This is a genomic window from Variovorax sp. RO1 (assembly GCF_002849325.1).
In the GTDB taxonomy this organism is placed as follows: domain Bacteria; phylum Pseudomonadota; class Gammaproteobacteria; order Burkholderiales; family Burkholderiaceae_C; genus Variovorax.
In genome coordinates this window covers 2,130,570-2,186,794 of the sequence record NZ_PKMT01000001.1, presented here as the reverse complement: position 1 = coordinate 2,186,794, position 56,225 = coordinate 2,130,570, and the positions used below count along the sequence as shown (strand labels likewise).

Here is a 56,225-nt window from a genome sequence, read left to right as displayed (position 1 = left end):
TTCCACGCTGCCCAAGCTCGTGGTGCTGATGTGCTTCGTGGCGCTCGCGATCCACGCCCTGCGCCAGCGCACGCTGTGGGCCTGGTGCTCCGCGGGCCTCGCCTTCGCGCTGGCCGCCTTCGCCGCGAACCCGGTCAACACGGCGCGCCAGGTGATCCTGATCGGGCTGCTGCCGCTGCTCATTCATGCCCTGGGGCGCCGCCACCGGTGGACGCTCGCTGCAGTGATCTTCGGCGCCATCGCGGGCCTGGGCCCGGTGCTGAACCTGATCTCGCGGGACGCCATGTGGGGCGCGCAGCTGGCGTCGTACCCCTTCAGCCAGGACTTCGACGCGATGTTCGTCGTCGCGGGCATCCTGGAGCGTGCGCCCTCTCCCGATCTCGGCTACGGGCGCTACCTGCTCTCGGCCTTCTCCTTCGTCCTGCCGCGCGAGCTGAAGATGTTCCCGGAGTTCGACCCGCTCGGCTGGCCGGCCGTGCTGGGCAACTTCTCGCAGCGCAACCTGTCGCTGCCGCCCTTCACCACTGCGTACTTCGACTTCGGGCTGGCGGGCCCGGCCCTGCTGGGCTTTGCGGTCTCGGCGGGCTTTCGCGTCGTCGACAAGGCCGTCGACCCGCAGCGCACGCTGACGGCCGGCTACCTCTGCGCGCTGGTGCTGCTGGCGGCCTACGTGCCGTTCCTGCGCGGGCCGATCCTGGGCTGGGGACCGTTCGCGGTCTCGGGGCTGATCGCGGCCTTCGTCGCCGGCAGCCTCGCGTCGTGGTTCCGCAGGCCGGCAGCCCGCCCCACACGCCCCACACCACCGACACGCTCGGCACGCGCCGGCCTGCCGACGGCATGAGAACGCACACGCACGGGAGCGACCATGGCCACCTACCTCTTCTACGACACCATCCGGCTCAACGCGTCGGCGGGCGGGGTGCTGAACGTGTCCGAGGTGCTGCTGCAGAGCATGCGCGGCTCGCCGGACCACCACGTGCAGCCGATCAGCGAACGTCATCCGCGCCTCTACGCGGTCGCGCGGCGGCTGAAGATCAGCCGCTTCATCCTCGACACGCTGCTCTACAACTTCCATCTGGCGCGCGGGTGGCTGCGCGGGGAGCGGGTGTTCTCGCTGTTCCCGAACTACTTCCTGCCTTTCTCGCTGCTGGCGCCCTTCGGCCGCCATCGGGATTCGATCGTGGTCGTGCACGACGTGCAGTACAAGTCGTACCCGCAGTACTTCTCGCCGCAAAAGCGCCTGTGGCTCGACTGGAACCTGCACCGCGTCGCACGCAGCGAGGCCGACGTGGTCTTCATCAGCCGCAGCAGCCAGCAAGATTTCGAGCGGCACTTCACGCGCTGCGCGCACCCGGCGGTGATCTTCAATCCGGTGGATGCGGGCGCCAGCGCGTACAGCGCCGGAAGCATGATCGCGCCCGGCGGGCGCTACCTGATCGCGGCGTACCACTACTACCCGCACAAGAACTTCGAGGGCATCCTGAAGCTCTTCGTGCGCATGAAGCGCCAGGGCCTGGTCGACTACCTCGACATCACGGGCAACGGCGCGCGCGATGTCGAACGCATGGTCTCGGCCATGGCGCCCGCGTTCCGCGCCTGCGTGCGGCACCGGGGGCTGGTGTCGCGGGAAGAACTCCTGCGGCTGTACCAGGGGGCGACGGCGTTCATCTCGCTGTCCACCTTCGAGGGCTTCAACCTGTCGGCCGCCGAGGCGGCCACGCTGGGCGTGCCGCTGCTGCTCTCGGACCTGCCGGTGCATCGGGAGCTCTTCGCGGGCTACGCGTTCTTCATCGGCAACGAATTCGGCGGCCTCGGCGGCATCGAGCGCTACCTGGCCAACCACGAGCGCGCACGCCCCGCGTGGTCGCTCTCGCGGGCCTGCACGCCGGGCGCGGTGGCCGCGAGCTACTTCACGTTGAAGCGCAACGCCGCTTCGCTGGCGCAGGCCACGCCATGACGAACCGCGCCCTGCCCCTTCTTCGCGCGCTCGCGGTGCTGGCGCTCGGGCTGGTCGCGTGGGCGGGGCTGGCCATCGCGACGCGGCCCACCCCGCCGGATGGGCAGGGCGTGCAAGGCGTGCAGGGCTTTGGCGTGATGGTGCATTACCTGCCCGACAAGCAGTCCATCGCCGGCATCAGGCGCTTCGACGTCGAGGCCTTCGCCGACGCGCTCGCCGAGATGCGCGCCAACCATCTCATCCTCACGCTCGGCCAGAACAACGGCCAGTTCATTGCGCCGAATGCCGCGCTCGAAGCGCTGTGTCCGCGCAGCGCCGCGCACCGTTCGCCGCGCGACCTGCCGCTGGAGATCGGCCGCGCACTGCGGCGCCACGGCATCGCGCTGATCCTCTACCTGCCGTTCCGCGCGCCGCAAGGCGACCCCTATCTGATGGACTGCCTGGGCGACGTCTCCGAGCAGCTGCCGCCGCCGCCGCGCTTCATCACCGCCTGGTCGGCCGTGATCGAGAGCTGGTCGCAGCACTACGGCGCGCTCGCCACGGGCTGGTGGTTCGACGGTGTCTACAACACGACGGGCATGGCGCCGCTCGGCTGGAGCACGCTCTGCGCGGCCGCGCGCAGCGGCGCCCCCAACCGGTGGCTGGCCTTCAATGCCGGCGAAGGTGCGGCGCGCTTCACCCTCAAGAGCGCGCCGTGCCAGAACCTCATGGCGGGCGAGTACCTGCAGCCCACCGCACGCCTGGTTTCACCGCCCTCCGAACTCCGGCTGCATGTGCTGACGCCGCTGGGCGCTTCGTGGGCCCAGCCGAGCGCGCCGCGTTTCTCGGCGGTGCAGCTGCGCAACTGGATCGGCGATGTGAACGCCAAGGGCGGAATGCTCACGCTCGACATGCCGCTGGACGCCGACTTCCACTTTCTTCCCGCACACGTCGCGCTGGTACGCAGCGCCACCGCGCCGCGGCCCTGACCCGTTTCACCCACTGCCCTTGCCCAATCATGAACCCCGCCCTCCCCTTCATTGTTGTGGAAGACCGCCAGAACAAGGCACTGCGCCTGTGCTGCGAATCCGCGGCCATGGCGGCGGAGCCCCTGGTCGTGCTGTCGGACACCGACGCCGGGCCGGCGTACGAACGCTTCTGCCAGGCCTACATGCACCTGTCGAGCAACACGCCGGCGTTCGAGAAGATCTGCTTCCGGCGCTACTTTCTGCTGGCGAACTACCTGGCGGCGCACCCAGACTGCCGCGCCTTCGTGCTGATCGACAGCGACGTGCTGCTGTTCCGCGGCGTCGGCGCACACATTGCGCGGCTGGTGGGCAACGCCGACTTCTCGGGCTCCAGCATCGTGCCCACGGACGGCTGGAACCCCTGCCAGATCTCGCCGCACGTGAGCTACTGGACAGCAGCCGGCCTGCGGGACTTCGTCGCCTGCCTCGTGCGGATCTACCGCACGCCCGCGGGCCTGCACCAGCTGCGCGACATTGCCGAGCGCTTCGCGGCCCGCAGCGTGCGCGGCGGGGTGTCCGACATGACGCTGCTGTACCTGTGGGCGCAGGCCACGGGCAACACCGTGCCGATCAACCGCGTGCTCGACGGCCAGGTGATCGATCACAATGTCAACGGCGGCACCAACCACTTCACGCGCGAGTTCCGCGTGCGCGGCGGCGCCAAGCGCCTGGCCTTCGTCGACGGCCAGCCCTGCCTGCAGACGCCGGCGGGCCAAACAGTGCGCGTGCTCGCGCTGCACTTCCAGGGCGCCGCCAAGCTCGCGATGCAGCCCGCACTGCAACGCAGGGTGTACACGGTCGCGGTGCTGACCTGGGCGCTGCAGATGGCGCGCAGGGCGAAGAACCGCGCGCACCGCGTCGCCTCGCGCGCGCGCCGCATGGCCGACAGCCTGGGCTTCGCGGCGGCGCCAGCGACGAAGCACCCCGCGGACGGGAGCACGTCATGAAGCCGGCGGCAGGCACATCGTTCGCCCTGCCTGGCGTGCGCCTTGCACAGCGCCTGGGTCTGGGAGCGCTCGCGTCGCGGCTCTATGTGTACCTGTCGGGGTTCCTGGCGATCTTCCTCATCGCGGCGCAGGTGGCACCCGCGCGCTTCGGCGAGTACTCCATCTACCAGTCGGTGCTGGAAGTGGCGCTGGTCGTGGGCATGCTGGGGAGTTCGCTGCTGTTCTCGCGCAATGCCGCGAGCGTGCCGCCGCGGGTGACGCGCGGCGACCTGGTGCGCACGCTGGCGATCGGGCTGCCGCTCGCCGCGCTGCTCGCAGCCGGCGTCGTGGGTGCGCAGCGCCTGCCGGTGGCCGGCATGCCTTTCATGCTGATCGTGGGGTCGCTCGCGGTCTTCGCCTTCAACAGCTTGCGCCTGTCGTACAGCCGGGGCCTGGGCCATGCGGGCCTGCTCAACCTGGAGTCGGGCGTGCGCGCGACCGTTCTGGTGCTGGGCGTGGCGGCGCTCGCTGCGCTCGGCCTGGAGATCGGCGTGGCGCACCTGCTCGCCATCAACCTGCTGGCCTTGCTGCTCGTGGGCGCAGCCATCGTCCTGCCGGCGAACGGCGCAGCACCGCCGGCCGGGCCGCCCGCACTGGCGCTCGCGTCGCAGGCCAGCGCCACGGTGTATGCGCTGCTGACCTTCCTGCTGCGCAAGTCGGACCTGCTGCTCGTGGCGCTCTTCATGCCGCTGAGCTACGTGGGCGCGTTCAAGCTGGCCTTTCTTCTTGCGGAGGCGCCCTCGCAGTTCGTGCAGGCCTTTCTTTTCACGAAGACGCCGGCAATGCTGGATGCCAACGCAGCCAACCTGACGCGCGAGAAGCTCCGGCTGGCGCGGCATTCGTTCCTGCTCGGCTGCGTGCTCTTCGTGGGGCTGGCGGGGCTGCTGGCGGTGGCTGCGCCGCTGCTGAAGCTCGGCCCCGAGGCGCGCGACATCTTCGTGTGCATCGCGCCGTACTTCCTGCTGAGAACCTACACGCTCCATCACGAAATGATGCTCTCGCTCAACGCCACGATGGGCTCGCTCGGGTGGTGGACGCTGCTGGAGTTCGCGCTGCGCATGGCCTCGTACGGCGTCGTGATCTCGCTCTTTCCGGACAAGCCGCACTACGTCTTCTTCATCGCCTTCGTCTCCGACTTCCTGCTGTACGAGCTGCGCATGCGCGCGCTGTTCGGCTTCTTTCCGATCGTGCGCCTGCTGCGCCCGGCCACTGAGAGCTCGCTGTGAAAATCCTGCTGTACTCGATGAACTTCGCGCCCGAGCTGGCCGGCATCGGCAAGTACTCCGGCGAGATGGCCGACTGGCTCCATGCCAGGGGCCACGACGTGCGCGTGATCGCGGCGCCGCCCTTCTTTCCGCACTGGGCGGTGTTCGAGGGCCATTCGGCCTGGGCCTATCGCAAGAGTGAACACAACGGCTTCACGGTCTGGCGCGCGCCCACCTGGGTGCCCGCGCAGCCGCGTGCGCTGGCGCGCGTGGCGCACCTGGTCTCGTTCATGTTGTCGAGCCTGCCACTGCTGCTGGCGCAGGCGCGCTGGAAGCCCGACCTCGTGTTCGTCGTGGAGCCGCCGCTCTTCTGCGCGCCTGCGGCGTTGTTGTTCGCGAAGGTGCTCGGCATCAGGTCGTGGCTGCACATCCAGGACTACGAAGTCGATGCGGCGTTCAGCCTGGGCCACTTGCGCGGCGCGGGTGTGCGGCGCGTCGCACTGTCGCTCGAGCGATGGCTGCTGTCGCGGTTCGACCGCGTGTCGACCATCTCCGCGGCCATGATGGACAAGGCCAGGAGCAAGGGCATCGGCGAAGGCCGGCTGGTGCTCTTTCCGAACTGGGTGGACGTCTCGGCGATCGACCCTGCCTCCGCGCATGTTGCGGCCGGCGGCTACCGCGCCGAGCTGGGCATTGCCTCCGACGCCGTGGTCGTTCTCTATGCGGGCAGCCTGGGCACCAAGCAGGGCATCGAGCTGCTGGCCGAGGCGGCGGGCCTGCTCGCCGACCGGCCGAACATCCACTTCGTCATCTGCGGCAACGGCCCGAGCCGCGGCCCGCTGATGTCAGCCTGCGCCGGCCTGGACCGCGTGCACTTTCTCGACCTGCAGCCCGCCGAGCGACTCAACGAATTGCTGGGCATGGCCGACATCCACGTGCTGCCGCAGCGTGCCGACGCCGCGGACCTCGTGATGCCCTCGAAGCTGGCCGGCATGCTCGCCAGCGGAAAGGCCGTGATCGCCACGGCGCACCCCGGCACCGAACTCGGCAACGTGGTCGCGGGCCGCGGCCTCGTGGTGCCGCCGGGCGATGCGGCCGTGCTGGCCGACGCGATCGCGCAGCTCGCGTGCTCGCCCGCCCTGCGCGAAACGCTCGGTGCGGCGGGCCGTGCGTTCGCGCAGGCGGAACTCGATCAGAACGCCATCCTGTCGCGCTTCGAACAAGAACTGGTTCGCTGCGTGGCGGACCGAGGCACCACCACGCCGTCCCCCCTTCCCGAGTCCCAACCATGACCCCTTCAAAGATTCTGGTGACGGGTGGCGCGGGCTTCGTCGGAAGCCACGCCTGCGTGGCGTTGATCTCGGCCGGCTTCCTGCCGGTGGTGCTGGACACGCTGGTCAACAGCGACCCGCGTTCGCTGGAGCGCGTGGGACGCATCTGCGGCGTGCAGCCGCAGCTCGTGCGCGGCGACGTGCGCGACGCGGCGGTGCTCGACCGCGTGTTCGCCGAGCACGGGGTCGACGCGGTGCTGCATCTCGCGGGGCTGAAGGCGGTCAGCCGCTCGGTGAGCGACCCGCTCGGCTACTACGACGTCAACGTGGCGGGGAGCCTGGCGCTGGCGCGTGCCATGGAGCGCGCCGGCGTGCGCACGCTGATCTTCTCGTCCTCGGCCACGGTCTACGGCGACATCGCGCGCTCGCCGATCCGGGAGAGCGCGTCGTACGCGGCCGTCAACCCCTATGGGCGTTCCAAGGTGATGGTGGAGCGCATGCTCGCGGACCTGTCACGCTCCGATCCGCGCTGGGGCATCGCGTGCCTGCGCTTCTTCAACCCCATCGGCGCGCACGAGAGCGGCCTGCTGGGCGAACACCCCCAGGGGCCGCCCGACAACCTGGTGCCGTACGTTTCGCAGGTCGCGGTGGGCGAACGCGGGCACGTCGTCGTGCACGGCAACGACTACGAGACGCACGACGGCACGGGCGTGCGCGACTACGTGCACGTGATGGATGTGGCCGAAGGCCATGTGGCGGCCCTGCGGTACGCGAACATCCATCGGGGCCTGCTCACGGTGAACCTGGGCACAGGGCGCGGCGCGTCGGTGTTCGACGTGATTGCGGCGTTCGAGCGCGCCTGCGGGCACCGCATCGCGGTGCACATCGGGCCGCGTCGTCCCGGCGACGCCCCGGCCTACTGGGCGGATGTGCAGCACGCCCACGACCGGCTCGGCTGGCGCGCGCAGCGAAGCCTGGACCAGATGTGCGCCGACAGCTGGCGGTGGCAGCTCGCGAACCCGCGCGGCTTCGACGGGCCGGTGCCGGACTTCCCGATCCGCATCGCCGATGGCACCGCATCGACCGCCCTCCCTCACTCACACCAACCGGGGCAAGACCATGGCTGATCACACGCTCATTTTTCCTGGCGACCCAGCCGCCGCCGTGACGGCGCCGCGCCGCCAGGGCACCGCCACCCCGGTGTGCGCGCCCGCCGCGAGGCTGTGGCCGGACTTCCTGACGGGCCAGGAAAAATCGCCGGTGCGCGTGCTGCTCATCGACGACGACGAGTACATGCGCCGCGTGATCGCGCAGGAGCTGCTGTCGGACCTGCGCATCCAGCTCGAAGGCCAGGCCGACAGCATCCGCGAAGGACGCAAGCTGCTGGCCACGCACGCGTTCGACGTGCTGATGGTCGACCTGCGCCTGAGCGACGGCATGGGCTTCGAGCTGATCGCCGAGGCGCGCCGCTGCCACGGCAACGCCGAGATCATCGTGATCTCCGCGCTCGAGGACGATGCCCACGTGCTGCGTGCCTTCGAGCTGGGCGCCACGGGCTATCTGCTGAAGAACGCCTGGCTGCAGAGCTTCGCCGATGCGGTGCTGCACGTGGTGAACGGCGGGGCCGTCATCACGCCGCGACTCGCGCGGCGCCTGCTGCACCGCCTGAACCACCAGCCCCGCGAGCAGCAACAGCCCGACGGCGCATCACCGCCGCGCGACACGACGCTGACGCCGCGCGAGAGCCAGGTCCTGCGCCATGTGGCGTCGGGCTGCGTCTCGGCGGAGATCGGCGCCAAGCTCGGCATCACCGGCCAGACGGTCAACGTGCACATCAAGAGCATCTACAAGAAGCTGCAGGTGCATTCGCGTGCCCAGGCGGTGAACCTCGCCGTTCACACGGGCCTGATCTGAGCGGCACGCCTTCGAAGCGATCCGATTCATCACCCACTGCACAAAGGCTGATCGCCATGAACACTCCCACCATCCATCCCGTGGTCCTGTGCGGCGGCAACGGCACGCGGCTGTGGCCGCTGTCGCGCAAGGCGTTTCCCAAGCAGTTCGCACCGCTGGTCGGCAACAAGAGCCTGCTGCAGCTCACGCTCGAACGGCTCGCGAACCTGAACCGGACGATCACCTGTGTCGCATCGGAAGACCACCGCTTCCTGGTGCGCGAAGCCATCGAGAACGCGCACGCGCAGGGCCGCCAGATTCTTGAGCCCGTGCCCCGCAACACGGCCGCCGCCATGGCCGCGGCGGCCCTCTTGGCCGACCCCGACGACCTGCTGCTCTTTGCGCCCGCCGACCACCACATTCCCGACGTGGCGCTGTTCGAGGCCACGATGCGCAGCGGCGTGGAAGCGGCCCTGGCAGGCCATATCGTCACCTTCGGCGTGGCGCCCAGTTTTCCGAGCACGGCCTACGGGTACATCGAGGCGGCCGGGGCCACGGGCCACGGCGCCAGCCACGCCGTGGCGCGCTTCGTCGAGAAGCCGACGGCGGCGGTGGCGCAAACGCTGATCCTGCAGGGCAACTACTGCTGGAACGCGGGCATCTTCCTGGTCCAGGCCCGCACGCTGATCGCGGCCCTGCGCACGCATGCGCCCGACATCCTCGCCACCTGCGAACGCGCGACCGCCGCGGTGTCGATCGACGGCAGCTTCGTGCGCCTGGAGCGCGAGGCCTTCGAAGGCTGCCGCAGCGAGAGCATCGACTACGCCGTGCTCGAAAAGCACGCCGACGTCGCGGTGGTGCGCTTCGAGGGCGCCTGGAGCGACGTGGGCAGCTGGAACGCGGTGGCCCAGCTGCACCCCGCCGACGAGGCGGGCAACCGCGTGAGCGGCATGGGCAGCGTGCTGAACTCGCGCAACACCTTTGTCCACGCGCCGCACCGGCCGGTGGTGGCGCTCGGCACCGAAGACCTGATCATCGTGGACACGCCGGACGCGGTGCTGGTCGCGGGTGCGGACTGCGCCGAACAGGTGGCCGAGGTGGTGCGCATGCTGGCGCGCGAAGGCACGGTCGAAGCCACCGAGCATCGCCGCGTGGTGCGGCCCTGGGGTGCGTACGACAGCATCGACACGGGCGAGCGCTTTCAGGTGAAGCACCTGACCGTCAAGCCCGGCGGCAAGCTGTCGCTGCAGATGCACCACCACCGCGCCGAGCACTGGATCGTCGTCAAGGGCACGGCCAAGGCCACGCGCGGCGGCGAGGTGCTGCTGGTGCGGGAGAACGAGTCGATCTACCTGCCCTCGGGCACGATCCACCGGCTCGAAAACCCCGGCAAGACCATGCTGGAGGTGATCGAGGTGCAGACCGGCAGCTACCTCGGCGAAGACGACATCGTGCGCTTCGACGACACCTATGGCCGCTGCCCCGCGGCCGAGAAGCGCGAGGCGCTCGCGATGTCATCGGCGGTACCGCCCGCGGTCGAACGCGGCATCGATGCGCCGGCCTGACCCGTCCCTTCATTTCATCTGATTGAAGTCATGAAAAAACGTGCTGTCGTCACTGGCATAACCGGACAAGACGGGGCGTACCTGGCCGAGCTGCTGCTGGGCAAGGGCTACACCGTCTACGGGACCTTCCGCCGAACCAGTTCGGTGAACTTCTGGCGCATCGAGTCGCTCGGCATCCAGGACCATCCGGAGCTTCATCTCGTGGAGTACGACCTGACCGACCTGGGCAGCTCGATCACGTTGCTCAGGGATGCGGAGCCCGACGAGGTCTACAACCTGGCAGCGCAGAGCTTCGTGGGCGCCAGCTTCAACCAGCCCGAAGCCACCACGCACATCAACGGCCTGGGCACCCTTCACCTGCTCGAAGCGATTCGCCTGACGAACCGCCAGATCAAGTACTACCAGGCCTCGACGTCGGAGATGTTCGGCAAGGTCCAGGCCGTTCCGCAGAAGGAAGACACGCCCTTCTACCCCCGCAGCCCGTACGGCGTCTCCAAGCTCTTCGCCCACTGGATGACGATGAACTACCGGGAGAGCTACGGGATCTTCGGTTGCTGCGGCATCCTCTTCAATCACGAGAGCCCGTTGCGCGGCCGCGAGTTCGTGACGCGCAAGATCACCGACGCGGCGGCGAAGATCAAGCTCGGCACGCTCGATGTGCTCACGCTGGGCAACCTGGACGCCAAGCGCGACTGGGGCTATGCAAAGGAATACGTCGAGGGCATGTGGCGCATGCTGCAGGCCGACAAACCAGACAACTACGTGCTGGCCACCCAGCGCGCGGAAACCGTGCGGGAGTTCGTCGACATGGCGTTCAGGGCCGCGGACTGCGAGTTGCAGTTCGAAGGGATGGGACAGGAAGAAGTTGCCATCGACCGAAAGACCGGCAAGGTCCTCGTGAAGATCGACCCGAAGTTCTATCGGCCCGCCGAAGTGGAACTGCTCATCGGCGACGCGTCGCATGCCAGGAAGACGCTGGGCTGGGAGCCCCGGACGACGCTGGAGGAGCTGTGCACGATGATGGTGGAGGCCGACCTGCGGCGCAACCGCGAAGGCCGTTCCTTCTGAGCGCACCGGGGTGACTGGCGCGCGGCAGGCCCGTTCTGAATCGCATCGGGATTTGCGCAGGACAAACGAAAACGGCACCCGAAGGTGCCGTATGTCGTGGGTCTAATTGGTGGGCGGTGGAGGTTTCGAACCTCCGACCCCAGCAGTGTGAATGCTGTGCTCTACCCCTGAGCTAACCGCCCTGAGACACTGCTTTTGAGTTCAGTGTCTTGAACACGTATCGCGCTGTGCGAAGCCTCAGATTATGCCACAGCTTTTCAAGCGTTTTGGCGGAACACCGTTTTTCCACCGCTGGATTTGTCGAGTTGCGACAACACCGCTTCGTGCGCGGCGAGCTCATGCTCGGCCGCTGCGATCACCGGCAGTTCGAACTGGCTCAGGTCGATGGCCACGATCGTCGTGCCCTGCGCAGGCTCATTCGAGGCCACGTCGATCAGCAGCGCGTCTTGTCCGCGCGTGAGGTTGATATAGACGTCGGCAAGCAGCTGCGCGTCGAGCTTGGCGCCGTGGAAGGTGCGGTTCGAACGGTCGACGCCGAAGCGGTCGCACAGGGCGTCGAGCGAGTTGCGCTTGCCCGGGTAGACCAGCTTGGCCATGGCCAGCGTGTCGGTCACTTCGCTCACGAAGGTCTTGAGCGGCGGCAGGCCGGCGCGCTCGAATTCCTTGTTGAGAAAGCCGACGTCGAAGGCTGCGTTGTGAATGATCAGCTCGGCGTCGCGCAGGTACTCGATGATGTCCTTGCCCAGCGTTGCGAACTTCGGCTTGTCGCGCAGGAAGTCGGTGGTCAGGCCGTGGACCTTGAGCGCGTCTTCGTGGCTCTCGCGCTCCGGGTTGAAGTAGATGTGCAGGTCGTTGCCGGTGAGCTTGCGCGCGAGCAGCTCCACGCAACCCAACTCGATGACGCGGTCGCCGTTCTCAGCAGACAGGCCGGTAGTTTCGGTATCGAGAACGATCTGACGTGACATCAGTGGTTTTCCTTGGCGTGGTTGATCGTGTACTTGGGAATCTCGATCGTCACATTGTCCTGCGCCAGGATGGTCTGGCAGCTCAGGCGCGACTGCGGCTCGAGGCCCCAGGCACGGTCGAGCAGGTCTTCTTCGCCTTCCTCGGCTTCGTTCAACGAATCGAGGCCCGCGCGCACGATCACGTGGCAGGTGGTGCAGGCGCAGCTCATCTCGCAGGCGTGCTCGATGTTGATGTCGTTGTCGAGCAGCGCCTCGCAGATCGAGGTGCCGGCCGGCGCGGTGATCTCGGCGCCTTGCGGGCAGTACTCGGGATGCGGGTAGATCTTGATCGTGGGCATGAAATTGTTCTGTCTACAGGGATTCGACCTTGCGGCCTGCGAGCGCGCGTGCGATGCCCGCGTTCATGCGCTGGGCGGCGAAGGCCTCGGTGTCGTTGGCCAGCGCCTTCGTGGCGGCTTCGATGGCGGCCGCTTCGTTGCTGCTCTTGGCTGTTTCGCGCAGCTGTGCCATCGAGGCGTCGATGACAGTGCGCTCATCGGCACTCAGCAGGTCGCCGTCGGCATCGAGCGCGCTCTGCGTGGCCAGCAGCATGCGGTCGGCATCGACGCGCGATTCGACCAGCGCGCGGGCCTGCATGTCTTGCTGGGCCGTGGAGAAGCTCTCCTGCAGCATGGTCGCAATCTGGTCGTCCGACAGGCCGTACGAGGGCTTGACCGCCACACTGGCCTCGACGCCGCTGCCCTGCTCCTTGGCGCTCACGCTCAGCAGACCGTCGGCATCGACGGTGAAGGTGACGCGGATGCGCGCCGCACCGGCCGCCATCGGCGGGATGCCGCGCAGCGTGAAGCGCGCGAGGCTGCGGCAGTCGGACACGAGATCGCGCTCGCCCTGCACCACGTGCAGCGCCAGCGCGGTCTGGCCGTCCTGGTAGGTCGTGAAGTCCTGCGCCATCGCGGTCGGGATGGTCTGGTTGCGCGGCACAATGCGCTCGACCAGGCCGCCCATGGTCTCGATGCCGAGCGACAGCGGGATCACGTCGAGCAGCAGCAGTTCGCCCGCGCCGTTGTTGCCGGCCAGCTGGTTGGCCTGGATGGCAGCGCCGAGCGCCACGACCTCGTCGGGGTTCAGATTGATCAACGGCTCACGACCGAAATGCTCGGCCACTGCGCTGCGGATCTGCGGCATGCGCGTGGAGCCGCCGACGAGCACGATGCCCTGCAGGTCTTCGGGCTTGAGCTTCGCGTCGCGCAGCGCCTTGCGCACGGCCGCGAGGGTGCGGTCGGTGAGTGCCTGCGTGGCGGCAAAGAACTGCGCGCGGGTCAACGTGAACTCGGCATTGCCGCCCGTCAGCGCGGCGCTGAAGAGGACCGACTCGGCATCGGTCAGTGCTTCTTTGGCGGCACGCGCGGCCACGAGCAACGCCGCGCGGTCGTTGTCGTTGCCAGCCTGCCGATCGGTCTGCGCGAGCACGAAGTCGGCGATGGCGTGGTCGTAGTCGTCGCCGCCCAGGGCGGAGTCGCCACCCGTCGCGATCACTTCGAACACGCCTTGCGTGAGCCGCAGGATCGAGATGTCGAAGGTGCCGCCGCCCAAGTCGTACACCGCGTAGACGCCTTCGCTGGCGTTGTCGAGGCCGTAGGCGATGGCTGCGGCGGTCGGCTCGCTGATCAGGCGCAGCACGTTCAGGCCCGCGAGCTGCGCCGCGTCCTTGGTCGCCTGGCGCTGGCCTTCGTCGAAGTACGCCGGCACGGTGATGACGGCGCCGTAGAGCTCGTCGTCGAAGGTGTCTTCGGCGCGGTAGCGCAGCGTGGCCAGGATCTCGGCGCTGATCTCGACGGGCGACTTCTCGCCGGCCGAGGTCTGCACCTTGACCATGCCGCCGTCGTCGCCGCCGATGCGGTACGACATGGCATCGCGGTTCGCGATGTCGGCCAGGCCGCGGCCCATGAGCCGCTTGACCGAGGTGATGGTGTTGGTGGGGTCTTGTGCGCGTGCAGCCACGGCATCGAAGCCGATCTGGCGGCGGTCGCCGTCGAGGTAGCGCACGGCCGACGGCAGCAGCACGCGGCCCTGGTCGTCGGGCAGGCATTCGGCCACGCCGTTGCGCACCGAGGCCACCAGCGAATGCGTGGTGCCGAGGTCGATGCCCACGGCGATGCGGCGCTGGTGCGGATCGGGCGCCTGGCCGGGTTCGGAAATCTGAAGAAGAGCCATAAGGGCTTATTGTCCCAACTGATCGAATTTGGTTTCGACGTCTTGTCCGAATCGCTCAATGAACATGAGGGCTCTCACCTGCTGGACGGCGCCGGGGTAGTCGCCCTTCTCGTCGATCAGCCAGTCGAGCGACGAGAGTGCGCGGGCACGCGTGCTTTCGACATCCTCCTGCAGCACCTCGACGGCGGCGATGTCGCGGGCGTCGTCGAGCGCTTCGCGCCACTCCATCTGCTGCATGAGAAAGGCCCCCGGCATCGCCGTGTTGTTCTCGGCATTCAGCGGCGCGCCGTTGAGTTCGCAGAGATAGCTCGCGCGACGGATCGGGTCCTTGAGCCGCTGGTAGGCCTCGTTGATGCGCACCGACCACTGCATGGCCACGCGCTGCGCCGCTGCGCCTTGTGCCGCAAAGCGGTCCGGGTGCACCTCGCGCTGCAGTTCCTTCCAGCGCGCGTCGAGCACGGCGCGGTCCTGCGCGAAGGTCGCCGGGACGGCGAACAGTTGGAAGTCGGTGTCGTTGAGGTTCATCAGACTGCCTGCCGGGCCGCGCTAAAGATCAAGAAAAAACCGCCAGCACATGACATGGTGGCGGCTGTGGTCGCAGTCAGCGACGACGCATCAGATGCGAAAACTTTCGCCGCAGCCGCAGCGGTCGCGTTCGTTCGGGTTGATGAACTTGAAGCCCTCGTTCAAGCCTTCGCGCACGAAGTCGAGCTGCGTGCCATCGATGTAGGCCAGGCTCTTCGGATCGACCAGCACCTTCACGCCGTGGTCTTCGAACACCACGTCTTCAGGCGTGAACTCGTCGACGTACTCGAGCTTGTAGGCCAGGCCCGAGCAGCCGGTGGTCTTCACGCCCAGCCGAACGCCCACGCCCTTGCCTCGTTTGCCGAGGTAGCGGGTGACGTGGCGCGCAGCGGCTTCGGTCAGCGTGACGGCCATCTCAGTGAACAGCAGCTTCGGCGGTCGACTCGGTGGTCTTGGCGCCGTGCTTCGCCTTGTAGTCGCTCACGGCCGCCTTGATGGCGTCTTCCGCGAGGATCGAGCAGTGGATCTTGACCGGCGGCAGTGCCAGTTCTTCAGCGATTTGCGCGTTCTTGAGGGCCGCCGCTTCGTCGAGCGTCTTGCCCTTGACCCATTCGGTCACGAGCGACGACGAGGCAATGGCCGAGCCGCAGCCGTAGGTCTTGAAGCGCGCGTCTTCGATCACACCGGTTTCGGGGTTGACCTTGATCTGCAGCTTCATCACGTCGCCGCAAGCCGGTGCGCCGACCATGCCGGTGCCTACCGAGTCGTCACCTTTTTCGAAGGAGCCGACGTTGCGGGGATTTTCGTAGTGGTCGATGACCTTGGAAGAATATGCCATGGTGTACCTCTCAAACTTTGTTCAATCGTGGAGCCGTGGGCTGGCCTGGGTCAGTGGGCCGACCACTGGATCGTGCTGATGTCGACGCCGTCCTTGAACATCTCCCACAGCGGGCTCAGCTCGCGCAGCTTGGCGACGTTGTGCTTGATGGTCGAGATGGCGTAGTCGATTTCTTCTTCGGTCGTGAAACGGCCGATGGTCATGCGCAGGCTGCTGTGGGCCAGCTCGTCGCTGCGGCCCAGGGCGCGCAGCACATAGCTGGGCTCCAGGCTGGCCGAGGTGCAGGCCGAACCCGACGACACCGCCAGGCCCTTGATGCCCATGATCAACGACTCGCCTTCAACGTAGTTGAAGCTCATGTTCAGGTTGTGCGGCACGCGGTGCTCGAGGTCGCCGTTGATGAAGACCTGTTCGACATCCTTCAGGCCGTCGAGCAGGCGCTTCTGCAGGCGCGCTGCATGGGCGATGTCGTCCTTCATTTCGAGCTTGGCGATGCGGAAGGCCTCGCCCATGCCGACGATCTGGTGCGTGGGCAAGGTGCCCGAGCGCATGCCGCGCTCGTGACCACCGCCGTGCATTTGCGCTTCAAGCCGAATGCGCGGCTTGCGACGCACGTACAGCGCGCCGATGCCCTTGGGGCCGTAGGTCTTGTGCGAAGCGAGGCTCATCAGGTCGATGGGCAGCTTCGTGATGTCGATCTCGACCTTGCCGGTGGCCTGGGCCGCATCGACGTGGAAGATCACGCCCTTTTCGCGGCAGGCATTGCCCAGCGCGACCACGTCCTGGATCACGCCGATTTCGTTGTTCACGAAGAGCACGCTGGCCAGGATGGTGTCGGGACGGATGGCCGCCTTGAATTTCTCGAGATCGACGAGGCCGTTTTCCTCGACGTCGAGGTAGGTCACTTCGAAGCCCTGGCGCTCGAGTTCGCGCATGGTGTCGAGCACGGCCTTGTGCTCGGTCTTCAGGGTGATCAGGTGCTTGCCCTTGCCCTTGTAGAACTGGGCCGCGCCCTTGAGGGCCAGGTTGATCGACTCGGTGGCACCCGACGACCAGACGATTTCACGCGGGTCGGCGTTGATGAGGTCGGCCACTTGGCCCCGCGCCTTTTCAACAGCCTCTTCGGCTTCCCAGCCCCAGGCGTGGCTGCGCGATGCCGGGTTGCCGAAGTGTTCGCGCAACCAGGGAATCATGGCGTCGACCACACGCGGGTCGGCCGGCGTGGTGGCGCCGTAATCGAGATAGATCGGGAAATGAGGAGTGACGTCCATGGCTGGCTCGGGCTGGCGTGGGGGTTGTGTTCTGGGGTCGGGGCAAACTCAGGCGATGCCCGCGGGCATCGCCTGACTCAATCAGGTCAGGACTTCGCGAAGACGTTGCCGAGAGCGAAGACCGAATTCGGCGCATTCACGCGAATGGGCTTGACCACCGGCTGGGCCGAGATGGCGCGCTTGACGACCGGCTTGTTCTCGATCTGCACGCCCTTGGCGATCTGGTCGTCGACCAGCTTCTGCAGCGTGACGGAGTCAAGGAACTCGACCATGCGCTGGTTCAGCGAGGCCCAGAGTTCGTGCGTCATGCAGCGCCCCTGCTCACCGAGGCAGTTTTCCTTGCCACCGCACTGCGTGGCATCGATCGGCTCGTCGACGGAGACGATGATGTCGGCGACCGTGATGTCCGCCGCCTTGCGTCCGAGGCTGTAGCCGCCGCCGGGGCCGCGGGTCGACTCGACCAGCTCGTGGCGGCGCAATTTGCCGAACAGCTGTTCGAGGTACGACAACGAAATCTGCTGCCGCTGGCTGATCGCAGCCAGCGTGACCGGACCGGTGTTCTGACGCAACGCCAGATCGATCATTGCTGTGACCGCAAAACGGCCTTTGGTAGTGAGACGCATCGCAAGCTCCTTCAAGTGCTTACCGTTGAAATGACACCACAGCCTTGGGCCGCGGTGACTTCGTCTCCGCCCTGCCCGACCCCGACGCTGGTGAACCAGCCGGTAGGAGTCGGTCCTTCATCGCGAAGTTCTTTGTTGTTGAGTATTTCGGTCAAGTATAGCAGATGCCCCTGAACTCTGCTCGGGTAAACCCCAGCGCAGTTCGCTTGAAGAAAGCGAACTTATGACCTAACCAGAATCAGGACGCCAACCCAGGGATGTTGTCGCCGCCCGACGCCCCGAACGCCTGCTCGCGCAGCAGCGCCAACTGGTCGCGCACCCGGGCCGCCTTCTCGAACTCGAGGTTGCGGGCGTGCTCCAGCATCTGCTTCTCGAGCCGCTTGATTTCCCGGGCGATGTCTTTCTCGCTCATGTCCTCGACCTTGGCGCGTTCCAGGTCGAGCTTGGCCATTTCCTTGCCGGTCTTCTCGCTGTAAACGCCGTCGATCAGGTCGCGCACCTGCTTCACGATGCTGCGTGGCGTGATGCCGTTCGCCTCGTTGTGGGCGATCTGCCGAGTGCGGCGGCGCTCGGTTTCGCCGATGGCCTTCTTCATCGACTCGGTCATCCGGTCGGCATAAAGAATGGCCTTGCCGTTCAGGTTGCGCGCCGCCCGGCCGATGGTCTGGATCAGCGAGCGCTCGGCGCGCAGGAAGCCTTCCTTGTCGGCATCGAGGATCGCCACCAGCGACACCTCGGGAATGTCCAGCCCTTCGCGCAGCAGGTTGATGCCCACCAGCACGTCGAAGGCGCCCAAGCGCAGGTCGCGCAAGATTTCGACCCGCTCGACCGTGTCGATGTCGCTGTGCAGGTAGCGCACCTTCACGCCGTTGTCGCTCAGGTAGTCGGTGAGCTGCTCGGCCATGCGCTTGGTCAGCGTGGTGATCAGCACGCGCTCGTTCTTCTCGACGCGGATGCGGATCTCGCCCAGCACATCGTCCACCTGGTGCGTGGCGGGGCGCACTTCAACTTCGGGATCGATCAGCCCGGTCGGCCGCACGAGCTGCTCGACGACGTTGCCGGCGTGGTCCTTTTCGTACTGCGCGGGCGTGGCCGACACGAAGATGCACTGGCGCACCCGCTTCTCGAACTCCTCGAGCTTGAGCGGCCGGTTGTCCAGCGCGCTCGGCAGCCGAAAGCCGTACTCGACCAGCGTGACCTTGCGCGCCCGGTCGCCGTTGTACATGGCGCTGAGCTGGCCCATCATCTGATGGCTCTCGTCGAGGAACATCAACGAGTCCTTCGGCATGTAGTCGGTGAGCGTGGCCGGCGGGTCGCCGGGCTCCGCGCCCGAGAGGTGTCGCGTGTAGTTCTCGATGCCCTTGCAGTGGCCGATTTCGGCCAGCATTTCGAGGTCGAAGCGCGTGCGCTGCTCCAGCCGCTGCGCCTCGACCAGCTTGCCCGAGCCGGTCAGCTCCTTGAGCCGGCCGGCCAGCTCGATCTTGATGGTTTCGACGGCCGCCAGCACCTTGTCGCGCGGCGTCACATAGTGGCTCGACGGGTACACCGTGAAGCGCGGCACCTTCTGGCGGATGCGCCCGGTCAGCGGGTCGAACAGCTGCAGCGACTCGATCTCGTCGTCGAACAGCTCGAATCGGATCGCCAGCTCGCTGTGCTCGGCTGGAAACACGTCGATGGTGTCGCCGCGCACGCGAAACGTGCCGCGCGCAAAGTCCTGCTCGTTGCGCGTGTACTGCATGCGAATGAGCCGCGAGATCAGGTCACGCTGGCCGACCTTGTCGCCGACGCGGGCAATCAGCCGCATCTCCATGTAGTCCTCGGGCGTGCCGATGCCATAGATGGCGCTCACCGTGGCCACGATGACCGTGTCGCGCCGCTCCAGCACACTCTTGGTAGCCGACAGGCGCATCTGTTCGATGTGCTCGTTGATCGAGGAGTCCTTCTCGATGAACAGGTCGCGCTGCGGCACGTAGGCCTCGGGCTGGTAGTAGTCGTAGTAGCTCACGAAGTACTCGACGGCGTTCTTGGGAAAGAACTCGCGGAATTCGCTGTAGAGCTGCGCCGCCAGCGTCTTGTTGGGCGCGAACACGATGGCCGGACGGCCCAGCCGGGCGATCACGTTCGCCATGGTGAACGTCTTGCCCGAGCCGGTGACGCCCAGCAGCGTCTGGTACACCTCGCCATCGAGCACGCCGGCCACCAGGCCCTCGATCGCCTTGGGCTGATCGCCTGCGGGCGGATAAGGCTGGAACAGCTCGAACGGCGAGTCGGGATAGCGGATGAATTCGCCCTGTTTCGCCGGCCCGATCGGGTCGACTTTCTTCAGGTCTGCTATGGCTTCGGTGTTCTCTGGCATGGCTGTTCCCGACAGGTGGCGTGGCGCCGGTAAAATTCAAGGCAACCGGAAAGGATAAAGCCTCCTCCGGTTGCCAGCGAAGCTTTCATCCCAAAGGACCTTTCCATGTCTATGTTCACCGCGGTCGAAATGGCGCCGCGCGACCCGATCCTCGGCCTCAACGAGCAATTTGCAGCCGACACCAACCCCCTCAAGGTCAATCTCGGCGTCGGCGTGTATTACGACGACAACGGCAAGCTGCCCCTGCTCCAGTGCGTGCAGGCTGCAGAGCAGAACATGATGAAGGCCCCCTCGGCCCGCGGCTACCTGCCGATCGACGGCATCGTGGCCTACGACAACGCCGTCAAAGGCTTGGTCTTCGGCACCGACAGCGAACCCGTCACCTCGGGCCGCGTGGCCACCATCCAGGCCATCGGCGGCACCGGCGGCCTGAAGGTCGGCGCCGACTTCCTCAAGAAGCTCAACCCCAACGCCACCGTGCTGATCAGCGACCCGAGCTGGGAAAACCACCGCGCGCTGTTCACCAACGCCGGCTTCACGGTCGAGAGCTACCCCTACTACGACGCTGCCCAGCGCGGCATCAACTTCGACGGCATGCTGGCCGCCCTGAACGCGGCACCGGCCGGCACCATCGTCGTGCTGCACGCCTGCTGCCACAACCCGACCGGCTACGACATCACCCCAGAGCAGTGGGACCAGGTCGTTGCTGCCGTCAAGGCCAAGGGCCTCGTGCCCTTCCTCGACATGGCCTACCAGGGCTTCGGCTACGGCCTGAAGGAAGACGGCGCAGCCGTTGCCAAGTTCGTCGACGCCGGCCTGACCTTCTTCGTCTCGACCTCGTTCTCCAAGAGCTTCAGCCTGTACGGCGAGCGCGTCGGTGCCCTGTCGGTGCTGTGCGAGAGCAAGGAAGAAGCCGGCCGCGTGCTGTCGCAACTCAAGATCGCCATCCGCACCAACTACAGCAACCCGCCGATTCACGGCGGCGCCGTGGTGGCCGCGGTGCTCGGCACCCCCGAGCTGCGCGCCCTGTGGGAAAAAGAACTGGGCGAGATGCGCGTGCGCATCAAGGCCATGCGCCAGAAGCTGGTCGACGGCCTGAAGGCCGCCGGCGTGAAGGAAGACATGAGCTTCATCACCACGCAGATCGGCATGTTCAGCTACTCGGGCCTCTCCAAGGACCAGATGGTTCGCCTGCGCAACGAGTTCGGCGTGTACGGCACCGACACCGGCCGCATGTGCGTCGCCGCGCTCAACAGCAAGAACATCGACTACGTCTGCGCGTCGATTGCGAAGGTCATCTAGGTGACAAGCGGGTGTGAGTGAATCGACTTTTTGACGATTCGTTCACATTCGGCCACAGAAGGCGAATCCAGCCCGCTCCGGGCTAGGGTTCGGCCCCCTGCGCCGCGGCAAATGCACTGATATATTGCACTGCAACATCCACTCAAAGACCCGCGATGCTCTATCAACTCTACGAAGCCCAGCGTTCCCTGATGGAGCCCTTCTCGGACTTCGCCCAGGCCGCCTCCAAGCTCTACGGCCCTGGCGCCGTCTGGAGCCAACTGCCGATGGCACAGCGCATGGCCGCCGGCTATGACCTGATGTACCGGCTGGGCAAGGATTACGAGAAGCCCGAGTTCAACATCAAGTCCGTCAAGGTCGAAGGCGAAGACGTCGTCATCCAGGAGGCCGTCGAGCTCGACAAGCCCTTCTGCGAACTGCGCCGCTTCAAGCGCTTCACCGACGAACCCCACATCCTCAAGACGCTCAAGAGCCAGCCCGTGGTGCTGATCGTGGCGCCGCTGTCGGGCCACTACGCCACGCTGCTGCGCGACACCGTGCGCACCATGCTGCAGGACCACAAGGTCTACATCACCGACTGGAAGAACGCGCGCCTGGTGCCGCTGTCCGAAGGTGAGTTCCACCTCGACGACTACATCAACTACGTGCAGGAGTTCATCCGCCGCCTGCAGGCCGAATATGGCAACTGCCACGTGGTGAGCGTGTGCCAGCCCACCGTGCCCGTGCTCGCGGCCGTGTCGCTCATGGCCAGCCGCGGCGAGGCGCTGCCCCTCACGATGACCATGATGGGCGGCCCGATCGACGCGCGCAAATCGCCCACGGCGGTCAACAACCTCGCGACCAACAAAAGTTTCGAGTGGTTCGAGAACAACGTGATCTACCGCGTGCCGCAAGGCTTCCCGGGCGCGGGCCGCAAGGTCTACCCGGGCTTCCTGCAGCACACGGGTTTCGTGGCCATGAACCCCGACCGCCACGCCACCAGCCACTACGACTACTTCAAGGACCTGATCAAGGGTGACGACGCCAGCGCCGAAGCCCACCGCAAGTTCTATGACGAATACAACGCCGTGCTCGACATGGACGCGGACTACTACCTCGAGACCATCCGCACCGTGTTCCAGGACTTCGACCTGGTCAACGGCACGTGGGACGTGAAGAACCCCGCCGGCCAGGTGGAGCGCGTGCGTCCGCAGGACATCCACGCCACCGCCCTGCTCACCGTCGAAGGCGAGCTCGACGACATTTCCGGCTCGGGCCAGACCCAGGCCGCGCACAGCCTGTGCACCGGCATCGCCGATGCCAAGCGCGAGCACTACGAAGTCAAGGGCGCGGGCCACTACGGCATCTTCAGCGGTCGCCGCTGGCGCGACCTGGTCTACCCGAAGGTGCGCAACTTCATCGCCGCCAGCGACGAGCCCCAGCGCCGCGCCGGTGCGCGCGAAGCGCTGCCGGCCGAAGACCGCATCAAGCCGGGCCAGAAGCTGAAGGTCGTGGCAACCGCCGCGGCCCACAAGACGCCGGTCGCCGCCAAGAAGGCCGTCGCCGTGAAGGCTGCGCCGGCTGCCAAGAAGCCGGCCGCAGCGGCAAAGAAGCCCCGCGCCAGCGCCGCGCGCTGAGCCGCGCGCATCCCCCACCGTGAACGGGCTGGCCGCACGCATCAACGACGCACTGCCTCAAACGCAGTGCACACGGTGCGGCTACCCCGATTGCGCGGGTTATGCGCAGGCCATCGCCGACGGCGAGGCCGACATCAACCAGTGCCCGCCGGGCGGCGCTGAGGGCATCGAGCGCCTCGCACGGCTCACGGGCCGCGCCGCACAACCGCTCGATCCGCAGTTCGGCACCGAAGGCCCGCGCGCCATGGCGGTCATCGACGAGGCCTGGTGCATCGGCTGCACGCTCTGCCTCGATGCCTGCCCGACCGACGCGATCATCGGCATCAACAAGCGCATGCACACGGTGATCGAGGCGCACTGCACGGGGTGCGAGCTGTGCATTCCGGTCTGCCCTGTCGATTGCATCTCGCTCGAGGTTGAAACCCCCGGTCGCAGCGGCTGGCAGGCGTGGTCGCAGGCGCAGGCCGAGGCCGCACTGCAGCGCTACAAGCTGCACGCCCAACATCGCGACACCGCGAAGCGCGAGGCCGAACCGGCGCCCGCCGCCGAACCGCAAGCCGCCGACACGCGCAAGCGCTCCATCGTCGAAGCCGCGCTGGCACGTGCCCGCGCCGCCGCCGAACAACGCGCCACGAAATCATGACCCTCGACACCCTGCTGATCTATGCCGTCGCCTCGCTCGCTCTGGCGGTGATTCCCGGTCCGACCATGCTGCTGGCGCTGTCCAACGGCATCGACGGTGGCATGCGCCGCGCCAGCTGGGGCATCGCGGGCGCGTCGCTGGGCAGCGTCTCGCTGATCGCGGTCGTGGCGCTCGGACTGGGCTCGCTGCTCGCGGCCTCGGAATGGCTCTTCAATGCGATCCGCGTCGCGGGCGTGGCCTACCTGGTGTGGCTCGGCATCAAGCTGTGGCGCAGCGAAGCGACCGATCTGGGCACCGCGCTGGCCAAGTCAGCCATCGAGGTCCGTCCGCATGGCCGCATCGCGCTCGTGCGCAGCCTGATGGTGGCGCTTTCGAACCCGAAGACAGTGCTGTTCTTCGCCGCCTTCCTGCCGCAGTTCATCGACACCGCCAAGCCTCAGGGCATGCAGTACCTCGTGCTGGGCGCGATCTTCGTGGTGCTCGACACCTGCGTGATGCTGGCCTATGCCGGCGCCGGCACGCAGGCCGTGCGCTGGCTCTCGCGCCGCGGCCTCAAGGTGCTCAACCGCAGCTGCGCGGTCGGCATGTGGCTGCTGGCGGCCACCCTCGCCTTCTGGCGCCGCCCGGCCTGAGCTTCGTCGAACTCAGCCCTTCTGTGGGCGCTTGAAAAGCAACAGCAGCACGCCCGCCAGCACCACGCCCACGGCGTACCACTCGAAGCGCGTGACCGTCTCGTGGGCGATCCACACGCCCAGCAGCATCGCGATCACCGGGTTGACGAAGGTGTAGCTCGCCGCCAGCCCGGCCGGCGCCTGCGCGAGCAGCACCATGTAGGCGTTGAAGGCGATCAGCGAGCCGAACACCACGAGGTAGATCCACGCCCCCAGCGCCACGGGCTGCGGCGGCCAGCTCATCGTTTCGCCCGACACCGCGGCCAGCACCATCAGCACCACGCCGCCGCACAGCATCTCGCTCGCGAAGCCCATCGCGCCGGGCGCCAGCGGCAGGCTGCGCTGGCTCAGCACGCTGCCGAGCGACCAGCACACGCACGCCACGCAGATCGCGATCAGCCCCTCGGGCGAGGCCTTGAAGCCGCTGCCCTGCGTGAGCATCAGCACGCCGGCCAGTCCCAGCGCAATGCCGGCCGCTTCGAGCCGCGCGGGCTTCACGCCCCAGATCAGGTTCAGCAGCGCGATGAGCAACGGAATGACGGCGATGAACGCCACCACCAGCCCCGAGCCGATCGACACCTCGGCCAGGGCCGTGCCCCCCATGCCGCCGCCGAGCATCAGCGCGCCGACGACCAGCGCATTGCGCCACTGCAGGCGCGTCGGCCAGGGCGTGCCGCGCCAGCGCATCCACGCCGCCAGCAGCACGCCTGCGACCAGGAAACGCGAGCCCATCTGCAGGAACGGCGGAAAGCTGATCAGCGCGTACTTGATGGCCAGGTAGGTCGAGCCCCAGACCACCCAGGTGGCGGCCAGGCAGAGCCACAGCAGCGGCGTCAGCCGGGGGCGTGAGGAAGCAGGCGCGGCCTGCGCGGACGGTGCGAGTGTCGACATGGCGAGGGTGTCTCTTCTTGGTATGTGGTGGCTGTCATGGTATGAAAGCCACCGCCCGGCAGCCATGCGAATTTCATGGTTCTGCTCGCACCGCACCGTCGAATTAAAGGACTTCCATGGACTTCACCTTGACCCCCACGCTGGACGCCCACGACACCCGCATCCTGGCCGAACTGCAGGCCGACGCACGCCTCAGCATGGCCGAGCTGGGGCGCCGCGTGCATCTGAGCCAGCCGGCCGTGACCGAGCGCGTGAAAAAGCTGGAAGCCGCCGGCGTCATCACCGGCTACCGCGCCACCGTGAATCTCACGCGACTGGGCTACGGCATCCGCGGAATCATCCGCGTCGGGCGGGCCGACTACGACCTCGTGGTGAAGCTGGTGCAGGAGACGCCCGAATGCGTCAACGCCTACAACGTGACCGGCGAGGACAGCTGGATCCTCGAGATCGCGGTGATCGACGTGCCGCACCTGGACGCGGTGCTCGCCAAGTTCTGCATCCTGACCGAGACCGCGACCTCGATCATCCTGAACCCGGCGCGCGAGCACCAGCCGATGCTGCCGCCCCGGCATGCCGACGTGAAGCCGCCGGTGCGCAAAGCGCTCAGCGCGTAGCGGCGAGCGCGTTGAAGGCCGTCACCACCTCGGGTGGCGCCTGCACCATCTCGACCAGCACGCCCTCGCCCGAAATCGGGAACTCGTCGTTGGCCTTCGGGTGCAGGAAGCAGATGTCGAAACCGGCGGCGCCCTTGCGGATGCCGCCGGGCGCAAAGCGCACGCCCTGCGCCGTGAGCCATTCGACGGCTTTGGGCAGGTCGTCGATCCACAGGCCGACGTGGTTCAGCGGCGTGGTGTGCACCGCCGGCTTCTTTTCAGGGTCGAGCGGCTGCATCAGGTCGACCTCGACCTTGAACGGGCCGCTGCCCATCGAACAGATGTCTTCGTCGACGTTCTCGCGCTCGCTGCGGAACGTGCCCGTGACCTCGAGCCCCAGCATGTCGACCCACAGCTTCTGCAGCCGCAGCTTGTCGGGGCCGCCGATGGCGATCTGCTGGATGCCCAGCACCTTGAAGGGACGCGGCGTCGTCATGCGCAGCCGCCCGCTTCTGCTTGTTCTTGCGTGCGATGCGAGCGCAGGCCGAGCTTGCGCAGCAGCTGCACGTCGGCATCGGCGTCGGGGTTGCCGGTGACCAGTAGCTTGTCGCCGTAGAAGATCGAGTTGGCGCCGGCCATGAAGCACAGGGCCTGCACCGCCTCGCCCATCTGCTGGCGGCCGGCCGACAGGCGCACGCGCGCGGTCGGCATCGTGATGCGGGCCACGGCGATCATGCGCACGAAGTCGAAGGGATCGACCGGCTCCGAGTCGGCCAGCGGCGTGCCGGGCACGCGCACCAGGCTGTTGATCGGCACCGACTCCGGGTACGGGTCCATGTTCGCGAGCTGCGCGATCAGCCCGGCGCGGTGCACCGGCTGCTCGCCCATGCCCACGATGCCGCCGCAGCACACGCTGATGCCGGCGCTGCGCACAGCCGCCAGCGTGTCCAGGCGGTCCTGGTAGGTGCGCGTGTCGACCACGTCGGTGTAGTACTCGGGCGCGGTGTCCAGGTTGTGGTTGTAGTAGTCCAGGCCCGCGGCCTTGAGTTGCTGCGCGTGGTGCGGCTCCAGCATGCCCAGCGTGGCGCAGGTCTGCAGGCCCAGGCCCTTCACGGCCTCGACCAGCACGGCCACCTTCTCGACGTCGCGGTCCTTGGGCGCGCGCCAGGCGGCGCCCATGCAGAAGCGCGTGGCGCCGGCGTCCTTGGCGGCCTGCGCGGCGCGCACCACCTCGTCGACCTCCATGAGCTTCTGCGCCTTCACGCCGGTGTCGAACTCGGCCGACTGCGGGCAGTAGCCGCAGTTCTCGGGGCAGCCGCCGGTCTTCACCGACAGCAGCGTGGCCAGCTCGATGTCGCCTTCGGGGAAATGCCGGCGGTGCACGGTCTGCGCCTCGAACAGCAGTTCCATGAAGGGCTTGTCCAGCAGCGCCTGGATCGCCTCGACGGACCAGGGGCCCTGGGGCGTCGCCACGGCCTTGGCCGGGCGGTGCAGCGTGATTGCTGCCTGTTGCAGGTCGTTGGCACCCATCAGTTGAACTCCAGAATGATTTGGTCGACGGCGAGCGATTCGCCCTTGGCCGCCGAGATCTTGCCCACCACGCCATCCTGCGCGGCGAACAGCACGTTTTCCATCTTCATGGCCTCGATCACGGCCAGCTTCTCGCCGGCCTGGACCTGCTGCCCCGGCTGCACCGCCACCTCGACCAGCAGGCCGGGCATCGGCGACATCAGGAACTTGCTGAGGTCGGGCGGCGCCTTGTAGGGCATCAGCTCGAGCAGGCGCGCACCCAGCGGCGACAGCACCATGGCTTCGATCTGCGTGCCGTCGTGCGACACGCGCAGCGCCAGCGGGTTCTTGCCCGCGCCGCGCTCCACCTGCGCAGTGAACGGCTTGCCGTTGACGGTGCCCTGAACGCGCGCCGCGCCCAGCGCAAACGCGCTGTCGATCTGGTAGCGCTTGTCGCCCACCGTGACGACGCTGGCGCCGGTCTTGTCCTGGAAGTCGCTCACCGACACCGCGTGGTGCACGTGCTTGCCCTCGGGGCCAAGCTCGACCACCACGAACTGCTCGCCCACCTTCACGCCGTGGCCCGCGAGCTGCCCGCTGATGCCCGAGGCGCGCGCACGGTAGCGGCGGTTGACGAAGGCGGCCAGCGCCACCAGGAACGATGGATCGGCGTGCGGCACGTCTTCCGCATGGAAGCCCTTGCCGTAGTGCTCGGCGATGAAGCCGGTGTTGAAATCGCCCGCCACGAACTTCGGATGCGCCAGCAGCGCAGCCTGGAACGGGATGTTGCTGCTGATGCCGCGGATCACGAAGCCGTTGAGCGCTTCGCGCATGAGGGCGATGGCCTCGGTGCGGTCCTTGCCGTGCACGATGAGCTTGGCGATCATCGAGTCGTAGTACATCGGGATCTCACCGCCGTCGTACACGCCGGTGTCCACGCGCACGCCGTGCAGGTGGCCGGTGTCACTCGCGAACATGCTCTCGGCCGGCGGCTGGAACTTCACCAGGCGGCCCGTCGACGGCAGGAAGTTGCGAAACGGGTCTTCGGCGTTGATGCGGCACTCGATGGCCCAGCCGTCGCGCTTGACCTGCTCTTGCGTGAGCGGCAGCTTCTCGCCGGCCGCCACGCAGATCATCAGCTCGACCAGGTCCAGGCCGGTGATGCACTCCGTCACCGGGTGCTCCACCTGCAGGCGCGTGTTCATCTCCAGGAAGTAGAAGCTCTGGTCCTTGCCGACCACGAACTCCACCGTGCCTGCGCTCTGGTACTTCACGGCCTTGGCCAACTGCACCGCCTGCTCGCCCATCGCCTTGCGCGTGGCGTCGGTGATGAAGGGCGACGGCGCCTCCTCGATCACCTTCTGGTGGCGGCGCTGAATGGAGCACTCGCGCTCGTTCAGGTAGATGACGTTGCCGTGCGAATCGCCCAGCACCTGGATCTCGATGTGGCGCGGCTCCTCGACGAACTTCTCGATGAACACGCGGTCATCGCCGAAGGAGTTGCGCGCTTCGTTGCGGCACGAGGTGAAGCCCTCGAAGGCTTCCTTGTCGTTGAACGCCACGCGCAGGCCCTTGCCGCCGCCGCCGGCCGAGGCCTTGATCATCACGGGGTAGCCGATGTCCTTCGCGATCTCGACGGCGCGCTCGGCCGTCTCGATGGCGTCGTTCCAGCCCGGAATGGTGTTGACCTGGGCTTCGTTCGCGAGCTTCTTCGAGGCGATCTTGTCGCCCATGGCCGCGATCGAATAGTGCTTCGGGCCGATGAAGGCAATGCCCTCTTCCTCGACCTTGCGCGCAAAGGCTTCGTTCTCCGACAGGAAGCCGTAGCCCGGGTGCACGGCCTCGGCACCGGTCTGCTTGCAGGCCGCGATGATGCGGTCGGCCTGCAGATAGCTCTCACGGCTGGGCGCGGCGCCGATGTGCACGGCCTCGTCGGCCAGCTCGACGTGGCGGGCTTCCTTGTCGGCGTCGGAGTAGACGGCGACAGTGAGGATGCCCATCTTCTTCGCAGTCTGGATGACGCGGCAGGCGATTTCGCCACGGTTGGCGATCAGGATCTTCTTGAACATTTTCTTCTTCTCCGTGTCGCTCACAGGGGGATGTTGCCGTGCTTGCGCCACGGGTTCTCGAGCTTCTTCTCACGCAGCATCACGAGCGAGCGGCAGATGCGCTTGCGCGTCTCGTGCGGCAGGATCACGTCGTCGATGTAGCCGCGCGCACTGGCCACGTACGGGTTGGCGAAGCGCGCCTTGTATTCGGCTTCGCGGGCGGCGAGCTTCTCGGGGTTGTTCTTGTCTTCGCGGAAGATGATTTCCACCGCGCCCTTGGCACCCATCACCGCGATCTCGGCGCGCGGCCAGGCCAGGTTGACGTCGCCGCGCAGGTGCTTGGAGGCCATCACGTCGTACGCACCGCCGTAGGCCTTGCGCGTGATGACGGTGATCTTCGGCACCGTGCACTCGGCGTAGGCGTACAGCAGCTTGGCGCCGTGCTTGATGATGCCGCCGTACTCCTGGCCGGTGCCGGGCATGAAGCCGGGCACGTCGACAAAAGTGATGACGGGGATATTGAAGGCATCGCAGAAGCGCACGAAGCGCGCGGCCTTGATGCTGCTCTTGATGTCCAGGCAGCCCGCCAGCACCAGCGGCTGGTTGGCGACGATGCCGACCGTCTGGCCTTCCATGCGCGCGAAGCCGATCACGATGTTCTTCGCGTAGTCGGGCTGCAGCTCGAAGAAGTCCCCGTCGTCCACCACCTTCAGGATCAGTTCCTTGATGTCGTAGGGCTTGTTCGGGTTGTCGGGCACCAGCGTGTCCAGCGAGTAGTCGGGCCGGTCGGCCGGGTCGCCCTGGCCGTCGTTGCCCAGGCGCACCGGCGGCTTCTCGCGGTTGTTCAGCGGCAGGTAGTTGTACAGGCGGCGCAGCATCATCAGCGCCTCGACGTCGTTCTCGAACGCCATGTCGGCCACGCCGCTGCGCGTGGTGTGGGTGATGGCACCGCCGAGCTCTTCGGCCGTCACACTTTCGTGCGTCACGGTCTTCACCACTTCGGGGCCGGTGACGAACATGTAGCTGCTGTCCTTCACCATGAAGATGAAGTCGGTCATGGCGGGCGAATACACGGCGCCGCCGGCGCACGGGCCCATGATCATGCTGATCTGCGGCACCACGCCCGAGGCCATCACGTTGCGCTGGAACACGTCGGCATAGCCGCCCAGCGATGCCACGCCTTCCTGGATGCGGGCGCCGCCCGAATCGTTCAGGCCGATGACCGGTGCGCCGACCTTCATGGCCTGGTCCATCACCTTGCAGATCTTTTCGGCGTGGGCTTCGCTGAGCGCGCCGCCGAAGACCGTGAAGTCCTGGCTGAACACGAACACGAGGCGGCCGTTGATCATGCCGTAGCCCGTGACCACGCCGTCGCCGGGGATCTTCTGTTCGGCCATGCCGAAGTCGACCGAGCGGTGCTCGACGAACATGTCCCATTCTTCAAACGTGCCGTCGTCGAGCAGCAGCTCGATGCGCTCGCGCGCCGTGAGCTTGCCCTTGGCGTGCTGCGCGTCGATGCGCTTCTGCCCGCCGCCGAGTCGCGCCTGGGCGCGCTTCTTTTCGAGTTGTTCGATCAGTTCTTGCATGGTGTGCTTCCGAAGCTGTGGTTCTGGATTGCTGGGAGAGTCTTGTGGGGGCCGAGGTGTCACACCCGGGCGGTGATGGCTGCCGCGGCGAGCAGCTGGCGCGCCGCCGTCGAGGCCGGCAGGCTGCCTTGCGCCACCTGTTGCGTGAGTTGCGGCAGCAGCTCGCGCACCTGCGCATGCTGGCGAAATGCCTGCTTGAGCCCGGCGTCGATGCGTTCCCACATCCACGCGGTGGCCTGTTTTTCGCGGCGCTTCGCGAGCTTGCCGTTGGCGGTCTGCAGCGTCTTGAATTCGAGCACGGCGTCCCAGAAGGCGTCGACGCCGGTGCCGGCGAGCGCGCTCAGCTGCAGCACCTTGGGCAGCCAGAAACGGCGCTCCACGCCGCTGTGCGCGTCGTGCACCGCGTGCGCGTGGTCGGGGTTGCCCTGGTGGCCGAAGAGGCGCAGCGCCGAGGTGATCTGGGCCTGCGCGCGGGTGGCGGCGTCGCGGTCGATGTCGGCCTTGTTGATGGCGACCAGGTCGGCCAGTTCCATCACGCCCTTCTTGATCGCCTGCAGGTCGTCGCCCGCGTTGGGCAGCTGCAGCAGCACGAACATGTCGGTCATGCCGGCCACGGCGGTTTCACTCTGGCCCACGCCGACGGTCTCGACGATCACGATGTCGTAGCCCGCGGCCTCGCAGACCAGCATGGCCTCGCGCGTTTTCTCGGCCACGCCGCCCAGCGTGCCGCTCGACGGGCTGGGCCGGATGTAGGCGCGCTCGTGCACCGACAGGCGCTCCATGCGCGTCTTGTCGCCAAGGATGGAGCCGCCCGACACGGTGGACGACGGGTCGATGGTGAGCACGGCCACGCGGTGGCCCTTGCCGATCAGCAGCAGACCCAGTGTTTCGATGAAGGTCGACTTGCCCACGCCGGGCACGCCCGAGATGCCCAGGCGAAACGACTCGCCGGTGCGCGGCAGCAGCGCCGTGAGCAGCTCGTCGGCCTGCGCGCGGTGGTCGGTGCGTGTCGATTCGAGCAGCGTGATCGCCTTGGCGATGGCACGCCGCTGCACCATGCCGTCTGTGGCGGCAATGGCGCGTTCGAGAGTCTGCACGGTGCCGCTCATCCGCAGGCCAGTTCCGTGCAGCGCCAGCGGTAGTGCAGGTCGACGCCCTCTTCGCCCTCGAGCACGAAGCCGTGGCGCAGGTAGAAGCGGTTGGCGTCGCTCTGCACGAGCGCGGTGAGCTTGATGTCGCGGCGCTGTTCGCGCGCCTGGGCCTGCGCCCAGTCGATCACCCACTCGCCGATGCCCAGGCCCTGGAAGCCGGTGCGCAGGTAGAGGTGATCGAGCCGCAAGGCATCGGCCCCTTCGGGCTTGAGCGTGACGAAGCCCACGCGCTGGCTGCCGTCGAGCACGATGTGGTGCATGAAGGGCACCACGAAGCCCGCGCTCAGGCGTTCGCGCGAACGCGCGGCATCGAAACGGCCGACACGCTCCAGGCTCGGGCGCATCGCATCGATGCGCAGGGCCAGCATGTCCTCGAAGTCATTGGAGTCCACCGGCTGCAGGGACAGCCGTGGCAGAAGATCGCCCACGATGTACCTCGACCGATCAGGCGGCGACGGCCGCGCGGATCTGCTCCAGCACGTCCTTGGCGCTGGCCGGGATGGGCGTGCCCGGGCCATAGATGCCCTTGACGCCGGCTTCGTAGAGGAAGTCGTAGTCCTGGCGCGGAATCACGCCGCCGACGAAGACGATGATGTCGTCCGCGCCCTGCTTGCGCAGCTCTTCGATGATGGCCGGCACGAGCGTCTTATGGCCGGCGGCGAGCGTGCTCACGCCCACGGCATGCACGTCGTTCTCGATGGCCTGGCGCGCGCACTCTTCGGGCGTCTGGAACAGCGGGCCCATGTCGACGTCGAAGCCCAGGTCGGCGAACGCCGTGGCAACGACCTTCGCGCCGCGGTCATGCCCGTCTTGCCCGAGCTTGGAAATCATCACGCGCGGGCGGCGGCCCTGCGCTTCGGCAAAGGCGTTGATCTCGGTCTTGAGCGCTTCCCAGCCTTCGGCCGAGTCATAGGCGGCAGCGTACACACCGGTCACCTTTTGCGTGTCGGCGCGATGGCGGCCGAATGATTTTTCGAGGGCGTCGGAAATCTCGCCGACGGTGGCGCGCGCGCGCACGGCGTCGATGCTCAGCGCCAGCAGGTTGCCGGTGTTGCTTTCAGCGGCTTCGGTGAGCGCGTCGAGCGCGGCCTGCACCTTGGCGTTGTCGCGCGAGGCGCGGATGCTCTGCAGGCGCGCCACCTGCTGGTCGCGCACCTTCACGTTGTCGATCGACAGGCTGTCGATCGCGTCTTCGGTCTTGAGCTTGTACTTGTTGACGCCGACGATCACGTCCTTGCCCGAATCGATGCGCGCCTGCTTCTCTGCGGCGGCGGCCTCGATCTTGAGCTTGGCCCAGCCGCTGTCGACGGCCTTGGTCATGCCGCCCATCGCTTCGACCTCTTCGATGATGGTCCAGGCGGCGTCGGCCATGTCCTGCGTGAGCTTTTCCATCATGTAGCTGCCGGCCCAGGGATCGATCACGTTCGTGATGTGCGTCTCTTCCTGGATGATCAGCTGCGTGTTGCGCGCGATGCGCGAGCTGAACTCGGTGGGCAGCGCAATGGCTTCGTCGAGTGCGTTGGTGTGCAGCGACTGCGTGCCGCCGAACACCGCGGCCATCGCCTCGATGGTGGTGCGCACCACGTTGTTGTACGGGTCCTGCTCGGTGAGCGACCAGCCAGACGTTTGGCAGTGCGTGCGCAGCATCAGGCTCTTGGGGTTCTTGGGGTTGAACTCCTTCATGATGCGGCACCACAGCAGACGCGCTGCGCGCATCTTGGCCACTTCGAGGTAGAAGTTCATGCCGATGGCCCAGAAGAAGCTCAGGCGCCCGGCAAAGCCGTCGACGTCGAGGCCCTTGGCCAGTGCGGTCTTCACGTATTCCTTGCCGTCGGCCAGCGTGAACGCGAGCTCCAGCGCCTGGTTGGCGCCGGCTTCCTGCATGTGATAGCCGCTGATCGAGATCGAGTTGAACTTCGGCATCTTCTGCGCCGTGTACTCGATGATGTCGCCAATGATCCGCATGCTCGGCGCCGGCGGAAAGATGTACGTGTTGCGGACCATGAACTCCTTGAGGATGTCGTTCTGGATGGTTCCGCTCAGTTGGTCTTGCGCCACGCCCTGCTCTTCGGCCGCGACCACGTAGCCCGCCAGCACCGGCAGCACGGCGCCGTTCATCGTCATCGACACGGAGACCTTGTCGAGCGGGATCTGATCGAACAGGATCTTCATGTCCTCGACCGAATCGATCGCCACGCCGGCCTTGCCGACGTCGCCGGTCACGCGCGGATGGTCGCTGTCGTAGCCGCGGTGGGTGGCCAGGTCGAAGGCCACGCTCACGCCCTGCCCGCCGGCGGCCAGCGCCTTGCGATAGAACGCGTTCGATTCTTCGGCCGTGGAGAAGCCGGCGTACTGGCGGATGGTCCAGGGGCGCACCGCGTACATGGTGGCCTGCGGGCCGCGCAGGTAGGGCTCGAAGCCGGGCAGCGTGTCGGTGTACTTCAGGCCTTGCAGGTCGGCCGCGGTGTACAGCGGCTTCACGCTGATGCCGTCGGGCGTGACCCAGTTCAGCGCGTTCACGTCGCCGCCGGGCGCCGACTTGGCGGCGGACTTGGCCCAGGCGTCGAGATCGGCCGGCTTGTAGGTGGGTTCGGGTGTGCTGCTGCTCATGGAAGGCGCCGCTCCAGGCGGTGGTCTGACGGGATTCGCAAGGTCGCTTGCACGGATTTGCAAGCCGTTCGCGAGTCTAACCCATCCGTAATTATTAATTCAAACGCATTTTTTGAAGTACAGTGCAGCCCATGTCCGCCGTCACCCTGACCCCCCGCGCCCTCTATGAAGAGGTGGCCGAGCTCCTGCGCCAACGGATCTTCCGCCGCGAGCTGGAGCCCGGCAGCTGGATCGACGAACTCAAGCTGGCCGAGGAATACGGCATCAGCCGCACGCCCCTGCGCGAGGCGCTGAAGGTGCTGGCCGCCGAAGGCCTGGTGACGATGAAGGTGCGTCGCGGCGCCTACGTCACCGAGGTGTCGGAACAAGATCTGGCCGATGTGTACCACCTGCTCTCGCTGCTCGAGAGCGACGCCGCCGGCGTGGTGGCCGAGCGCGCTACCGACGACCAGCGCGCCGAGCTGAAGGCGCTGCACGCCGAGCTGGAAGCCGCCGCCGCCCCCGGCAAGGAAGACCGCGAGCACTTCTTTGCGGTGAACGAGCGCTTCCACATGAGCCTGCTGGCCATTGCCAACAACAAGTGGCGCGACCAGATGGTGGCCGACCTGCGCAAGGTGATGAAGTTGAATCGCCACAACTCGCTGCTGAAGGCGGGGCGCATTGCCGAATCGCTGGCGGAGCACCGCGCGGTGATGGCCGCCATCGAGGCGCGCGACGCCGCCACGGCCATGGCGCGCATGCGCGAGCACTTCCTCAACGGCCTCGAAGCCGCTGTATAGGTTCACCCCCAGGCTGCGCGCACTTCGTGTCGCTTCGCCAACCCCCTTCCGGGGGCGACGCCTGCGGCCCGGCAAAGCCGGTTCCGCGGCGTCTTGCCAGCGGGATGGACCAGTGCTGGCTGAGGGGCCAGACCAGCGACGCGCTCCATGCGGTGCTGTGCGCGGCGGGCTTCAGCATCCGATGGCTGCGGCGTGCCATGGTGCGCCTGGGCCTCAAAGACCTTTACTCGCGCCCGATCGGGCCCCTGCCAGTGCTTCCGACGGCGCTCGAACCAACAGCACCGCGTCCCCAAATGCGTGCCGCAAGGGTGACAAGCGCGGCCGGGTGAATTTTACAGGGCCGACTATTTAGTCTTCGTATCTTCAAAAAAACACCCTCGCTGTTTTTTATTTCTCATAATTCCCCAAGAAATTCAAATCCACCACCAAAGGCATGATAGACGAGCGCCAGCCATCTCATTATGATGATTGAATTCAAAAGGGAGAATTCATGTCCTCAAATGCAAATTCAAAATCGACACTCACACCCTATGGGAGAGCGGTATGAGTGGCAAGGAGTTTTGCGCGTCGGACAGCTCGAACTACCCCAAATGGAACACTTGGGATGTTTTCAAATGGAAAGCCTTGTCGGAAAAATTTGGCGGCGGCAGAGTTTACTTGGAAGCTTACAAGGATGGCTGGATTGCATACAACAAGTATGAAATCACTGAAATCGCAGCACAACATAGAATTCCAGCCGTCTTACTTGCCTCTGTTGCCTGGGCAGAGGTTGGAGGAAAACCTGACGGATTCAAGAAGCCAGTCTTCATAGGACGCTCCTTGCAACGTCAGCTAGCGGGAAGACCCACTTTATTTGGCAAGCCTCCAGAAAGAACTTCATTTGGAGCAGTGAGCATGCAACTGGAAGTTGCGGCCAGAGAGCTTGGCCTATCCGTTGAAACAATTCCCCATTCAGATCGCATGAATCTAATTTCATGCCTTGAAACAGATAAATTCAATTTACGCCTGGTTGCTCAGCATTTAAGAAATCTCATTTTGCACGACAACCCGGGCAATGACACGTTGAGTCTTTCTACGGAGCAATTCATTGTGGTGGGAGCACGCTATAACCGAGGCATAGAGCGACCTTTAACTGATATCACAAACTCCATAAAACTATCACCAGGCGCACAGGGTAGAAATTTTTCCGAATATGGTCGCAGGATGCTAGAGCATCGTGCTCACGTTGCAGCACTCCTGAATAGAACATAAAAAATGAAAAAACTAGGCATAGTAATAACCTCGGTATATGCACTGTTTTGCATCACCCTAATGCTCATCATTCCAATGAATAAGTTCGAATGGATGCTGGATGAGCCAAGCGCACGCACTGAGGGATTAACTTTTTGTGGATTGCCTGTGGACGAAGATATTAATCCTCGGCAATTATTCTTGGCATTTTTGGTGCCAATTTTGGCATTTGGCATCGCGCAATCTATGCGACAGCAAAAAATCCATTACTCTCTTTGGATTGCCTTTGCCTTGCTGGCCATTTGGGGATGGCGCTTTTTTATTTACTACCCTTTGTGCTAAATTTTCAGCTCGCGGGCATTTCTATTCAGTCCAGGGTGAGGGTGCCCGCTTCGGTCGCGATGCGGCGGGCGATTTCCAGCATGCGGGGGGCGACGCGGCTCAGCATGGTCTCCCTCGGCAGCAGGTAGGCGGGGCCGCCGCAGCTCACGCCATAGCGCTCGCCGCGCGGGCCTGCGAGCGCAAAGCCCAGGGCGTGGATCTGGGGATTCCATTCGCCGAAGGAGGTGCAGTAGCCCAGGCGGGCGTACTCTTCCAGGCTGGCGATGAGGCGCGGCTCGATGGCGTGCCAGTTCTCGCCGGTCTCGAGCCGAATCTGCTCCAGCAGCGCCGCCTGCTCGGCCGCGGGCAAGGCGCCGATGTAGGCGCGGCCGGAGGCCGAGGTGGCAATCGACATGCGCGAGCCGACGTCGATGCGGGAGCTGATGAGTGCCGAGCGCGGGCGCAGCGAGTCGATGACCAGCATGTCCAGATCGTCGCGCACCGCCATGTGGATGCTGGCCCCCGACAGTTCCGCCAGGTTGCCGAGATGGGGACGCGCCAGTGACCTCAGGTCGAAATTGCGCAGGTAGCGGCTGCTCATGTCGAGCAGCACCGGCCCCAGGCTGAAGCGCTCGCTGTCTTGCGACTGCCGCAGAAACCCCGCGCCCACCAACGTCGCCGTGAGGCGCGACACCGTGGCCTTCGGGATGCCGGTGGTGTCGGCCAGTTCCCGGTTTCCGACGGGCGCCGCTGACATCCCGATGACCTTCAGCAGCGACAACCCCCTGGCAAGCGCACTGACTTCTTCCTTGCCGCCCACAGCTTCACTCATAAGACAGAACCTTTTTCTTGTTTCCCTGACCCGCCTTATTCTTGAGCAAAAACAGGTGATTCGCTCACACTTGTTGTTGCATTGTCATGAAACTGTGTTCCATCGCGCGTCAACTTCGGTCAATTGTGTTGACTGTCTACAAAGTCGGTGGCGGCGGCGAAGGGATTCAGGCGGCCTGAGCGGCGACGGGTTCGTGCGCCAGCGCCATCACTTCGTGCGGCGGGCGGGTCTTCAGACGGTGGTCGCTCCAGACCTGGCGCCAGCGGCGGGCGCCGGGCAGGCCGTTGCGCAGGCCCAGCATGTGGCGCGCGATCGACCACCAGTTCGTGCCGTGTTCGGTCGCCTCGCGGACCATGTAGTCGCACATCTGCGCCTCGATGTCCTCGCGCGTGAGCGTCTGCGGGGCCTCGCCGTAGAACTCGGCGTCCCACTCGGCCAGCCACCAGGGGTTGTGGTACGCCTCGCGGCCGATCATGGCGCCGTCGAGCAGCCGCAGGTGCTCGTGCACCTGGGCGTTGGTGGCAATGCCGCCATTGATCGAAAACTGCAGCGCCGGAAAGTCGTGCTTCAGCCGGTGCACCAGCGCATAGCGCAGCGGCGGAATCTCGCGGTTCTGCTTCGGGCTCAGGCCCTGCAGCCAGGCGTTGCGCGCGTGCACGATGAACGTGCCGCAACCCGCCTCGCTCACCGCGCCGACAAAGTCGCGCACGAACTCGTAGCTCTCGATCTTGTCGATGCCGATGCGGTGCTTCACCGTGACCGGCACATCGACCACGTCGACCATCGCCTTCACGCAATCGGCCACCAGTTGCGGCTCGTTCATGAGGCAGGCCCCGAAAGCGCCGCGCTGCACGCGCTCGCTCGGGCAGCCGCAGTTCAGGTTGATCTCGTCGTAGCCCCACTCTTCGCCGAGCTTCGCGCAGTGCGCGAGGTCGTTCGGCTCGCTGCCGCCGAGCTGCAACGCCACGGGATGTTCCTCGGCATGAAAGCGCAGGTGGCGCGGCACGTCGCCGTGGATCAACGCGCCGGTGGTCACCATCTCCGTGTAGAGCAGCGCATGGCGCGTCATGAGGCGGTGGAAGACGCGGCAGTGCCTGTCGGTCCAGTCCATCATGGGGGCCACGGACAAGCGCATGGCCTCGGTGACACGGGCCTTCCGAGGAAAATCAAGTACTGGCGCGGAGTTATCGCTCATCTCATTCGCTGTCATTCGGTCTTGTTTATCGCTATTTTTTGGGTGTCGCTAACAGCCAAAATATCCCCGAGTCGATGGTCTCCATCAAGATGCAGCTACCTGATGTTGTGTGCATCGGAACGCGCACTTCGGAATAGTCACGCGACTGCAAATCGATTGAGCGGCGGCAGTTTCTTAGATTCCCATGCACTTGCGCAGTGTCATGTAGATTTTTCCCGACACGGGGCGCGCTGCTCTCGAAGAGGGAAGAGGCGAAGTGATCGCTGCGTTTATAGATGAGGCTCGCGCTGCTGGTAAAGGGTTTCACAAGCAGCTTCGCCCTGCCCATCACGCTTTGCCATTAGCACTGGTCCTCACCGTTGAGCGCCTCTTGCTGGCGACCAGCAGCGGCGACTTAGCGCCGTCGCTATCGCTGAGAAATATAGAATCGACTAGGCGACTGCAACTCGATGTCATGCGAGCGAGTACCTTGATTTGTTCTCGACAAGCTAGAAGTTCAGACTTCTTCGGATAGTTAATCGTGTGATCCACTTCCCCCCACACCTCCTCCATCAAGGTGCGCACCTGAATCTCACACGTCAGCTCCGATTTGGAATTTGGCTGCAGAACGTAATGCACACTTGTATAAAGACTGTCCGACTCTTCCGGATCAAACCCAATACTTTTGAAGTAAGCACGATTTTCAATGTCCCACGTTTTTGCAATGGGACCTTCCTTGACCACCCATCTGTACTCTTCAAAGATTCCGAGAAGTTCTTTGTGAATGCCCTCGATCTGACGCGTGTGAAGATGGATGATCCTCAATCCTGCGAGATCGTTAACCCGTTGAAAAAGATTGTCTGGGTTGTAGTCGGGTGCAAGTCCTGCTGCCTTAGCCTCAATGAACTTTCGGATCAGCTTATCTCGTAGATGCGTTGGATCCTTAACCCGACCTTTCGTCGTGTGAATTAGCTTCTGTAACTCCTTCGACGACGAGATCATAGAATCCCAAGAACTCAGCAATGATTCGAACTTTGCAGTGTTTTCGACGAAGTGAGCAACCATTTTATCGATCGCACGCAACTCTTTCGCCGAGAGCGTTAAGGTCTTCACAACGCTTCTTCCTCCTCTGCGATGCGAGCAATTATCTTCTTGGCAATTTGAGCGAACTCAGCCTCCGCTTCAGCCTTTTGGCCAGCCGTGCTAGCGCCCGCAACTTCGCTGAATTCGACTCCCTGTTCTTGAGCTGCGATCGCTAGCGAGCCGAAGTCTTTGATCTGGCCAAGCTTGTAGGTACTCAGCGAATGACTGGCGAGCCTGGGATCAATCTTACGAAGGACCGCAACTATGTCGCTCTGAACAGCCTTTTCTAATTTTGCGACGTAACCGGCATATCCACTAGCAATCGCTCCTCCATAAATCCGGAATCTTTGAAGCACGTAGCCCAAGAATTTTGGCTGCCCGGAAAGTAGAGGGGCGTCGTCGGGAGCAAGCTGGGCTATGACGTTCCAGTCTTTGATCCAACTGGCGAGGGAATGCCCCAAAGTGCTAAGGGCTCTAGTTGAAAATAGATCGCATGCAGCCGGGACTATGAAGTAGTCGCAATCTAGAATAATGACTTTGTTCAGTGGACCAATGTTCGGGCCGACGTCATAGAAAACGTAGTCGATTTCATATTTTTGCACCACTTGGTCAACTAACTCGCTCAGAGCGGTCACGCCTTTGTAGCCTCTGGCCTTCCTTTGAAAACAGTCGAGCCACGTCTGCGTCAAGTCTTGCTCGTACTCTGACAGCTTGATGTCACCAGGCAGAAGATAAACATTTCTCGATCGCTCAAGGGGCTCGATCACCTTAATTGGTCCAGTGCCGTCCAATACAGGCTTGATAGCTGACCATAAGGTGTTCCCTCGTGCACCGTCAGATTCGTCGAGCCACTTATTGACGACAATCTCTTCGACCAGATAGGCAGTAATATTGCACTGCGGATCGGCGTCAACAAGTAACACCCGCTTTCCAGCGTTGGCGAGTGCTGACGCTATATTGACCGTAAGTGTCGTTTTCCCCACTCCGCCCTTGTGGTTGTACAGCACAACTTTTGTGTACTTATGCCTGCGCTTCATCACTGTGGCTCAGACGGCGGCGTTAAAGAAGAAGTGGTCGAAGCCTGCGCTGTCTTCTTCGCTGTTCGCTTGGGCCGCTTTCTAAGATTCGCAGACCTAAGGTAGTCGCGAGCTGCGTCTCGGTCTGGCAGCAGTTGTACGTAATGCTCGCCGATAGCACTGACCTGCTTCGCACCTTTGATGGCTTGAACCAAAAGACCCGCCTTGCTTGCGTTTTCGACTGCCATTGAAGCGTTGCTTAGCTTGGGCTGAGCCGCCTCGGTATTCAACGCGCTGACATCTAACGTCTTAAAATGCGGAGTATCTCGATAGTGGGTCAGGTAGTAGCCGAGACAAGCTATTCGCTCAACGTCACTGATGGGCGCTTTGTCCCGCAGGAAGTCCTTCGGCGAGAGCGCCCGATCCTCGGAGAAGCTGCCGGGCGTAGGCGGCGAAAGGGGTTCTGAGTATGTTCGAGTGGGCGCTGGCCGCGGGGCACTTGCGTCCGTGAGTTCGACGTCCAAACCAAGAAACAGAATTACCGCACGGAGCGCGCGCAACTGCTCGTCCCGTTTAAGTGGTCTCAGCGCACTGATAATTCGCGTCAATGCATCCAAATCGTTGGCACTGTCCATTCTCGCTCCTCTGATGTTCTTCCTTACCGACGCGTAAAGTGTAAGTCAAGAGTTGCATGACGCGTCGCCCGATGCAGCGATGAGCATCGCCGGAATTGAACTGAGCGCCAAAATTTGGACGGATTTCCAAGGATCCTATGGGGAAGTACGAACACAATTTAAGCTTTGGGGCGCTGGAGGTTTCTAGTTGGCGAAGGCGACGCGAAGTTGCTCGGACAGCGCCTATCCGTGCCCCCCTGAAAAGTTGACTCAGCGGAGTCGTTTACCACGTAGCACATCCACAAAAACACAGCCTGGCCCCATCTGAGATGGTCGATTTTCGGAGTGATGGCGACCAGATTGACTGTTTACATAGCCTCGACCGAATCCGGTCGGCTAAGTCGATGGATTCCGAACGTGATCGCCGCCGTTCCCAAACGCAAGCCGCGCGCGCAAACCCAACTTAGGGGCAAGAAATAAGGCAGGCCCACGCCACAAGAAGTCTGCCGTGGGACAGGGGGTGCATGCCCGACCGAAGCACAGCAGCTAGCGACTTGACCGACCGTACTGCGCTACGGTGCAAGTCGGGTCCAGCGCAGCAAAGGCGCAGCGAGTTGCCACATTCCTGCCACATGCCTACTGCCGTACAGCTCTAAGTAGTTGACCCGCATGGATTTTCTAGCTGGGGCACGTCCAGTCCATCGTGGGCGCGACGGAGATGATTTTTTCTTTCAGATTCAAGGACTTGTCGTTCATACGCGGGGCGCTCGCTCGGGGGCGTAGTTTCTCACGCGACGGTTTTTGGCGAGCCGCCCGCCCGGTAGTTCCCCGGCGTCACGCCGAAGCAGCGGCGGAACCAGCGCGAGAAATGCGCCTGGTCGGCAAAGCCGCATTGCGCCGCCACCTCGGCCGGCCCGTGGCCTTCCCGCAGCAGCACCTTGGCGCGGGCGATGCGCGCCAGCCGTGCGTACTGCGCCGGTGCCATGCCGACCGCCGCGCGGAACAGGCGATGGAAGTGCTCGCGCGACACGCCGAGCCGTTCGGCCAGCGATGCGGGTTCGATGCGGCAGGCGTCTTCGGTCGCGAGCAGGTCGCACACGGCCTCGACGCGCGCGTCGCCCGCCGCCCGCGCGACCGCCACGAGCGGGTCGGTCGTCTGTGTGCGAAAGAGGTCGTCGAGCAGCGCGCCGACCCGCACACCGTCTGCCGCCGACGCCGCCTGCGCGAGCGCATCGACGGTCGCCTTGTCGCACCAGACGTCCTGCCGCAGCGACCCGCGCCGATCTGCCGGCCAGCCCCTGCGCGCCGCCACCCAGGCGTGCGGCACGTACAGCATCACCATGCGAAAGCCCTGGGCGCTCACGCCGGCCGTGTGCAGCGCGAACGGCGGCATCAGCACCAGCTCACCCGCCTGCGCGGCACGGGGCGCACCCGCGCAGACGAACTCGCAGCGGCCTTCGAGGATCGCGCCCACGCTCCACTCGGCATGCCAGTGCAGCGCGAAATGCGCTTTGGGATCGCCCGCGAACATCACCTCGACCGGCGTGCCATCGTCCAGCGGCAGGTCGATCACGTGCGAGTTCGTCGGGGCGGGGAGCGTCATGACCCGCCGAGGGTAGCGCAGCCGCCCGCGGGAGGCAGCGCCCTCACACCGCGATCGCGCCGCGCACCGTGAGGCCCATCCAGCCTGCGCTGGCCTGCGTCGCCTGCACGGGGCCGAGCAGCGCGAGTTCCTCGACCGGGTGCTCGTGGAAACGCAGCGTGGCCTCGCCCTGCACCCAGCCTGTTTCGACACGGTCGATGATGTCGGCACGCAGGTAGCGCGGCACCGCCACGCTGCCTGCTTGCGTCAGGTCGGGCCCGCCGATGGCGCCGATGGTGGGCGCGGCCAGGAAGCCGAGCGGCCCGCTCGCCTCGCCCGACAGCGTGACCGTGACATCCACCAGCCGCCGCTCCTTCACGCTGAGGCTCGCGCCGAGCCGGCTGCCGGCCGCCATCGGTGCGGCGGCCGGATGGATCAGCGGCAGGCTGCGCGTCAGCCAGGTCTGGCCTATCTTCTTGGGCCAGCCCTGCAGCCAGCCGCGCAGCATGGAGATGTCCTGGTCGACGTAGATGAGCGGGCAGTAGAAGCAGCGGCGCGAGGTGTCGCCGCGCGCCGGTTCGATCTCGAGCACCACGATGGTTTCGCGGTACTGCGCGTACACCGGGTCGAGCATTTCGCGCCCGTCGTCGCCGCACGATTGCCAGTCGGCGAAATGCACGCAGCCGTGGCCCGTGGCCACGCCGACGTCCGGCGGCACCAGCGCCGCGCCGCGTGCCGCATCGAACGAAAAACCCACATTGACCAGCCACCCGGCGTAGTGCCACGGTGGCGCCTGCACGAGCGCGCTGCGGCCCGAAGCGGTGAAGGGTGGAGCGAAGGACGGCGAAGAAGAAGGCGACATCGAACAACCTGTCGTGACGGAGTCAAAGAAGCCCCGCACGATAGGCACGCCCCGCGCCTGCGTCTTGTACGCCAGTGATGCACTGCACAAATGCGCGTCTCGCGTGCGCGGGGGACGCCATGTGGCGGCGTTGTCCGACTCTGCGTTGCCCCCGCGTCGTGACAATGAATCGGCCCGACAAACCTGCGTCACAAGCGCAGACAAGTCGTTGCATTGCATTTCATTTCCAGGCCCCGCACCGATGACCCGCATCTACCTCATAGAAGACAACCCCCTGATCGCCACCACCCTGACCGATGGACTGCGGGAATTCTCCGGATGCGAAGTCGTTGCCACTGCCAGCACCTCCGACGAAGCCATCGACTGGCTCGACGCGAACCCCGATGCATGGGACGCCGCCGTGATCGACGTGTTCCTCGCGAAGGGCAACGGCCTGACGGTGGCCAACCACCTGAGGGAACGCAAGTCACCCGTGCAACGCACCGTGGTGTTCATGAACCACGCGACCTCCGAGGTGCGCGAAGGCGCGTTGTCGGCGGGTGTCGATGCGGTGTTCGACAAGTCGCTGCAGCTCGAAGACTTCTACGACTTCTGCCGCACGCTCGGCATCCAGACGCGCCGCTGAACGACTACGCGTTGGCCGCGCGAATCGACTCAGCCAGCAGCCCCAGCCCTTCTTCAAAAACCGCCTCCGGAATGGTGAGCGGAAACAGGAAGCGCACCACGTTGCCGTACACGCCGCATGTCAGCAGCAGCAGGCCGCGCTCGAGCCCCGCCGCATGCACGCGCTTCGTGAACTCGGCGTCGGGCTCGCCGCTGTGCAGATCGCGAAACTCGACCGCCACCATCGCGCCCAGGCCGCGCACATCGCAGATGCGCGGCACCTCGGTGCGCAGCGCCGCGAGGCACGCCGTCAATCGCTCGCCGAGCATGCGGGCGCGTGCGACCAGCCCTTCGTCCTCGATCACGCGCATCGTCTCCAGCGCCGCGGCCACCGCCAGCGGGTTGCCCGCGTAGGTGCCGCCGAGGCTGCCGACGCGCGTGGCGTCCATGAGCTCGGCGCGCCCCGTGAGCGCCGACAGCGGAAAGCCGCCGGCCAGGCTCTTGGCCGTCGTCACCAGGTCGGCCTCGATGCCGTAGTGCTCCAGCGCAAACAGCTTGCCGGTGCGCCCGAAGCCGGTCTGGATTTCGTCGACGACGAGCAGGATGCCGTGCCGGTCGCACTCCGCGCGCAGGTGTTCCATGAGCGCGGGCGGTGCCACGTAGAAACCGCCCTCGCCCTGCACCAGCTCGATGACGATCGCGGCCACGCGCTGCGGATCGACGTCGGTCTTGAACAGCCGGTCGAGTGCCGCAATGCTGTCGTCCACCGTCACGCCCAGCGGCGCGGCCGGAAACGGCACATGCCACACGTCGCCCGGCATCGGGCCGAAGCCCGCCTTGTACGGCGCGACCTTGCCGGTGAGCGCCATGCCCATGAAGGTGCGGCCGTGGAAGGCGCCCGAGAACGCCACCACGCCGCTGCGGCCGGTGGCGGCGCGCGCCACTTTCATCGCGTTCTCGATGGCCTCGGCGCCGGTCGTGAAGAGCGCGCTCTTCTTCACGCTGGGGCCGGGCACCACGCGGTTCAGTTGCTCGCACAGCGCCACGTATTCCTCGTAGGGCGTGACGTGGAAGCAGGTGTGGTGAAAGTCGTCGAGCTGCGCGCGCACGGCCGCCACGATGCGCGGGTGGCGGTGGCCGGTGGCGAGCGTGGCGATGCCGCTGGCAAAGTCGACAAAGCGACGGCCTTCCACGTCCCACAGCTCGGCGTTGTCGGCGCGGGCGGTGAAGTGCGGCGTGAGCGTGCCGATGCCCTGCGCGCAGGCGGCGTTCTTGCGGGCCTGCAGGCTCGCATTGGTCGTGACTTGGGTGAGCATGAAGAAAGAGAAAGGAAGAAAGGGAAGAAAGGGAAGAAAGGAAATCAGCCGCGCATCAGGTGCTCGGCCAGCGCGCGAAAGGCGTGCATCGAGGTCGGCAGGTGCGCGTTGGCGGCCAGCGGGTGCGAGGCAAAGCGCGCCACCACCATCTCGGCCTCGGGGTCGATGTGCAACGCCTGGCCGTGAATGCCTTGCGCGGTGAAGGTGCGGCGCGCGTCGTGCGCCACCCACCACATGTTTCTGTAGCTCCAGCCGGCCAGCCGCGTGTAGCCCGCGAGCGCAAAGCGCGCCGGATCGGCACCGCGGCGGATGTCGGCCACCACGGCCTCGGGCACGATCTGCGTGCCGTTGAAGGCGCCGCCGAGTCGCATCATTTCGCCCAGCCGCGCGAGGTCGCGCAGGCCGGTGCACAGGCCGCCGCCCGCGAACTCGGCGCCCTGCCCGTCCACGGCAAAGGCCGCGTCCTGCTCGGCACCCAGGCGCGACCAGATGCGCTCGCCCAGCACCCGCGCCAGCGGCTGGCCCGCCACGCGGCTGATGAGCCAGCCCAGCACGTCGGTGTTGACGGTGCGGTAGGCAAAGGCCTCGCCGTGCGTGCCCTGCCCCTGCACGGTCTGCAAAAACTGGCGGTAGCCCTCGGCGCCCGCATAGCCCGCAGGGCGCGGCAGCAACTGGCCGGCGCGCGCGTGCTTCCACACGCCGGCATCGGGGTCGGTGTAGTCCTCCGAGTAGTCGATGCCGGTCGTCATGTCCATCACCTGGCGCACGGTGGCGTGGCCGAAGGCGCTGGCCGCCAGCTCGGGGATGTAGTGCCGCACCTGCGCATGTTCATCGAGCGCGCCCTCGGCCGCGAGCATCGCGCCGACCGTGCCGACGACCGACTTGGTGACCGACATCGCCATGTGCTGCCCGTGTTCGTCGAGCGCGCCGAAGTAGCGCTCGTACACGATGCGCCCGCGGTGCAGCACCACCGCGCCGTCGGCGCAGATCGTTGTGAGCGCGCTGTGCCAGTCGGTGCGCGAGCCGTCGGCGGGCAAGGTGAAGGCCAGCGTGTCGAGCTCGGGCCGTTCGGCGCGCGGCAGCACCGCCACCGGGCCGGTGCCGCGCGACACGTTGCGCGTCGGCTGCAGTTCGCGCAGGTGCGAGAAGGCCCAGCGGTTCTCGGGGGCCTGGAAGATCGGGCGTTCGCGCGGGCGCTGCACCGCGGTGCCGGCCGTGGGAAAACCATCGCGCCAGCCGTCGGCCAGCGCGGCATCGGGAGCCGTCGTTTCTTGGGGGGTCATAAAAGGGTGCGGTGGCTCATTCGCCGAGCGCATCGAGGTCGCCCATCACGCGGCGCTCCAGGATGTCGCTGGCACGGCTCAGGTGGGCGTGCATGTGTTTGGCGGCGACTTCGAGCTTGTTCTCCTCGACCGCGTCGAGGATCTGCAAGTGCTCGCGGCACGACTTGCGCAGCAGGTCGATGTTCACGAGCGGGTAGTCCGACAAGTCAGAGATGCGGCGCAGCCGGTTCTGCTGCTTCACCGCATCGAGGATGAAGCGGTTGCCCGAGGCGCTGGCCAGCAGCTCGTGGAACTGCGCGTTGGCCTCGAAGAACTCCATCCACGAATGGCGCGAGGCGTGCGTGAGCAAGCTCTGCTGTTGTTCGCGGCAGGCCAGCAGCCGCTCGTGCTCGACGGTGAAGCCCGGCTCGCGCAGCGACGCGCATTCCACCACCAGCCGAAAGCGGTAGCTCTCGCGCTCGCTCTCGACCGAGTCGAGGGTTTCGGTGAACTCCCAGCGCTGGTAGTGGCGCCCGCGCAGCACGCCGTCCTGCAGCAGCGTGGTCATCACGTTGCGCAGCAGCGGGCGCGGCACGCCGTAGGTCTGGGCCAGCTCAAGTTCGTTGACGCGCGTCGGCAGCTTGCCCGCGAGGCGGTCGCGCAGCACGCGGTAGTAGAGCGTTTTCTCTTCGTCTTCCGGCATCTCGCGGCGCGCACGGTCGAGCGCCTCGCGGTCGGCCACCAGCGTGTAGCCACGGTTGGGCACATGCGCCAGCAACTCACGCTCGTGCAAGAGGCGCAGCGCGGCGCGCACCGGCGTGCGCGAAATGCCGAGCCGGCCCGCGAGGTCGGTCTCGGTCATGTGGCGGCCGTTCTCGTAACCGCCGGCCAGGGCCTGGTCGAGGATGTAGCGGCTCACGCGCTGGGTGAGCGGCGGGACCGACTTGTTGTCCATCTGCGTCTGCATCTGCTGCTGCGGGGCCATCCATGGGTCTCCGGAAACACGGGCTGGGTGCCGATCATCGCGGGTTCTTTGTATTTTTGGCCCTAAAAAACCATGTACATCTCACGCCAAAAATACAATTTGGATTCCAAGATCGGCCCCACGCCGACCCGGACGACGGGTCGTTTCCCAAGGAGAAAAACACCGTGGCTTCCGCCGATACCCTGACAACGCCACCCGGTTCGCTCGACGCGTTCTGGATGCCCTTCACGCCCAACCGCAAGTTCAAGCAAGCGCCGCGCCTCATCGTCGGCAGCGAGGGCCTGTACTACGACCTGGCCGACGGCCGCCGCGTGCTCGACGCCATCGCCGGCCTGTGGTGCGTGAACGCCGGGCACCGCAACCCGCGGGTCAGCGCGGCGATGAAGGCGCAGATCGACGTGCTCGACTACGCCTCCAACTTCCAGATCGGCCACCCCGCCGCCTTCACGCTGGCGCAGCGCCTCACGCAGATGGCGCCGGCCGGCATGGACCACGTGTTCTTCACCAACTCGGGCTCCGAGTCGGTCGACACCGCGCTGAAGATCGCCGTGGCCTACCACCGGGCGCGCGGCGACGCAGGCCGCTACCGCCTCATTGGTCGCGAGCGCTCGTACCACGGCGTGGGCTTCGGCGGCATCTCGGTGGGCGGCATCGGGCGCCAGCGCAGCACCTTCGGGCCGCTGCTCAACGGCGTGGACCACCTGCCGCACACGCTCGACCTGGCGCGCAACGCCTTCTCGCGCGGCGAGCCGCCGCACGGCATCGACAAGGCCGACGCGCTCGAAGCACTGGTCTCGCTGCACGACGCATCCACCATCGCCGCCGTGATCGTCGAGCCCGTGGCCGGCTCCACCGGCGTGCTGCCGCCGCCGCGCGGCTACCTCAAGCGCCTGCGCGAGATCTGCGACAAGCACGGCATCCTGCTGATCTTCGACGAGGTCATCACCGGCTTCGGACGCGTGGGCAGCAACTTCGCGTCCGACCTGTTCGGCGTGACGCCCGACCTCATCACCACCGCCAAGGGCCTGACCAACGGCGCCGTGCCGATGGGCGCCGTGCTCATGCGCGGCGCGGTGCACGACGCCTTCATGCACGGCAGCGTGAGCGCGGTCGAGCTGTCGCACGGCTACACCTACTCGGGCCATCCGCTGGCCTGCGCCGCCGCCCTGGCCACGCTCGACGCCTACTCCGAAGACGGCCTCATCGCCCGCGCCGCCGAGCTCTCGCCCTACTTCGAAGACGGCCTGCACAGCCTGCGCGGCCTGCCGGGCGTGATCGACGTGCGCAACGTCGGCCTGCTGGCCGGCATCGAGCTGCAGGGCTGGGCCTCGGGCCCCGGCACGCATGCGCAGGCGGTGGCGCAACATTGCCTGGACGAAAGCGGCGTGCTGGTGCGCTCGGTGGGCGACACCATTGCGCTGTCGCCGCCGTTCACGCTGGAGCGCCGGCACATCGACCAGATCATCGACAGCCTGCGCGCCGCCATCGCGCAGACCGCACAAGCCACCGACACGGCAGCCTGAGCACCTCAGGCCGCATCGCACACACAAGACAAGCCCCGGAGACAAGACACACCATGGACATCGAATCGTTCCCCCTCTACGACATCGAAGGCGACGCACAGCAGCGCGGGCGCCAGTACGGCCGCGCCGCCGGCGACCGCATCGACCTGAGCCTGCGCACCTACCGCGCCGCCTTCGAGCGCGTGGGCCTGAGCTGGGAGCGCACGCGCGCGCTGGCACGCCGCTTCATGCCGATGGTCGAGGCCTTCGACGCCGGCATGCTGCGCGAGATCGAGGGCGTGGCCGAAGGCGCGGGCGTGCCGGCCGAAGACATCGTGGCGCTCAACGCGCGCAGCGAAATGCTCTACGCCTTCCAGCAGCTCGAAGCCACCGAGCCGCCCGACGGTTGCACCGGCGTGGTCGTCATGCCCTCGGCCGCGCGCGACGGCAAGCTCATCCACGCGCAGAACTGGGACTGGCGCGTCGAGAGCCTCGAACTCGGCGTGGTGCTGCGCATCCAGCCGGACGAAGGCCCGGCCATGCTCACCTTCGCCGAGGCCGGCACGCTGGCGCGCGCGGGACTCAACAGCGCGGGCATCGCCGTCACCGGCAACTTCATCAAGGCCGACAACGACGGCAAGCAGCAAGGCGTGCCGCTGGCGCTGATCCGCCGCGGCATCCTGCAGTCGACGCTGTACGCCAACGCGCTGGGCGTGGTGTGCCGCAGCGCGCGCTCGATCTCCAACAACATGATCATCACGCACGCCGAGGGCGAGGCCGTGAGCCTGGAGACCTGCCCCGCGCAGGTGTTCTGGCAGCAGCCCGAAGGCGGCATCCTGGTGCACGCCAACCACTTCAAGACCCCGGCGGCGCTGGCGCGCGTGGTCGACCGCAGCCTGGAGACCACGCCCGATTCGCTCTACCGCGACCGCCGCGTGACCGAGGCGCTGCACAACAGGCGCGCAGCGGGCCTGCTCACCGAGCAGGACGTGCTCGACGCATTGCAAGATCGCTTCGGCGCGCCGCGCGCCGTGTGCCGCAGCCCGAGCGCGGGCCCCGGCGGTGCGTCGTCGGCCACCGTGGCGACCATCGTCATGGACCCGGCGGCACGAAAGATGCGCATCGCGCCGGCGCCCTTCAAGGCGCACCGCTTCACCGAGTATTCCCTCTGATCCGCCCGCCCCGCCCAGCCATCGCCAGGAGTGTTGCCATGAACCTGCCCACGCCCCCGTCCCTCCCTCCCGCTGCGCGCGCCGCTGCCGCACTGGCCCTTGGCCTCGGCCTGGCCGCCAGCGCGGCCTTTGCGCAAGCACCCGTCGGTGCCGGCCAGACGATGCGAATTCAGATCAACTCCGACATCCGCTCAACCGACCCCGGCGGCAACCGCGACGACAACACCGACAACGTGCTCACCCACGTCGTCGAAGGCCTGGTCGCGCTGCGCGAAGACACCTCGGTCGGCCCGATGCTCGCGAGCAAGGTCGACACCTCGCCCGACGGCTTGACCTACACCTTCACCCTGCGCGACGGCGTGAAGTTCCAGAACGGCGCGGTGCTCACCGCCGACGACGTGGTGTGGAGCTGGCAGCGCTACCTCAAGCCCACCAGCGGCTGGCGCTGCCTGCCCGAGTTCGACGGCAAGGGCATGACCAAGGTGCTCGCAGTGGAAGCGCCCACGCCGAAGACCGTGGTCTTCAAGATCGAGCGCCCGAGCGCGCTGTTTCTCACCATGATGGCGCGCCCCGACTGCGGCGGCGCCGCCATCGTGCACCGCAGCTCGCTCGGCGCCGACGGCCAGTGGAAGGAGCCCGTGGGCACCGGCCCCTACAAGATCAAAGAGTGGAAGCGCGGCCAGTACATCGAGCTCACGCGCTTCGACGGCTACAGCTCGCGCCCCGAAGCGCGCGACGGCCTCACGGGCGGCAAGAAGGCCGAGATCGAAAACCTGCGCTTCGTCGTCATCCCCGACTCGGCCGCGGCCAAGGCCGCGCTCTACAGCGGCGGCATCGACGCCTTCATCAGCCCCAGCCCGGCCGACGTGGTCGAGATGCGCGGGCGCAGCGACGTGCGCGTCGACACCACGCCGGTGATGACCATGGTGGCGCTGCTGCTGCAGACCACCGACCCGCTGCTGAAAGACGTGCGCATCCGCCGCGCGCTGGCACTGGCGCTCGACACGCCCGAAATCGCCAAGTCGGTCACCGAGGGCCTGTCGGCCGTCAACAACTCGGTCGTGCCCTCGTCCAGCCCGTTCTACAGCCCCGTGCAGGCCGGCGGCTACAAGCGCGACATCGCCGGTGCCAAGAAGCTGCTGGCCGAAGCCGGCTACCGCGGCCAGCCGATCAAGCTCGTCGCCAACAAGCGCTACGAGGCGCTGTACTCGGCCGCCGTGCTGGTGCAGGCCATGGCCTCCGAAGCCGGCATCAACGTCGAACTCGAAGTGCTCGACTGGGCCACGCAGCTCGACCGCTACACCAAGGGCCAGTACCAGAGCATGGCCTTCGTGTACTCGGCGCGCATCGACCCCTCGCTCAACTACGAGATGGTCACCGGCGACAAGGCCGCGCAGCCGCGCAAGGTGTGGGACAACGCCGCGGCGCAGACCCGGCTCACCGAGAGCATGGTCTCGCGCGACAAGGCGCGCCGCCAGGTGCTGTTCGACGAGCTGCACAAGCAGATGCTGCAGGACGTGCCGATGGTCGTGCTCTTCAACGCCAGCGACGCCACCGCCATGCGCAAGAGCGTGACCGGCTTCAAGGGCTGGGCGCCGGCCAAGCCCCGGTTCTGGAACGTCCGGCTCGACGCGCGCGGCTGACGGGGCGCTGCCGCCATGCTTGCCTACCTCTTGCGCCGGATCGCCATGACGGTCCCGACGCTGCTGCTGGTGTCGATTGCCGTCTTCACGCTCATGCGGCTGATTCCGGGCGACCCGGTGCAGCTCATGCTCGGCGAAGGCGCCGACCCCGCGCAGCTCGAACTCGCACGCCAGCAGATGGGGCTGGACCAGCCCCTGGTCACCCAGTACTTCGTGTGGCTGCGCCACGCGCTCACCGGCGACCTGGGCGTGTCGACCACCAACGGCCTGGCCGTGCTGCCGCTGATCTGGGAGCGCTTTCACGTGAGCGCCGTGATCGTGCTCACGGCCGTGGCGCTGGCCTCGCTGATCGCCGTGCCCGCCGGCCTCATCGCCGCCTGGCGCAAGGACCGGCCGACCGACCTCGCCATCATCGGCGCGGCCACGCTGATGCTGTCGGTGCCGAGCTTCTGGCTCGGCCTGCTGCTGTTGATGTTCTTCGGCCAGTACCTGCACTGGCTGCCGGTGGTGGGCTACGTGCCCATGTCGGAAGACTTCTCGCAGGGCCTGCTCTACGTGATCCTGCCGATCGTCACGCTGGTGCTGGTCGAGACCGGCGTGCTCACGCGCATGTCGCGCGCCAGCACCATCGAGGTGCTGCGGCTCGAATACGTGACGCATGCCCGCGCCAAGGGCGTGCCCGAGTCGCAGGTGCTGCGCCGCCATGTGCTGCCCAACGCCTTCAACCCCACGCTCACCATGATCGGACTCATCCTGGGCCATCTGCTGAGCGGCATCGCGGTGCTCGAAACGGTGTTCACCCTGCCCGGCCTGGGCCGCCTGATGATCGATTCGATCTTCGCGCGCGACTACCCGGTGCTGCAGGGCTGCCTGCTGTTCACGGCCTGCATCTACGTGGTCATCAACCTGATCGTGGACATGTGCTATCCCCTCTTCGATCCCCGGGTGTCGGTGCAGTGAAAAAGATCAAGACCCATACCCTCGTGGGCGGCGTGCTCATCGGCGTGCTGCTGGTGCTGGCCGTGGTGGCCGCGCTGTGGACACCCTACAACCCGCTGGGCATCGACCTGCGCGGCAAGCTGCAGCCACCGTCGATGGCGCACTGGCTGGGCACCGACGAGTTCGGGCGCGACGTGGCCAGCCGCGCCATGCGCGCGGCCTCCACCAGCTGCCTCATCGCGCTGCTCACCGTGGCGCTCGCCACCGCCATCGGCCTCGTGGTCGGCGTGGTCGCCGGCTTCGTGCGCGGCTGGACCGACCGCGTGCTCATGGCCTTCAACGACACGCTGCTGGCCTTTCCGGGCCTGCTGCTGGCGCTGGGCGTGATGGTGATCGTGGGCGCCAACCAGTGGGGCATCGTGCTCGCGCTGAGCATGGCCTACGCGCCCTCGGTGGTGCGCGTGGTGCGCGGCACCGTGCTGTCGCTGCGCGAGCGCGAGTACGTCGAGGCCTCGCGCATGATCGGCAACGGCGAGATCTACACCATGTGGCGCCACATCCTGCCCAACTGCGTGGCGCCCGTCGCCGTGCTGGCCACCAGCATGTTCGGCTGGGTGCTGCTGTCGGAAAGCGCCCTGAGCTTCCTCGGCCTGGGCGTGCCGCCGCCCGCCCCCACCTGGGGCAACATGCTCTCCAGCGCGCGCCCCTACATGGCCTCGGCCGTGTGGCTGTGCCTGGTGCCGGGCCTGTGCATCGCGCTCACGCTGCTGGGCATCAACCTCTTGGGCGAATCGCTGCGCGACCGGCTCGATCCGCGCACGGAGAAGTCATGACCCATCCCTCTACTTCCGCAGCACCCGTGCTCTCGGTGCGGCACCTGAAGATCGACCTGCACGGCGGCGCCCAGACGCTGGTGCACGACCTCTCGTTCGACGTGCGCCCCGGCGAGTTCCTGGCCGTGGTGGGCGAATCGGGCAGCGGCAAGACCATGGCCGCGCGCGCCATCCTGCAGCTGCTGCCGCCCGGCATCGCGCAAAACGGCGGGCAGATCGTGTTCGACGGCGAAGACCTGAGCACGCGTGATGTGAAGGCCATGCGCCCCATCCGCGGGCCGGGCATCGGCATGGTGTTCCAGGAGCCGATGGTCTCGCTCAACCCGGTGCACCGCATCGGCGAGCAGATGGCCGAGGGCCTGCGCATGCACACCAAGCTGTCGGCCGCCGAGATTCGCGCGCGCTGCCTCGACATGCTGCGCCGCGTGCAGATCGCCGACCCCGAGCGCTGCATGCACGCCTACCCGCACGAGTTTTCGGGCGGCATGCGCCAGCGCATCATGCTGGCCAGCGTGATGCTGCTCAAGCCGCGCCTGCTCATCGCCGACGAGCCGACCACCGCGCTCGACACGCTGAGCCAGCGCGAAGTGCTCGACCTCATGGTCGGTCTCGCGAAAGACCAGGGCACGGCCGTGCTGCTCATCACGCACAACCTCGGGCTGGTCGGGCGCTATGCGCAGCGCGCCATCGTGCTCGAAAAAGGCCGAATGGTGGAGACGGGCGACGTGCCCGCCATCCTCGTCGACCCGAAGCAGCCCTACACCCGCAAGCTGGTCGACGCCCTGCCGCGCCGCCAGGCCGCGAAGCCGGCCCCCGCGGCGGCGCAGCAGCCGCTGGTGCAGGTGCGCGGCCTGTGCGTGAGCTACCCCGGCCCGCGCGCCGGCTTCTTCAAGCGCCATGCGCCGGTGCAGATCATCGACCAGCTCGACCTGGACATCCACCCCGGCGAGATGGTCGCGCTGGTGGGCGGCAGCGGCTCGGGCAAGACCACGCTGGGCCGCGCCATCCTGCGGCTGGCGCCGTCGCACGCGGGGCAGATTCTGTTTCGCGGCGACGACGTGCGCAGCGCCGACCGCGCCGCGCTGCACCGCTTCCGGCTCGCCTGCCAGCTCGTGTTTCAAGACCCGTTCTCGTCGCTCGACCCGCGCATGCGCGTGCAGGACATCGTGGCCGAGCCGCTGCGCCACCTGCCCGCGCTCGATGCCGCTGCGCGCCTGAAGCGCGTGCACGAAACGCTCGACGAAGTCGGCCTGGACGGCCTGGGTGCGCGCTACCCGCACGAGCTCTCGGGCGGCCAGCGCCAGCGTGTGGCGATTGCGCGCGCACTGGTGCGCCGGCCCGCCTTCGTGGTGGCCGACGAGCCCGTGTCGGCGCTCGACATGACCATCCAGGCGCAGGTGCTTCGGCTCTTTCAAAGCCTGCAGGCGCACCATGGTTTTGCGTGCCTGTTCATCAGCCACGACCTCGCGGCCGTCGAGCAGATCGCCGACCGCGTCGTCGTGATGGAGCGCGGTCGCATCGTCGAGCAAGGCCCGCGCGACGCCGTGTTCGACCAGCCGAGCCATGCGTACACGCAGGCACTGCTCGCAGCCACGCCACGGCCGCTCGCATCGCTGGCTGAACCCGTCCATCGCTCTTCCGAGAAAGTGTTTGCGTGACCGCCTCCTCCTTGCCCGCTACCTGGCTGAACCCCACCGCCCCGCCCCCGCTCGATCCGCAGATCGTCGAGTTCATGCGCCTCATGGCGGCCGAGGGCAGCCGCTACCCGAAGCGCCACACCATTCCCATCGCCGAAGGCCGCGCCAACGCCGAGAAGGTGCGCGCGCCATGGACCGAAGGCGGCCCGACGATGGCGCGCACGGTCGAACAGCAAGTGCCCACGCGCCACGGCAACGTGCGCATCCGCGTGCACTACCCCAAGACGCGAACGCTGCAGGGCGCGCTGGTCTACATCCACGGCGGCGGCTTCGTGCTGTTCAGCCTCGACACCCACGACCGCGTGATGCGCGAGTACGCGGGCCGCGCGGGCATCGCCGTCATCGGCATCGACTACACGCGGGCGCCCGAAGCGCAGTTTCCGCAGCCGCACGACGAGTGCGTCGACGTGATGCGC

At 66.3% G+C, this 56,225-nt stretch carries 53 protein-coding genes, 1 tRNA gene and 1 pseudogene (2 of these 55 cut by a window edge); 27 read left to right on the top strand and 28 right to left on the bottom strand.

Annotated elements, in window-relative coordinates; all coding sequences use genetic code 11:
- The 10 genes in view from CY658_RS10450 to gmd are tightly spaced (at most 56 nt apart) and all read left to right on the top strand, a layout consistent with a single transcriptional unit that may run on beyond the window.
- Positions 1-841, top strand: partial view of a hypothetical protein gene (locus CY658_RS10450; protein ID WP_101490023.1) — the 3' portion only. 500 nt of this gene lie to the left of the window's left edge; 841 of the gene's 1,341 nt are visible here — the last part of the coding sequence; the start codon falls outside the window, past its left edge; the stop codon is at positions 839-841.
- A 24-nt stretch (positions 842-865) separates the two neighbouring features.
- Positions 866-1,957, top strand: coding sequence for a glycosyltransferase (locus CY658_RS10445; RefSeq protein WP_101490022.1), 1,092 nt, complete (start codon positions 866-868; stop codon positions 1,955-1,957).
- Complete coding sequence (locus CY658_RS10440) at positions 1,954-2,925, top strand: hypothetical protein (RefSeq protein ID WP_101490021.1); 972 nt, start codon at positions 1,954-1,956, stop codon at positions 2,923-2,925. The genes CY658_RS10445 and CY658_RS10440 overlap by 4 nt, the downstream gene beginning before the upstream one ends.
- Before the next feature lie 29 nt (positions 2,926-2,954).
- The gene (locus CY658_RS10435) at positions 2,955-3,911 is read left to right on the top strand and encodes a hypothetical protein (RefSeq protein ID WP_101490020.1); all 957 of its coding nucleotides are present in this window, start codon (positions 2,955-2,957) and stop codon (positions 3,909-3,911) included.
- Complete coding sequence (locus tag CY658_RS10430) at positions 3,908-5,176, top strand: polysaccharide biosynthesis protein (RefSeq protein WP_101490019.1); 1,269 nt, start codon at positions 3,908-3,910, stop codon at positions 5,174-5,176. Before CY658_RS10435 ends, CY658_RS10430 begins: the two co-directional genes overlap by 4 nt.
- The gene (locus CY658_RS10425; protein WP_101490018.1) at positions 5,173-6,447 is read left to right on the top strand and encodes a glycosyltransferase WbuB; all 1,275 of its coding nucleotides are present in this window, start codon (positions 5,173-5,175) and stop codon (positions 6,445-6,447) included. Before CY658_RS10430 ends, CY658_RS10425 begins: the two co-directional genes overlap by 4 nt.
- Entirely contained in the window at positions 6,444-7,553 is a 1,110-nt protein-coding gene (gene galE / locus CY658_RS10420) for a UDP-glucose 4-epimerase GalE (RefSeq protein ID WP_101490017.1), read from the top strand. Before CY658_RS10425 ends, galE begins: the two co-directional genes overlap by 4 nt.
- Entirely contained in the window at positions 7,546-8,340 is a 795-nt protein-coding gene (locus CY658_RS10415; RefSeq protein WP_101490016.1) for a LuxR C-terminal-related transcriptional regulator, read from the top strand. Before galE ends, CY658_RS10415 begins: the two co-directional genes overlap by 8 nt.
- Before the next feature lie 56 nt (positions 8,341-8,396).
- The gene (locus CY658_RS10410) at positions 8,397-9,884 is read left to right on the top strand and encodes a mannose-1-phosphate guanylyltransferase/mannose-6-phosphate isomerase (RefSeq protein WP_101490015.1); all 1,488 of its coding nucleotides are present in this window, start codon (positions 8,397-8,399) and stop codon (positions 9,882-9,884) included.
- A 30-nt stretch (positions 9,885-9,914) separates the two neighbouring features.
- Complete coding sequence (gmd, locus tag CY658_RS10405; protein ID WP_101490014.1) at positions 9,915-10,952, top strand: GDP-mannose 4,6-dehydratase; 1,038 nt, start codon at positions 9,915-9,917, stop codon at positions 10,950-10,952.
- 107 nt (positions 10,953-11,059) lie between these two features.
- On the opposite strand, the gene CY658_RS10400 is transcribed toward gmd, so the two are convergent.
- From CY658_RS10400 to uvrB, 10 genes are all read right to left on the bottom strand, one after another.
- Positions 11,060-11,134, bottom strand: a tRNA-Val gene (locus CY658_RS10400).
- 75 nt (positions 11,135-11,209) lie between these two features.
- The gene (gene dnaQ / locus CY658_RS10395) at positions 11,210-11,917 is read right to left on the bottom strand and encodes a DNA polymerase III subunit epsilon (protein WP_101490013.1); all 708 of its coding nucleotides are present in this window, start codon (positions 11,915-11,917) and stop codon (positions 11,210-11,212) included.
- Complete coding sequence (fdx, locus tag CY658_RS10390; RefSeq protein WP_056580060.1) at positions 11,917-12,255, bottom strand: ISC system 2Fe-2S type ferredoxin; 339 nt, start codon at positions 12,253-12,255, stop codon at positions 11,917-11,919. The genes dnaQ and fdx overlap by 1 nt, the downstream gene beginning before the upstream one ends.
- A gap of 13 nt (positions 12,256-12,268) precedes the next feature.
- Complete coding sequence (gene hscA / locus CY658_RS10385; protein WP_101490012.1) at positions 12,269-14,131, bottom strand: Fe-S protein assembly chaperone HscA; 1,863 nt, start codon at positions 14,129-14,131, stop codon at positions 12,269-12,271.
- 6 nt (positions 14,132-14,137) lie between these two features.
- Positions 14,138-14,656, bottom strand: coding sequence for a Fe-S protein assembly co-chaperone HscB (hscB, locus tag CY658_RS10380; RefSeq protein WP_099790183.1), 519 nt, complete (start codon positions 14,654-14,656; stop codon positions 14,138-14,140).
- Positions 14,657-14,746: 90 nt separating this feature from the next.
- On the bottom strand, positions 14,747-15,070 hold the full coding sequence (gene iscA, locus CY658_RS10375) for an iron-sulfur cluster assembly protein IscA (RefSeq protein WP_007828190.1): 324 nt from the start codon (positions 15,068-15,070) through the stop codon (positions 14,747-14,749).
- A gap of 1 nt (position 15,071) precedes the next feature.
- Positions 15,072-15,494, bottom strand: coding sequence for a Fe-S cluster assembly scaffold IscU (gene iscU, locus CY658_RS10370; protein WP_070061054.1), 423 nt, complete (start codon positions 15,492-15,494; stop codon positions 15,072-15,074).
- Between the two features lie 50 nt (positions 15,495-15,544).
- Positions 15,545-16,765, bottom strand: a complete 1,221-nt coding sequence (locus CY658_RS10365) for an IscS subfamily cysteine desulfurase (protein WP_101490011.1) — start codon at positions 16,763-16,765, stop codon at positions 15,545-15,547.
- A gap of 86 nt (positions 16,766-16,851) precedes the next feature.
- A complete protein-coding gene (gene iscR / locus CY658_RS10360; RefSeq protein ID WP_056580055.1) occupies positions 16,852-17,388 on the bottom strand; it encodes a Fe-S cluster assembly transcriptional regulator IscR in 537 nt (178 codons plus the stop codon).
- 238 nt (positions 17,389-17,626) lie between these two features.
- Positions 17,627-19,744, bottom strand: coding sequence for an excinuclease ABC subunit UvrB (uvrB, locus tag CY658_RS10355; RefSeq protein ID WP_099790187.1), 2,118 nt, complete (start codon positions 19,742-19,744; stop codon positions 17,627-17,629).
- A gap of 105 nt (positions 19,745-19,849) precedes the next feature.
- Here uvrB and CY658_RS10350 point away from each other — a divergent pair, with 105 nt between their 5' ends.
- The 4 genes from CY658_RS10350 to CY658_RS10335 all read left to right on the top strand — a co-directional run bounded on the left by CY658_RS10350 (position 19,850) and on the right by CY658_RS10335 (position 23,937).
- Positions 19,850-21,046 (top strand): amino acid aminotransferase, encoded by a 1,197-nt coding sequence (locus CY658_RS10350; protein WP_101490010.1) that lies wholly within the window; start codon positions 19,850-19,852, stop codon positions 21,044-21,046.
- Positions 21,047-21,201: 155 nt separating this feature from the next.
- Complete coding sequence (locus CY658_RS10345) at positions 21,202-22,662, top strand: polyhydroxyalkanoate depolymerase (RefSeq protein WP_101490009.1); 1,461 nt, start codon at positions 21,202-21,204, stop codon at positions 22,660-22,662.
- A gap of 19 nt (positions 22,663-22,681) precedes the next feature.
- Positions 22,682-23,305 (top strand): RnfABCDGE type electron transport complex subunit B, encoded by a 624-nt coding sequence (locus CY658_RS10340; RefSeq protein WP_101490008.1) that lies wholly within the window; start codon positions 22,682-22,684, stop codon positions 23,303-23,305.
- The gene (locus tag CY658_RS10335) at positions 23,302-23,937 is read left to right on the top strand and encodes a LysE family translocator (RefSeq protein WP_101490007.1); all 636 of its coding nucleotides are present in this window, start codon (positions 23,302-23,304) and stop codon (positions 23,935-23,937) included. Before CY658_RS10340 ends, CY658_RS10335 begins: the two co-directional genes overlap by 4 nt.
- A 12-nt stretch (positions 23,938-23,949) precedes the next feature.
- Here the strand turns inward: CY658_RS10335 and yedA are convergent, their stop codons facing one another.
- A complete protein-coding gene (yedA, locus tag CY658_RS10330; protein WP_101490006.1) occupies positions 23,950-24,867 on the bottom strand; it encodes a drug/metabolite exporter YedA in 918 nt (305 codons plus the stop codon).
- 116 nt (positions 24,868-24,983) lie between these two features.
- Here yedA and CY658_RS10325 point away from each other — a divergent pair, with 116 nt between their 5' ends.
- Positions 24,984-25,481 carry an Lrp/AsnC family transcriptional regulator gene (locus CY658_RS10325; protein WP_101490005.1) on the top strand — a complete coding sequence of 166 codons (498 nt, stop codon included), beginning with the start codon at positions 24,984-24,986 and terminating at the stop codon, positions 25,479-25,481.
- Here CY658_RS10325 and CY658_RS10320 read toward each other — a convergent pair.
- From CY658_RS10320 to scpA, 7 genes are read right to left on the bottom strand one after another with little or no spacing between them, the layout of a single operon-like run.
- Entirely contained in the window at positions 25,471-25,956 is a 486-nt protein-coding gene (locus tag CY658_RS10320; RefSeq protein ID WP_056580047.1) for a VOC family protein, read from the bottom strand. The genes CY658_RS10325 and CY658_RS10320 overlap by 11 nt on opposite strands.
- Positions 25,953-26,990, bottom strand: a complete 1,038-nt coding sequence (gene bioB / locus CY658_RS10315) for a biotin synthase BioB (RefSeq protein WP_101490004.1) — start codon at positions 26,988-26,990, stop codon at positions 25,953-25,955. The genes CY658_RS10320 and bioB overlap by 4 nt, the downstream gene beginning before the upstream one ends.
- Positions 26,990-29,038 (bottom strand): acetyl-CoA carboxylase biotin carboxylase subunit, encoded by a 2,049-nt coding sequence (gene accC, locus CY658_RS10310; RefSeq protein ID WP_101490319.1) that lies wholly within the window; start codon positions 29,036-29,038, stop codon positions 26,990-26,992. Before accC ends, bioB begins: the two co-directional genes overlap by 1 nt.
- A 20-nt stretch (positions 29,039-29,058) precedes the next feature.
- Positions 29,059-30,603 (bottom strand): acyl-CoA carboxylase subunit beta, encoded by a 1,545-nt coding sequence (locus CY658_RS10305; RefSeq protein WP_099790205.1) that lies wholly within the window; start codon positions 30,601-30,603, stop codon positions 29,059-29,061.
- 59 nt (positions 30,604-30,662) lie between these two features.
- Entirely contained in the window at positions 30,663-31,712 is a 1,050-nt protein-coding gene (gene meaB, locus CY658_RS10300; RefSeq protein ID WP_101490003.1) for a methylmalonyl Co-A mutase-associated GTPase MeaB, read from the bottom strand.
- Positions 31,709-32,182, bottom strand: a complete 474-nt coding sequence (locus tag CY658_RS10295) for a GNAT family N-acetyltransferase (protein ID WP_099790209.1) — start codon at positions 32,180-32,182, stop codon at positions 31,709-31,711. The genes meaB and CY658_RS10295 overlap by 4 nt, the downstream gene beginning before the upstream one ends.
- A gap of 16 nt (positions 32,183-32,198) precedes the next feature.
- A complete protein-coding gene (scpA, locus tag CY658_RS10290; protein WP_101490002.1) occupies positions 32,199-34,364 on the bottom strand; it encodes a methylmalonyl-CoA mutase in 2,166 nt (721 codons plus the stop codon).
- A 131-nt stretch (positions 34,365-34,495) separates the two neighbouring features.
- On the opposite strand from scpA, the gene CY658_RS10285 reads away from it, so the two are divergent.
- The 4 genes and pseudogenes from CY658_RS10285 (at position 34,496) to CY658_RS32445 (ending at position 36,715) form a co-directional block, all read left to right on the top strand.
- Positions 34,496-35,143 carry a GntR family transcriptional regulator gene (locus CY658_RS10285; protein WP_101490001.1) on the top strand — a complete coding sequence of 216 codons (648 nt, stop codon included), beginning with the start codon at positions 34,496-34,498 and terminating at the stop codon, positions 35,141-35,143.
- Positions 35,144-35,241: 98 nt separating this feature from the next.
- Positions 35,242-35,472, top strand: a pseudogene (locus tag CY658_RS33175) (IS5/IS1182 family transposase); the annotation flags it as partial.
- Positions 35,473-35,686: 214 nt separating this feature from the next.
- The gene (locus tag CY658_RS32450) at positions 35,687-36,394 is read left to right on the top strand and encodes a hypothetical protein (RefSeq protein ID WP_143713650.1); all 708 of its coding nucleotides are present in this window, start codon (positions 35,687-35,689) and stop codon (positions 36,392-36,394) included.
- Positions 36,395-36,397: 3 nt separating this feature from the next.
- On the top strand, positions 36,398-36,715 hold the full coding sequence (locus tag CY658_RS32445) for a DUF2645 family protein (protein ID WP_143713648.1): 318 nt from the start codon (positions 36,398-36,400) through the stop codon (positions 36,713-36,715).
- Between the two features lie 25 nt (positions 36,716-36,740).
- On the opposite strand, the gene CY658_RS10275 is transcribed toward CY658_RS32445, so the two are convergent.
- The 7 genes from CY658_RS10275 to CY658_RS10250 form a co-directional block, all read right to left on the bottom strand.
- The gene (locus CY658_RS10275; protein WP_101489999.1) at positions 36,741-37,526 is read right to left on the bottom strand and encodes an IclR family transcriptional regulator; all 786 of its coding nucleotides are present in this window, start codon (positions 37,524-37,526) and stop codon (positions 36,741-36,743) included.
- 166 nt (positions 37,527-37,692) lie between these two features.
- Positions 37,693-38,721: a tRNA dihydrouridine(20/20a) synthase DusA gene (dusA, locus tag CY658_RS10270; protein WP_374221095.1), complete on the bottom strand. Its 1,029-nt coding sequence runs from the start codon at positions 38,719-38,721 to the stop codon at positions 37,693-37,695.
- A 327-nt stretch (positions 38,722-39,048) separates the two neighbouring features.
- On the bottom strand, positions 39,049-39,813 hold the full coding sequence (locus tag CY658_RS10265) for a RelA/SpoT domain-containing protein (RefSeq protein WP_101489997.1): 765 nt from the start codon (positions 39,811-39,813) through the stop codon (positions 39,049-39,051).
- On the bottom strand, positions 39,810-40,790 hold the full coding sequence (locus tag CY658_RS10260; RefSeq protein ID WP_180838910.1) for a ParA family protein: 981 nt from the start codon (positions 40,788-40,790) through the stop codon (positions 39,810-39,812). The genes CY658_RS10265 and CY658_RS10260 overlap by 4 nt, the downstream gene beginning before the upstream one ends.
- Positions 40,791-40,819: 29 nt before the next feature.
- Positions 40,820-41,434: a hypothetical protein gene (locus CY658_RS32440; RefSeq protein WP_143713646.1), complete on the bottom strand. Its 615-nt coding sequence runs from the start codon at positions 41,432-41,434 to the stop codon at positions 40,820-40,822.
- A gap of 766 nt (positions 41,435-42,200) precedes the next feature.
- Positions 42,201-43,016, bottom strand: coding sequence for a helix-turn-helix transcriptional regulator (locus CY658_RS10255; protein WP_101489995.1), 816 nt, complete (start codon positions 43,014-43,016; stop codon positions 42,201-42,203).
- Between the two features lie 43 nt (positions 43,017-43,059).
- Positions 43,060-43,857 carry an acetoacetate decarboxylase family protein gene (locus tag CY658_RS10250; RefSeq protein WP_101489994.1) on the bottom strand — a complete coding sequence of 266 codons (798 nt, stop codon included), beginning with the start codon at positions 43,855-43,857 and terminating at the stop codon, positions 43,060-43,062.
- Positions 43,858-44,098: 241 nt separating this feature from the next.
- Between CY658_RS10250 and CY658_RS10245 the strand changes: the two genes are divergently transcribed.
- Entirely contained in the window at positions 44,099-44,482 is a 384-nt protein-coding gene (locus tag CY658_RS10245; protein WP_101489993.1) for a response regulator, read from the top strand.
- 4 nt (positions 44,483-44,486) lie between these two features.
- Here CY658_RS10245 and gabT read toward each other — a convergent pair whose 3' ends face one another.
- From gabT to CY658_RS10230, 3 genes are read right to left on the bottom strand one after another with little or no spacing between them, the layout of a single operon-like run.
- Positions 44,487-45,776 carry a 4-aminobutyrate--2-oxoglutarate transaminase gene (gene gabT, locus CY658_RS10240; protein ID WP_101489992.1) on the bottom strand — a complete coding sequence of 430 codons (1,290 nt, stop codon included), beginning with the start codon at positions 45,774-45,776 and terminating at the stop codon, positions 44,487-44,489.
- Between the two features lie 44 nt (positions 45,777-45,820).
- Entirely contained in the window at positions 45,821-47,059 is a 1,239-nt protein-coding gene (locus CY658_RS10235) for a serine hydrolase domain-containing protein (protein ID WP_257884813.1), read from the bottom strand.
- A gap of 16 nt (positions 47,060-47,075) precedes the next feature.
- On the bottom strand, positions 47,076-48,023 hold the full coding sequence (locus tag CY658_RS10230; RefSeq protein WP_101489990.1) for a GntR family transcriptional regulator: 948 nt from the start codon (positions 48,021-48,023) through the stop codon (positions 47,076-47,078).
- A gap of 164 nt (positions 48,024-48,187) precedes the next feature.
- On the opposite strand from CY658_RS10230, the gene CY658_RS10225 reads away from it, so the two are divergent.
- The 7 genes in view from CY658_RS10225 to CY658_RS10195 are tightly spaced (at most 53 nt apart) and all read left to right on the top strand, a layout consistent with a single transcriptional unit that may run on beyond the window.
- Entirely contained in the window at positions 48,188-49,546 is a 1,359-nt protein-coding gene (locus CY658_RS10225) for an aspartate aminotransferase family protein (RefSeq protein ID WP_257884811.1), read from the top strand.
- 53 nt (positions 49,547-49,599) lie between these two features.
- The gene (locus CY658_RS10220; protein ID WP_101489989.1) at positions 49,600-50,697 is read left to right on the top strand and encodes a C45 family autoproteolytic acyltransferase/hydolase; all 1,098 of its coding nucleotides are present in this window, start codon (positions 49,600-49,602) and stop codon (positions 50,695-50,697) included.
- A 38-nt stretch (positions 50,698-50,735) separates the two neighbouring features.
- Positions 50,736-52,340: an ABC transporter substrate-binding protein gene (locus CY658_RS10215; RefSeq protein WP_101489988.1), complete on the top strand. Its 1,605-nt coding sequence runs from the start codon at positions 50,736-50,738 to the stop codon at positions 52,338-52,340.
- 15 nt (positions 52,341-52,355) lie between these two features.
- The gene (locus CY658_RS10210; protein WP_099790235.1) at positions 52,356-53,300 is read left to right on the top strand and encodes an ABC transporter permease; all 945 of its coding nucleotides are present in this window, start codon (positions 52,356-52,358) and stop codon (positions 53,298-53,300) included.
- A gap of 5 nt (positions 53,301-53,305) precedes the next feature.
- Complete coding sequence (locus CY658_RS10205) at positions 53,306-54,112, top strand: ABC transporter permease (RefSeq protein ID WP_180838931.1); 807 nt, start codon at positions 53,306-53,308, stop codon at positions 54,110-54,112.
- The gene (locus CY658_RS10200) at positions 54,109-55,770 is read left to right on the top strand and encodes an ABC transporter ATP-binding protein (protein ID WP_101489986.1); all 1,662 of its coding nucleotides are present in this window, start codon (positions 54,109-54,111) and stop codon (positions 55,768-55,770) included. The genes CY658_RS10205 and CY658_RS10200 overlap by 4 nt, the downstream gene beginning before the upstream one ends.
- Positions 55,767-56,225 carry the start of an alpha/beta hydrolase fold domain-containing protein gene (locus CY658_RS10195; protein WP_219589580.1) on the top strand. Its footprint extends 531 nt past the window's final position, so 459 of the gene's 990 nt are visible here — the first part of the coding sequence; its start codon is at positions 55,767-55,769; its stop codon lies beyond the right edge, outside the window. Before CY658_RS10200 ends, CY658_RS10195 begins: the two co-directional genes overlap by 4 nt.

What these genes read in the sequence shown, in the direction of transcription:
- CY658_RS10445 (WP_101490022.1), top strand. Translation starts at nt 866, where the DNA reads ATGGCCACCTACCTCTTCTACGACACCATCCGGCTCAACGCGTCGGCG.
- CY658_RS10440 (WP_101490021.1), top strand. Translation starts at nt 1,954, where the DNA reads ATGACGAACCGCGCCCTGCCCCTTCTTCGCGCGCTCGCGGTGCTGGCG.
- CY658_RS10435 (WP_101490020.1), top strand. Translation starts at nt 2,955, where the DNA reads ATGAACCCCGCCCTCCCCTTCATTGTTGTGGAAGACCGCCAGAACAAG.
- CY658_RS10430 (WP_101490019.1), top strand. Translation starts at nt 3,908, where the DNA reads ATGAAGCCGGCGGCAGGCACATCGTTCGCCCTGCCTGGCGTGCGCCTT.
- galE (WP_101490017.1), top strand. Translation starts at nt 6,444, where the DNA reads ATGACCCCTTCAAAGATTCTGGTGACGGGTGGCGCGGGCTTCGTCGGA.
- CY658_RS10415 (WP_101490016.1), top strand. Translation starts at nt 7,546, where the DNA reads ATGGCTGATCACACGCTCATTTTTCCTGGCGACCCAGCCGCCGCCGTG.
- CY658_RS10410 (WP_101490015.1), top strand. Translation starts at nt 8,397, where the DNA reads ATGAACACTCCCACCATCCATCCCGTGGTCCTGTGCGGCGGCAACGGC.
- gmd (WP_101490014.1), top strand. Translation starts at nt 9,915, where the DNA reads ATGAAAAAACGTGCTGTCGTCACTGGCATAACCGGACAAGACGGGGCG.
- dnaQ (WP_101490013.1), bottom strand. Translation starts at nt 11,917, where the DNA reads ATGTCACGTCAGATCGTTCTCGATACCGAAACTACCGGCCTGTCTGCT.
- fdx (WP_056580060.1), bottom strand. Translation starts at nt 12,255, where the DNA reads ATGCCCACGATCAAGATCTACCCGCATCCCGAGTACTGCCCGCAAGGC.
- hscA (WP_101490012.1), bottom strand. Translation starts at nt 14,131, where the DNA reads ATGGCTCTTCTTCAGATTTCCGAACCCGGCCAGGCGCCCGATCCGCAC.
- hscB (WP_099790183.1), bottom strand. Translation starts at nt 14,656, where the DNA reads ATGAACCTCAACGACACCGACTTCCAACTGTTCGCCGTCCCGGCGACC.
- iscA (WP_007828190.1), bottom strand. Translation starts at nt 15,070, where the DNA reads ATGGCCGTCACGCTGACCGAAGCCGCTGCGCGCCACGTCACCCGCTAC.
- iscU (WP_070061054.1), bottom strand. Translation starts at nt 15,494, where the DNA reads ATGGCATATTCTTCCAAGGTCATCGACCACTACGAAAATCCCCGCAAC.
- CY658_RS10365 (WP_101490011.1), bottom strand. Translation starts at nt 16,765, where the DNA reads ATGGACGTCACTCCTCATTTCCCGATCTATCTCGATTACGGCGCCACC.
- iscR (WP_056580055.1), bottom strand. Translation starts at nt 17,388, where the DNA reads ATGCGTCTCACTACCAAAGGCCGTTTTGCGGTCACAGCAATGATCGAT.
- uvrB (WP_099790187.1), bottom strand. Translation starts at nt 19,744, where the DNA reads ATGCCAGAGAACACCGAAGCCATAGCAGACCTGAAGAAAGTCGACCCG.
- CY658_RS10350 (WP_101490010.1), top strand. Translation starts at nt 19,850, where the DNA reads ATGTCTATGTTCACCGCGGTCGAAATGGCGCCGCGCGACCCGATCCTC.
- CY658_RS10345 (WP_101490009.1), top strand. Translation starts at nt 21,202, where the DNA reads ATGCTCTATCAACTCTACGAAGCCCAGCGTTCCCTGATGGAGCCCTTC.
- CY658_RS10335 (WP_101490007.1), top strand. Translation starts at nt 23,302, where the DNA reads ATGACCCTCGACACCCTGCTGATCTATGCCGTCGCCTCGCTCGCTCTG.
- yedA (WP_101490006.1), bottom strand. Translation starts at nt 24,867, where the DNA reads ATGTCGACACTCGCACCGTCCGCGCAGGCCGCGCCTGCTTCCTCACGC.
- CY658_RS10325 (WP_101490005.1), top strand. Translation starts at nt 24,984, where the DNA reads ATGGACTTCACCTTGACCCCCACGCTGGACGCCCACGACACCCGCATC.
- CY658_RS10320 (WP_056580047.1), bottom strand. Translation starts at nt 25,956, where the DNA reads ATGACGACGCCGCGTCCCTTCAAGGTGCTGGGCATCCAGCAGATCGCC.
- bioB (WP_101490004.1), bottom strand. Translation starts at nt 26,990, where the DNA reads ATGGGTGCCAACGACCTGCAACAGGCAGCAATCACGCTGCACCGCCCG.
- accC (WP_101490319.1), bottom strand. Translation starts at nt 29,038, where the DNA reads ATGTTCAAGAAGATCCTGATCGCCAACCGTGGCGAAATCGCCTGCCGC.
- CY658_RS10305 (WP_099790205.1), bottom strand. Translation starts at nt 30,603, where the DNA reads ATGCAAGAACTGATCGAACAACTCGAAAAGAAGCGCGCCCAGGCGCGA.
- meaB (WP_101490003.1), bottom strand. Translation starts at nt 31,712, where the DNA reads ATGAGCGGCACCGTGCAGACTCTCGAACGCGCCATTGCCGCCACAGAC.
- scpA (WP_101490002.1), bottom strand. Translation starts at nt 34,364, where the DNA reads ATGAGCAGCAGCACACCCGAACCCACCTACAAGCCGGCCGATCTCGAC.
- CY658_RS10285 (WP_101490001.1), top strand. Translation starts at nt 34,496, where the DNA reads ATGTCCGCCGTCACCCTGACCCCCCGCGCCCTCTATGAAGAGGTGGCC.
- CY658_RS32450 (WP_143713650.1), top strand. Translation starts at nt 35,687, where the DNA reads ATGAGTGGCAAGGAGTTTTGCGCGTCGGACAGCTCGAACTACCCCAAA.
- CY658_RS32445 (WP_143713648.1), top strand. Translation starts at nt 36,398, where the DNA reads ATGAAAAAACTAGGCATAGTAATAACCTCGGTATATGCACTGTTTTGC.
- CY658_RS10275 (WP_101489999.1), bottom strand. Translation starts at nt 37,526, where the DNA reads ATGAGTGAAGCTGTGGGCGGCAAGGAAGAAGTCAGTGCGCTTGCCAGG.
- dusA (WP_374221095.1), bottom strand. Translation starts at nt 38,721, where the DNA reads ATGAGCGATAACTCCGCGCCAGTACTTGATTTTCCTCGGAAGGCCCGT.
- CY658_RS32440 (WP_143713646.1), bottom strand. Translation starts at nt 41,434, where the DNA reads ATGGACAGTGCCAACGATTTGGATGCATTGACGCGAATTATCAGTGCG.
- CY658_RS10255 (WP_101489995.1), bottom strand. Translation starts at nt 43,016, where the DNA reads ATGACGCTCCCCGCCCCGACGAACTCGCACGTGATCGACCTGCCGCTG.
- CY658_RS10250 (WP_101489994.1), bottom strand. Translation starts at nt 43,857, where the DNA reads ATGTCGCCTTCTTCTTCGCCGTCCTTCGCTCCACCCTTCACCGCTTCG.
- CY658_RS10245 (WP_101489993.1), top strand. Translation starts at nt 44,099, where the DNA reads ATGACCCGCATCTACCTCATAGAAGACAACCCCCTGATCGCCACCACC.
- gabT (WP_101489992.1), bottom strand. Translation starts at nt 45,776, where the DNA reads ATGCTCACCCAAGTCACGACCAATGCGAGCCTGCAGGCCCGCAAGAAC.
- CY658_RS10235 (WP_257884813.1), bottom strand. Translation starts at nt 47,059, where the DNA reads ATGACCCCCCAAGAAACGACGGCTCCCGATGCCGCGCTGGCCGACGGC.
- CY658_RS10230 (WP_101489990.1), bottom strand. Translation starts at nt 48,023, where the DNA reads ATGGCCCCGCAGCAGCAGATGCAGACGCAGATGGACAACAAGTCGGTC.
- CY658_RS10220 (WP_101489989.1), top strand. Translation starts at nt 49,600, where the DNA reads ATGGACATCGAATCGTTCCCCCTCTACGACATCGAAGGCGACGCACAG.
- CY658_RS10215 (WP_101489988.1), top strand. Translation starts at nt 50,736, where the DNA reads ATGAACCTGCCCACGCCCCCGTCCCTCCCTCCCGCTGCGCGCGCCGCT.
- CY658_RS10210 (WP_099790235.1), top strand. Translation starts at nt 52,356, where the DNA reads ATGCTTGCCTACCTCTTGCGCCGGATCGCCATGACGGTCCCGACGCTG.
- CY658_RS10200 (WP_101489986.1), top strand. Translation starts at nt 54,109, where the DNA reads ATGACCCATCCCTCTACTTCCGCAGCACCCGTGCTCTCGGTGCGGCAC.